Source organism: Streptomyces sp. NPDC093984 (genome assembly GCF_044764595.1).
GTDB lineage: Bacteria > Actinomycetota > Actinomycetes > Streptomycetales > Streptomycetaceae > Streptomyces > Streptomyces cynarae.
Genome location: NZ_JBIWIM010000011.1, coordinates 171133 through 226244, shown reverse-complemented (window position 1 = coordinate 226244; position 55112 = coordinate 171133). Strand labels below are relative to the sequence as shown.

Genomic DNA, 55112 nt, shown 5'->3' with positions numbered 1-55112 from the left:
GATCCTGTCGACCACCTCGGACAGCCCCTGAGATGACGTGCCGGCGTTCTCGGCGTGGAGGCTGGACCAGGCGAACAGGCGTACGTAGCGCTCGTCGGCGAGCGTCTCGAACAGGACCTGGGTCATGCCGTCCGCATAGGGGACGCCGTGATCGGCACGCATCCGTTCGCGAATCCGCTCCCGCTGCCGCTCGTTCTCGCGCTGCAGTACGGCCCGGACGAGGGCCTTGTAGGTACCGAAGTAGTGGGACACGAGGCCGTGGGAGACACCGGCCGCCTCCGCGACCGCGCGCAGGCCCACGCCGTCCGGCCCGTACCGGGCGATCAGCTCGGCGGCGGCCTCCAGGATCTCCTCCCGTGCCTGTTCCGGCACGCGCCTGCGCCGTGGCCCCGTCATGCCGCCCCCTCTATTGGCCAGTCTGACAATAGCTTATTGGCAAAGGTGACAACATGGGGCGGCTCGCAAGACCGCCCACCGGCAACGGGAAGGCTCCCGCAGGCATCCGGCTTGCGGGAGCCCTTCGTCGTACCGCCTGCCGGGGGACGGTGAGAAGGCGATCAAAAGGCAGGACACTCGGGGCGTTCTACGTCGTCACGGCGCGAAGATCACCTGTCGCCGCGCTCCTTGGCGGCGGCGTGACGCTTGGCCGCTCCTGCCAGTCGACGACGGCCCAGACGGCCTCGATGAAGTCGACCTTCTGGCTCCTGTACTGGAGGTGGAATGCGTGCCCCCAGGCGTCGAGGACGAGGATCGGGTTCGAACCCCGGCCGAGGTGCCTTGCGGTCGTAGACCTGTTCGACGCAGCCGAAGAGCGCGGTCGACGCGCTCTTCGCGACCAACAGGTCAGTCGGCCGCACAGCGGATCGTAGGAGTGAACGCAGCAGCTGGCGTCCGCCAGTTCACCCAGGCCGTCCTTCTCGAGCCGCTCACCGCTCCGTCGCCGGTCGTGTTGTGCCAGTAGAGCGAGGGCGGGATGCGGCCCGGAGAGAGGGAAGCCAGATTCTTCTCCACGCCGTTGATCGAGCCCCACGACCCCTCGTCGCGCGCCTGCGCGAGCTGTTCCAGGGTGTCGTTGGCGCCCCGCCGGGTAGGCCACCTGCGTTCGTCGGAAGCCGACCAGTCCCGGCCCTCCGTCCCGTCAAGCGGCGTCGAGGGCCTCGGTGATCTTGCGGGTGATGTCGGCCATGGTGGGGCTGGGTTCGCCCTTGTGGGCCCGGGTCGCTGATTCGACGGCGACGATGACGGTGCGGCGGAAGTTGGCGGCTTCTGCCGGATCGTGCTTCTTGAGAAGGATCACGGCTGCCGTCAGGGCCGGCAGCACGTGGTCGGCGATTTCGGCTACGGACTTGCCGTCCAGGTTCTTCACCTTCGACTTCTCGGCGAGCACATGCCCGACCACGCCGGTTGCGGAGGCCAGGGCGATGGAGCCGTCGGCGGCGACCTTGTGGGGCGAGCCGGCAGCGTCAGCGGCGGCCAACAGCGAGACGGCGCCGTACGCGGCGGTCCGCAGGGTGAGCTTGTCCTGGTCGGTAAGGGTGTTGGACATGGTTGTGTGCTCCTTTGATTGAACGGACGGATGGTGAATGCGGTCCTGGTGGCGCCCGGGCGCAAGACCAGACCTGTCGGGAACGTCGAGGGTCCGGCCGCCAGGGGGCTGACCGTTGAAGCCTGCCGGGACGCCGGCTCGGTGTCAGTCGTCGATTGCCTGGTAGAGCGTGGTCCAGAAGTCGTGCATGAGCAGCACCGGATCCGGGACGGATGCCCCGACCTGGGTGAGCAGGATGCCGGTGAGCCGGTTCTCCGGGTCGGCGTAGGTCGAGGCGCCGCTTCCGCCGTCCCAGCCGAACTGGCCGATGGGCGCGTAGTCGCCGCGGTAGGTGCGCACCGCCATCCCGAAACCCCAGCCGCCGTGCTGGCCTTGACCGAACGAGATATGGACGATGTCACGGGCCATGGCGGTTCGGGCGGCTTGCTGCTCCGGCGTAAGGCGGTTGGTGGTCATCAGCTCCACGGCGGCCCGGGACAGAATCCGTTCGCTGCCGTGCATCCCGCCATTGAGCAGCATCCGGAAATAGGCGTGGTAGTCGTCGACAGTGGAGGACAGTCCACCACCGCCACCCTGGAACGCCGGAGGCTTGCTGTGGCGTCCGCCTTCCGCCTCGTCCCACACGATGAACTCGCCGGTCTGCGGGTCGGGGGCGTACAGGGGCGGCAGCCGGTGCATCTTCTCGGCGGGCACGTGGAAACCGGTGTCCTTCATCCCCAGCGGGTCGAAGACGCGCTCGCGCAGGAACGTCTCGAACGACTGGCCCGCGACCCTGGCGACGAGCACACCGAGCAGATCACTGGCGATGTGGTACTGCCAGCGCTCTCCGGGCTGATGCATCAGCGGAAGCTCGCCCAGGCGGCGCATCCATTCGTCCGGCGCGGGCATCGGCTCCGGCAGATTGGGCGTGAGGCCCCGCTCGAAGATCGCGCCCATGAGCGGAGTGCCCAGCGACGACATATCCATCCCGAGCCCGAACGTGCAGGTCAGCACGTCCCGTACGGTGATCGGCCGCCGCGCCGGCACGGTGTCGTCCAGCGGTCCGTCGATGCGCTTCAGCACCCGCCGGTCGGCGAGTTCAGGCAGCCACTCCTGCACCAGGTCGTCAAGGCGCAGCCTGCACTCGTCCAGCAGGACCATCGCCGCCGCGACCGTGACCGGCTTGGACGTCGAGGCCATCCGGAAGATCGTGTCCCGGCGCATCGGCGCGCCACCGTCATGACGCATCGTCCCGACCGCTTCGACCTGCGTCTCACCGCCCCGGCTGAACAGCGCCACGAGTCCGGGAATCCTCCCGGACTCGACATGCCGTGCCAGCACGTCGCGCACTCTTTGCAGTCCTGTCTTGGAGAAGCCACTGCTGCTTTGTCCCATCATGAATCTCCTTGCGTCAGTGCTCGACCTGCGCGCCCCGTCCCGGCGTGGCGCTCTTGTCCTCGGCGAGTTGGAGCTCGGTCATGGGGACTTCCTCCGCGGCGCCGAGTCCCTGCCCTCGCGCCGGCCCACCCCACATGAGCCCGTGGCATCAGCGTGGCCGGGAGGGCTCCTGCGAACAACGGAGAAGTTCGCAAGGCAGCGTTGCCCGGCCGGTCATCGATGTGCGTTGTGTCAACGCAGTGATGACCGCTAGGTTCACGATGGGGAGGGGCCATGGAACTGCGCGACATCGAGATCTTCTTGGCGCTGGCCGAGGAGCTGCACTTCGGACGCACCGGGGAGCGGCTGCACATCACCCCGTCCCGAGTCAGCCACGCCATCAAGAAGCAGGAAAGGCGCATCGGCGCGCCCCTGTTCGAACGCACCTCTCGCACGGTCCGGCTCACCCCGCTCGGCAAGCAGTTCCGCGACGATCTGCTGCCCGCGTACGTCCAGATCCAGCAGGCCGTCGACCGGGCCGTCGCCAAGACCCAGGGCATCACCGGTTCTCTGTGCGTCGGCTACTCCGCGCCCTGGTGCGCCGACCTGGTCTTCAAAGCCGCAGAAGTGTTCCGGAACCGGTACCCCGACTGCACCGTGCAGATCCAGGAGATCCAGTTCGACGATCCGTGCGGTCCGCTGCGTCGCGGCGAGCTGGAGCTGCAGGTGAGCGAGCTGCCCGTCGTCGAGCCCGGCATCGCGGCCGGCCCCGTCCTGCTCCGCGAGCCCCGGGCGCTGATGGTCCCGGCCGACCATCCGCTCTCGCGCCGCGACAGCGTGTCGCTGGAGGACCTGGCCGACGTACCGCTGATCACGGCGGGCGGGAACGTGCCCAAAAGCCTGCTGGACGTCCATATTCCGAGCCACACTCCGACGGGCCGACTCATCCCGCGCGGACCGTCGTACATCTTCTGGCCCGAGGTGCCCCCGCTGGTCGCCGCCGGCCTTGGCGTCTCCATCGTGGCGGTCCGCGCAGGGCGCTACCACGATCGTCCCGGCGTGGCATTCGTCCCCTTCCGGGACGGGCCGACCCTGGACTACGGCGTCTTGCGGCGCGCTGCCGGGCAGGCGCCGTCCGTCCCGGCCTTCGTCGACATCCTCCGCGACCTCGCCGACAACGATGACGAATGATCATTGAGTGATATCGAGGACGTCGAGGAGGCGGACTCCGGACGCCCGGCCGAGGGGCTGCACACCACCGCGGCGCGGGGCAGAGGCGCCGGAGACGGGGCAGATTGACGCGCTGGCCAGGGGGACGGTTCGAAGTCGGCGTTCGGGCCCGCCCGCGACATTCGGGAGATCAACTCCCCGTCCGCTCACGCAAACGGCCCCGGACGAGGAGTCCGAGGCCGACCAGAGCGCCCGCGCCGGTCCGGACAGAGCCGGTGGTGTACGCCTCGGTCCAGCGCCGTGGATGTCAGCCGGTCCGCTCCAGCCGACGCAGATCAGTTGTGCAAGATCCAGAAAGGCGATCAACAAACGGGTACCGTCGCCTCCTCAGGAGGCGGACAGGGAGGTCGCCCCGCAGGGCTGAGGGGCGCCTACGCGGCATTGCCCCTTCGGCTGTCGGTCATGGGGTCAAGGTACAGAACTGCTGAATCCGTTCAGGCCGAGACCTCGTCCTGCTTGGCGCGGCTGTTCGTGCAAACTCTGCTGGGACCTGGCACTCCTGGGAGGGGCAGCGCGTATCAACTGGCGAGGCGAGCGGCGAGCCGAGTGGGAAGGACGCTCGCGGATGCGCCGGCGCCCGCAGGCACAGGGAGTAGCGTGGTTGGGGCGAGGCGAATCCCGTGTTCGCACCGGCTCCCGAAGACGGGTAGTGGTCCCTCATGACCAACTCCGAGACATCCCCTCCTTCCCCGCACCTGCCCCGTGGCGTCCATGAATCCGTACGACCGGGGTGCGCGCTGCTCCGGCTGGAGACGACGGAGTCGCGTGAAGGCGTCCTCGACGGTGCGTGGTGGCCGCGGTCGCGCGACATCGGTGCCGAGCTGCCCGCGCTGGTGAGCGCCCTCACCGGGCACCTCGGCCCCGTGACACGTGTCGGGCTGGACACCGCGGCCTGGGAAGGGCTCCCCACGCGGATCGTCGTCGACGACCGGGTGGTGCACATCGACCCGTTCCCGGTGGGTGACGACACCGTCCTGATCACCCGGGGCGACCAGGACCTCTTCTCGCTGATGGTGGTCCCGCCGAACACGACACCCGAGGCCGCTCACGCCGCGATGGCCCAGGCCGTCCGGGCCGACAACATCACCGCGGCGGAACAGATCCTCATCGATACGAGAAGCGGGCAGGTTCTGTCGGACTGACAGGCCGCCCCTCGGCCGAGGTCGGCGAAGGGCGGGGGACGACAGTGGTGAGGTCAGCCACGCCACTCCACCATGAGCAGTGTCGCGTCGTCCGTGGTGTGTCCGCCCCGCGCCCGCTTGAGCGTGTGGGACAGGGAGCGCGTCACCGCCCGGACCCCGCGGTCGGTTCTCTCCAGCTGGTTCACAAAGTTGATCAGCTGGTCCTCCCCGAACTCCTCCTTACCGGTCTTGTGCTCCTCGACCAGTCCATCGGTGAAGTAGAGGACGCGGTCCCCGCGCTCCAGTCCCAGCTCGCTGATCCGTGGCTCCGGACCACCCAGGCCGACAGGGAGGGTTGGCGGGGCGGCCAGGCGGCCCGCGACGCGGTGGTTGCGGACGAGGATCGGCGGCGGGTGCCCTGCGTTGACCCACTGGATCCGTCCTGTCGTCGTGTCCAGCTGCATCATCTGCGCGGTGACGAAGTGCTCGGGACCGAACTGCTCCGCCACCGCGCGGTCCATGAAGTCGTAGATCTCCGACAGCCCGACGCCGGCGCGGCGGGCGTGGCGGTAGGCGCCGATGGCCACGGCGGCCATCGTGGCCGCGTCCAGGCCGTGCCCCATCGCGTCGATCATGACCACGTGGAGGACGTGCCCGTTGAGCGCGTAGTCGAAGCTGTCACCCGCCACGTCATAGGCGGGTTCCAGGATTCCGGCCACGGCGACCCTGGGCATGATCATCGCCAGCGGTGGCAGCAGGGACCACTGGATCTCCGCGGCGACGCTCATCGGCTCATCACGTCGGGCACGGAAGAACAGGTCGGAGTAGCCGTGCTTGGTCACCAGCAGGTCGGCCACCAGGCCGGAGATCCTTTGCAGCAGGCGGCGGTCGTGGTCGTCGACGCTGTCCAGCGTCACTGCCATGACCCCCACCTGGTCGCCGCCGTCCAGCAGCGGCAGGTGGACCCGTACGCCGTCGTCATCGGACACCTCGACGGAGACCGCGTCGAGAAAGCAGCGGCCCGCGTCGGAGTCGTCGATCAGCTGCGGTTCCCCGTCCGCGAGGCCCTCGCCGGGCAGGGATACGAGCATCATCTGGCCGTAGTCCTGCAGCAGCACCTGCGGACGGCGGCCTCCCAACCGCTCCACCACGTCGGCGACCAAGGGCGCGATGAGATGGGGAGGAAGCTCGTGCGCGCGGTCGAGAACCGCTCCCAGCAGCGCTTCCCCGAAGCTTTCGGAGCGGTCCGCGCGCCGTCCGGGCATCATCCGCTCACCCGCCGTGATCCGCGCGTATCGGTCGCGGCGGTGTGGGACGACGAAGAGATCGCTCGTGCCATGGCTCCACCGGGGATGTCGACGACCGGACCGGCCGGCCGGTCACCTGGCCCGATCGCGTCGGGCCTCTCACCTGAGTCCCGGGCCTCCTTCCGACTCCCATGTGGCTTCCCCGTCGAGGCCGCTCTCGGCGAGTGCCAGGATGCGTGGAGCCGACAGCGGGTTTTCGGGGTCGGCGGCGGCGGTCAGCAGCCGGGCGGCTGCGCCAGCCGGCTCGTCGGGTGGGATGACCAGCAGTTCCCAGCGTCCCGTGGTGCTGCAGTCCAGGGTGATGGCATGAGCTCCGGCGGCGAGGTCGCTTTGGACCACCTCGATCACGTGGCCGGGCGCCATCACCTTCCGCGGGGCATCGGGCCAGGAGGCGGGGTCCACGGTGACCCGGGTGACGGTGCCGACAGCCGGGTCCAATGAGCCGACCAGCCCAGGCAACTCCAGTTCCAGCGCGTCGCAGCGCGGCCACCACGCTCCGTCCAGCGGGCCGTGGCTGACGCCCGGCGTGAGGCTCAGACGGGGCAAGGGCATCCGGTAGCTGTGCGCGTCACCTGGTTGTGTGCCTTCGGCGGGCTTTCTGAGGGCGTCCATCGTGGGATCCCGTCCCGGGCGGCTTCCGGCTGCCCGCGTTCGTCACTCGCCGGGAACGGCCTCGCCGTGGTCGTGCGGCCGAAAAGCTCTCGGTAACTGCCAGGGTACTCCCGGCCGCGGGGGACGGCGCGGGGCGCGACCGCCATGCGGAGGGCGCATCCGTGCCGCATACGACGGGCAGGAGCACCGGCTGGTACGGCCGCCGGCTCATCGACCACAACAGTTGGATCACCGGCCTGCCGGTGAGGGGCTTTCCCGTGGCAGGGTCAGCACGCAGGGGGCGACAGGGCCGGGCAGCCCGAGGACCTCTCCCATGTTCTGCCAGCCCCACGACTCGAATGCGGCGTGTCCGACCTGGTCGGCCGGATGGAGCAGGGTGACTCCGAGGGCGGCGTGTTGGTCGGTGAGCAGACGCTGTTGCAGGCGGCGGGCGATGTCGCGGTGCTGAGCGTGCGGATGGGCCACGACCTGAGTGAGGACGACGAACCGTGCACAGGTGGTGAGCCGTTGGATGCTCTCCTGCAGCAATCGGTCGAACCCTCGTCGGCCGGAGGCGTCCGGGCACAGCGGAAAGCCGTAGGCACAACCGACCAGCACCGTCGTCTCGGCGATCAGCAGCGCGAAGCCGGGGTGTCGGGCGCTGACGGCAAGGCGGCGCAGGAACTCTCCCCGGTCGTGGAACGGCTCACCCGGAGTGTCCGCGACGGACGCCATGGCGAGGTCCGCGATGTCCTCCGCCATCCCCTCGGTCTGCCAACGGGTCAGCCGGCGCAGGCGGATCCCGTCCTTGCGGACCGGTGCGCGAGCGGGGTCCTCAGGCGTCCGCGTCCCGTCGGCCGACGGACCCGAGGAGGCCGTTTCCCGGAGGTCGCGGGACAGCGCGGCCGGCACGGGATCCGTGGGGGCCGCGAGGAGCAGGCGGGTGGAGCCGGTGACGTCGAGAAGCCGGGCGATCTGTGCGCACGGGTGGTGCAGCCGCAGGGAGGCGTGCACCCGGCCGGCGCGTCGTGACATCGACAGAAGGACGTCCAGGCCCCTGGCATCACAGGAGCCGACCGTGCTCAGGTCGATGTCGACGACGGTGACGCCGTCGCGCAGACACTGCTCCAGTGCGGCCCGCAGCAACGGCGACGTGGCCGGTCCGATCTCACCGGCGAGCGTGACGAGTGCTCCCTCCCCCCGGTTCCGCCGGTGGATGTCCAGCCGGGAAAGGACCATCACGCCTCCCCTCGGCGGAAGCGCAGGCCGGTACGGGTACGCGGTAGGCGCGCAGCCATGACGAGCTTGCGTGGAGCTGCTTCGAACGCGGCGGACATGATGCCGACCCGTCTCCGCGCCCACCACCGGGGCGGCGCGGGGTTCCTCTCTCGCCGAGGACGACCCGGCGCGGCGGCCGGAGTGCGTGATGCCCTCGGTATCTCAACCGTACGCCGCCCGCATCCGGAAGCGGCTGCGCCGAGGGTGCCGGGAGTACGGTGGGCCGGGTCGAGGGTATTTCGTACACCGGTGACAGGACTGGTCTCGTCCTCGGCGCGCGGCACGGTAGGGCCGCGTGACAAGACAACGAGCCGTTCCAGCGGCCCGGGGCAGGTACGACCATGACCACCGAACCCCTGCAGTCGTACTCATCCCTGACGGGGGACGTTCCGGACGACGCTCCCGCCGAGGGCACGGTCGAGGTGCGCATCGTCTCCATGGACGCCGAAGCGGCCCGGCACGTCGCGGACGCTCTCCGGCTGCTGTTCGCCGGGGACGAGCAGCGAAGTTATCCGGCGTTCACGTCGGGGAGGGGGACGCGTCTGCACCTCACGCTCGACCCCGCGCGGGGCGCCGGCCCACTCCTCTCCTGGCTGGACGCCAGCAGACCGCCCGTCGACCGGACGCATCCGGGCGAGACCCGCGAGACGTGTGCGCCTGCCGGGCTCGAGCCGGCGCCCGCCGAACCGACCACCGCCCGCCGAATCCCAGACCGTGGAGGGTCTCCCGTCCATACCAGCCAGGAGCCCTCATGATGACCACCTCATCGCTCCACCCGTCTTCCGCCCGGTTGCGGCTGGGAGCGGAGCCTCGCCAGGGCGGCTCGGCCCGGCGTATCGACGGGGCCTGGTGGCCGAGGTCGTACGATCTGACTGCCGAACTCCCCGGGCTGCTCGCCGGGTTGCCGCAACGCTGGGGACACATCAGCAGTGTCCTCGTGAACGGGACGATGTGGTCGCTGCCCGGGGACGGGATGCTCGTCGCGGACCAGATGGTGCACCTGCGGCGGACGGACTCGCCACGAGCCGAACACACCGTCTGCCTGCTCGCCCCAGGACACGGCCGCTGGGACCTGCTCGTCGTGCCACCGGCCGCGACGGAGGCGGAAGCCGAGCAGCTCATGGATACGGCCACAGCGGACGACCCGCTCGAGGGGCACACCGCCTGATCCGACCCCATCCCCGAACCGTTGCAGGCTTCGGGGTTCCAGGTCCGGCGAGGAGGCAACCCGGGCAGTGCCCCGCGTGCACGGCGGGGACCGGTCTGCGGGACGCGGTGGCTGAGCGTTGGGCTGTGCCCGCCCCGGACTGTGGCGGTCGTTCGCGGGCAGGATTCGGGAGGCCCCGAACCCTGCCCGCTTCCTGATCTCATGTGTCGGTCGGTTGGTGCAGGGCCGTGTCCGCGGGGCCTCGGGTGAAGCCGGTGAAGCGGACCTGCAGTCCCTCCCGCTCGGGCGAACAGCAGAAGGGACCGGCCGTCGCCTTGGCGTCCGCAGGGAGTGGAGCCAAGCGCACCATGCGCCAGGGGCCGTCCTCGCAGCGGGCGCGGATCGTCACCGCGTCGCCGTGGCGACTGGCTCGTATGGTGACTGCGCGCTTGTGCCAGTAGGGCACCGGGGCGAGAGACCAGTCCGAGACGCCGTGGGTGACGACCGCGCCCACGTGGGGCACACCGTCGGTCATCTCGACTCCGGCCTTGATCCACGTCTCGGCGTCGACACGGATCATCAGGCCGGCCTGGTCGTAGAGCGTGTCGAAGTTCGCGAGGAAGGTCACTTCGGTCGCGCTGTCCTGCGGGAAGTCGTGAAGCAGAGCATGCCCGCTGTCGCGGACGAAGCCGTAGCTGGTGGTGCGCCAGAAGTCGCTCCGATCGCGGGTGGTGACCAGGAGATCGGGTCCGTCGGCCTGGGTGTGCCGGGGTTCGTTGAGCCAGGTGGCCTCGTGCCAGGGGACCAGGCGTTGCTGAAGCATGTGCCGTCCTTTTGCTGTGAGTTCGACGGGATGGGGTCGCTTGGGGGGGCATTGGGTGATCGGCCCCGCGAGCTGCCCACGACGGTAAATCCACTCGCTCGCCGGAGTGATCGGTACCAGCGTGCGTCAGGTGATGCCGGCAACGACCACGGCGAGGCCATCGGCGACTGCGCGACCGCCGACCGGCTCCACGAGGAATACCGGCAGACACGACGGGCCTCCGCCGCCGTGAAGATCTACAGGCGGCCACCGGCGCGCCGGTAGAGGGAGAGCTGCTGTTGGGCCCGCTGTCCAGGAGACGCCTCGGTCGCCAGCACCTCCCGCTGATGTCAGAGCGGACTGCGAAAGGCCGCCTACGGAGATCCGTAGGCGGCCTTTGCGCTGGTGCCCCCGGCAGGATTCGAACCTGCGACACCCGCTTTAGGAGAGCGGTGCTCTATCCCCTGAGCTACGAAGGCAAGGTCGAAGGCGTCAGAACGCGTGTCGACCGCTCACAGCCTAGCGGATGCGCTCCCTCGTGGTCGTCCCCGTTCCATCGCAGTCGTGTCATCGAGGGGCGCGCCCCCAGCCTCGGGCCGTGCATGACTCCTGGGCATACGTAGCGTAACTGGAGGGTTGCCCGTGGTCATACCCTCACCGTCAGAAGGTGGCCCCGGCTCGATCGGCTGGACCTACTCCGTCGACTCCAGCGGCTCGACCGACCCCCCCGCCCGCGATCGGTATCCGCGACAGCATCTCCGGTGGGAAGTCGAACGCGTCGGTCAATGTCATCATCTGCGGTGCCAGTTCGGTGATGAGCGCGTCCCGGGCCTTGGGCAGCGACCGTACGTGGTCCGGTGACAGGTGGCCCTCCGCGAGCAGGTCTCCCGTGTGGGCGCGCAGGTGGCGGAGCAGGAACAGGCGGCACAGGTTGTGCAGCAGCCGCCTTGTCCTCGGGTCCGTCGGCCGTTCCGACGCCGTGGCGAACGCGTTCGCCGCCTGCAGCTGGGCGTGGGCCGAGACCATCTCCAGGGCGGCTTCCGAGGTGGCGTTCCAGCGGCCGACCGGGTCGCCGGACGGGCCTTCGCGCAGGGCCGTGCGAGCCCGTTGCTGCCAGATGGCCTCGACCCGGGCGAGCAGGCCCCGTAGGAAGGCGAGGTCTGTCAGGTCCGCGTCGGCCGGTGGTGCCTGCGGGGGCGTGGCATCGTGGCCGAAGACCATCTCGGAGGCGGCCTTCACCCAGATCACCAGGTTGTCGCCCTCGGCGGTGATGCCGCCCTCGATGTTGCCGGGGAGCTCCGAGATGCCGTTGGCGGGAAACAGGCCCTGCGCACCGCACCGTTCGCGGCACTCGATGGTGATCGTGCGTGCCTGCCAGGTGATCCAGCCCTTGGCGATCGCCGCGAGCCGCTCGACCTCCTCGCGGTCCTCCTCGGTGTGGGCGGCGAACCGGTCCACCACGCTGCGGTGCAGGAACGTCATCGCGTACGCCGTCGCCAGGCCGTCGAGCAGCCGGCTGTGGTGGCTGCGGTGGGCGGCGACGGGTATGCGCTCGCCGGCCCTGGGGCCGGCGATCAGACGTCTGTCGGCGTGGCGGACGGCGATGGCGAGTGCGGCGCGGGCCATGCCCAGGGTGCCGGCGCTCATGCAGAGCTTGCCCATGGTGACGCGGTTGATGGAGCGCAGGAACCGCTTGCGCTTGTTGCCGAGGTTGCTGGTCAGCGTGCCGTCCGGGGCGAGGCGGCCGTGGTCGGCCTCCAGGAGCGCCTCGCGCGGCAGCCACACGTGGTCGAAGGATGTGAGGGCGTGGTCGACCGGGGTGCCGGTGCGCTCCGGCAGTCGGCGGACCGTCACCCCGGGCAGGTGCCCGGTCTCGTCGCTGAGCGGGGTGAGGAAGAGGAACACGCCCCGGTCCTCGCCGTCCACGATGAGCCGGGCGGCGACGACCGCCGTCTTGGGGCCGCCCGTCAGGGTCGTGTTGGGCATGAACTTCTGTGCGCCGGGCGTCGGCGTGTGCAGATGGAAGCCGCCGCTCGTGCGGTCGAACACGGCGACGGTCTCCATCGCGGCCACGTCGTTGCCGTGCTCCAGCTCGGTACACAGAAACGTTCCTGTGTTGCGGAGCGAGCTGAAGGCGGACAGGTCGCGGTCCCCGTGGTCGTGGTCGACGAGGCTGCCGAGGAAGAGGTTGTAGTGGATGCTCGCGAGGGTGGTCAGCCCGCCGTCCACCGGTCCGATCCACTCGTGCAGCGCGGTCAGCCGGTGCGGGTCGGCCGCGAACCGCAGTGGATCGTCCAGAGTGGCGTTGATCAGGCGCAGACGGTCGTAGGAAAGAGCGGTCCGCTCGGCGGCGGACAGGCCGGGCCGGTACGCGAACGCCCGGCCGGAGATCGCCGTGCGCCAGACGCCGTGGATACGATCACGACGAGCGCCCTCGAAGAGAAGGCGCGCCAGATCGTCGGCCACCGGGTGTGCCTGCTCCCCGGCTTCCGTTCCTGACGTTGCTTCCGTCCCTAACGTCTCGGACGTCATGACAGTCATGGAGCTTTCCCCTGGTGTGGGTCTGGGTCTCGTCTGGTCTCGTCTGGGTCTCGAGTCAGGCGCGAAGCAGACCGAAGATACGTACCGACCGGTTTTCTTTTCAAGTCCCCCACGGGTCTCTCAGGGCTCTCACCGGCATCCACCGGCACCTGCCAGGCCCCTTTCGCCCGTGAGTGTCCGTTTGTCGGGGCGGTGCATCAGGGTTGTCAAACCGTTTGGCTGGTTTTATTGTCCGGTGCGACGGGAGAGGGGACTGCTTGTGGCGCGGCAGGAGCGGGCCATTCGCACGCGGCGGGCGATCCTGGTCGCCGCGGCGCAGGTGTTCGACGAGGTCGGGTACGAGGCGGCGACGATCTCCGACGTACTGAACAGGTCGGGGGTCACCAAGGGCGCCCTGTACTTCCACTTCCCCTCCAAGGAAGAGCTGGCCCAGGCGGTGCTGGCCGAGCAGGTCTCCTCGCTGCCGCGCGTCCCGGAGCAGGAGCTGAAGCTGCAGGAGTCGCTGGACGAGGCGCTGCTGCTGTCGTACCTGCTCCGCGGCGACACCGGCGATCCGATCGTCCAGGGAAGCGTGCGCCTGACCGTGGACCAGGGGTCGCCCAAGGACCACCTCAACCGCCGGGTGCCGATGCAGGAGTGGACCGAGCACACGCAGGCCCTCTTCGAGGAGGCCAAGCAGAGGGGCGAACTCCTCCCGCACGTCGATGTCGCCGCGCTCGCCAAGCTGTTCGTCGGCGCGTTCACCGGAGTCCAGGTCCTGTCGCGGATCATGACGGGTCGGGCGGACCTGGCCGAGCGGGTGGCCGATCTCTACCGGTTCCTGATGCCGTCCGTGGCCGTGCCGGGGATCCTGGTCCGCCTGGACTTCTCTCCGGAGCGGGGGCCGAAGGTGTTCGAAGCCGCGATGAGACGCCGCGCGGAAGAACTCGAACAAGAACGCGAGGAAGAAAAACGCGGGTGATGCCTCCGCCGGCGCACCGCGTCGAAAGCCGAAGGGCCGACCGACCGGCCGACCGATGATCGAACGGAGTGCACCCCCATGGACATGACCGCGTGCCCGTACGCGCTTGACGTGACCGGACGTGACCTGCCGGGCGAGACCGCGCGGTTACGGTCGCGGGGGCCCGCCGTCGAGGTGGAGCTGCCGGGCGGGGTGCGCGCCTGGGCCGTCGTACGGCAGAAGTACGTCAAGCGGCTCCTGACGGATCCCCGGGTCTCGAAGGACGCCCGCCGGCACTGGCCCGACTTCGTCGCCGGCCGCATAGGCGAGGACTGGCCGCTGTACCCGTGGGTGGCGAACGAGAACATGCTCTTCGCCTACGGTGACAGCCATGCCCGGCTGCGCCGGCTGGTCGCCGCCGCCTTCACCGTCCGCCGTACCGAGGCGCTGCGGCCCCGCGTCGAGCAGCTCACCGGAGAACTGCTCGACGAGCTGGAGGCGCTGCCGGACGGCGAAGTGGTCGACCTGCGCGACCGGTTCGCCAAGGTGCTGCCGATGCGCGTGATCTGCGAGCTTTTCGGCGTCGCCGAGGAGGCGCGCGAACCGCTCTGCGCCGACCTGGAGTTGGTGTTCGGTACGGCCGTGCCCGGGGCCGAGATGGCCGCGGCGCAGGTGCGGGTCTTCGGGATGCTCGGCGAGCTGGTCGCGGGGAAGCGAGCCAGGCCAGGCGACGATCTGACGACCGCGCTGATCGAGGTCCATGACAGCGACGACGGCCGGCTGACCGAACAGGAACTCCTCGGCACGCTCTACCTGATGATCGCCGCCGGTCAGGAGACCACGTGCACGCTCATCACCAACGCCGTCGGTGCGCTGTGCGCCCACCCGGAGCAGCGGGCGCACGTCCTTCAGGGCCGCGCGGACTGGGCCGACGTGGTGGCCGAGACGCTGCGCACGCACGCGCCCGCCGCGTACTCGCCTATGCGGTTCGCCGTCGAGGACATCGAGCTCGACGGGGTGCTCATCAGGAAGGGCGATCCGATCCTGGTCTCCTTCGCGGGTGCGGCATCGGACCCCGAGGCGTACGGGGACGACGTGGGCGTCTTCGACGTACTGCGGTCCGGCCGGAGGGACGACCTGGCCTTCGGACACGGGGTCCACCGCTGCCTGGGGGCACCCCTGGCCCGGTTGGAGGCGACGTCCGCCCTGGCGGCGCTCTTTACCCGCTTCCCGGACCTGGAGGCGGCGATACCGCTCGACGAGATCGAACCGGTGCGCTCCTTCATCGTCCATGGATACGGGGCCCTGCCTGTCGTGCTCCGCCCCGACTGACCGAGCCGGTCGAGCCGCCGAGCCGGTCGAGCCGCCGAGCCGGCCGAGCCGCCCAGCGGCCAGGTCGGCGCACAGAAACCGCACGGCCGGTTTGTTATCCTGAGCGTACCCGCGCAGCAACGGAGCGTCTGATGGCCAAGCAGGAACGTGCTGTCCGCACGCGCAACGCCCTGATCGAGTCCGCCGCCGAACTGTTCAGCCGCGACGGCTACGAGGTGGTCTCGCTGGCGGCGATCAGCGCCATGGCCGGGGTCAGCAACGGCGCGCTGCACTTCCACTTCCCCAGCAAGGCCGACCTCGCGGCGGCGGTGCGGGGGGCGGCGGCCGAGCGGTTCGACCGGATCGTCTCCGCCGAGCGACCGCCGCCCCAGCTCGGCGGTTCGCTGCAGGCGCTGGTCGACACGAGTCACGCTCTGCTGCTGAGCCTGCGTCACGACCTCGTGCTGCGCGCAGGGTTCTGCCTCGACGGTGTCGCGGAGGACGCCGGTCGCGGGGTGAGCCTCCACGAGCGGTGGCACGCCTGGGTGGAGGACATAGTCGCCCGGTGCGCGCGGGAGGGGCTCCTCTCCGACATCGCACCCCGGGACCTCGTGGCCACGGTGGTCGGCGCGACGGTCGGTTTCGCCGAGCTGGGCGGGCACGACGTGCGCTGGCTGTCCCGTATCACGCTCACCCGCTTCTGGTCGCTGCTCCTGCCGCGCATCGCCACGGCGCCGACGCGGCGCAGGGTGCTGGCAACGGGGAGACAGGCGGAGGTCGTCTGATCGGTTCCCCCCGTTCCCACGTTCCCCCGTTCCCCGTTCCGCCGTTCCGTCGCAGGACGCGAGGACGCGAGGACGCGAGGACGCGAGGACGCGAGGACGCGAGGACGCGAGGACGCGAGGACGCGAGGACGCGAGGACGCGAGGACGCGAGGGGTCGCAGTCCGTCGCCCCGTCAGCTGTTCGGCACCCTCCTGAACCGCCCCGCCACCCGCAGGTCCGCCTCGATCCGCGCCGCCGTCGCGTGCAGTTGCGGCAGGATGTCCGTCACGCACTCCTCGGGCGTACGGCGGCTGCTGTGCATGGCCACGTTGACCGCCGCGACCACCCGGCCCCCGCGCTCCCGCACCGGGACCGCGATCGACCGCAGCCCCTCCTCCAGTTCCCCGTCGACCAGGGCGTATCCGTCACGCCGTACGCGCTCCAGCACCTCCCTCAGCTCGGCCGGGTCCGTGACCGTCAGCCGTGTCAGCGGGGTCGGCTCGGGCAGCGGCGGCTCCGGCAGGTCCGCCAGCATCACCCGGCCCAGCGAGGTCGCGTAGGCCGGCAGCCGGGCGCCGACCCTGATGTTGACGCTCATGATGCGGCTCGGGGCCACCCGGGCCGTGTACTGGATGTCGTCGCCCGTCAGCACCGCCAACGACGTCGACTCGTGCACCCGGTAGGACAGGGCGGTCAGATGCGGGGTCGCGATGTCCGACAGGGTCGTCCGTGACAGTGGTGGGAAGCCCAGGCCCAGCACGCGCGGGGTGAGCCGGAAGAAGCGGCCGTGCACGGTGACGTAGCCCAGGTGCTCCAACGTGATGAGCGCCCGCCGTGCCGTGGCCCGTGCCAGCCCCGTCGCCTCGGCCACCTCCGTCAGCGTCAGCTCGGAGCGGCCCTCCCCGAACGACGTGATCACCGTCAGCCCGCGGGCCAGCGACTCCACGAACTCCCGCCCCAGCTCCTGCTTCGACGCCCCCGTCCAGGCCGCGAGCCCGGACGGCGCCGTGGGCACGGCGGGCGGCGCCTCGCGCAGTTCCCGCTCCATCGCCCCGACCGCCGTGCGCAATCGCGGCAGCAGCGCCCGGCGCAGATCGTCCGCCGTGTGCCGGCTGGTGTGGCTCACCACGCTCACCACACAGGTGATCCTGCCGTCCCCCTTGCGCACCGGCAGGGACAGCGCCACCAGACCCGGCTCGATCAACTGGTCGTCCAGCGCCCACCCCTGTGCCCGCGCCTGCCCGGTACGCTCCTCGAAGTCGTCGCCCACCGAGTGGTCGGAGCCGTCGAGCGGGCGGCTGCGCGCCGGCACCGCCGGGAAGCGGCGGTCCTCCGGGTCCGCCGCCCGCCGCGCGTGCCACCGCGCCCAGTCCTCCTCGTCCCACTCGGTCGCGAACAGCGGACCCGGAGCGGTGCGTTCCGCGGGCAGCAGATCGCCGATGCGGAAGCTCAGCGACATCGCGCGGCGCCGGGTCGCCTGGTGGATGAAGCGGATGCCGTCCAGGTCGGCTACCGCGAGCGACACCGACTCGTCCAGCTCGTCGGCGAGCGCGTCCGCGTGCGCGTCCAGCAGCTTCGGCAGCCGCAGCGCGGCGAGGTAGGCGTTGCCCAGCTCCATCAGCCGCGGCGCGAGCACGACGTCCCGGCCGTCCAGCCGGACGTACTCCATACGGGCGAGGGTCGCCGTGATCCGGTCGACCGTGGACCGGGCGAGCCCGCTGGCCCGCTCCAGGGCGCTGAGGCTGCAGCTGCCGTCGGCGTCGGTGAGCCGCTGCAGCACGTTGAGGCCGCGCATGAGGGGGGCGACGGCTTCGGCGGGGGCGCTGGTGTCCGGGGCCGGGGTGACGTTCGGGAGCATGGGGTCACGGTAATGCGGGGCCGACCGCCTGCGCCGTGTTCACATACGGCGCAGGGCGCCCCGACCCCCGTATGCCTCCGGCGGGACACCTCCGGGTGCATCAGCGCCGTGTCACCCGGACCCGGTAGTCGCCGGAGGGGGCCTTCGCCTCCACGGTGATGACGATGCCCTCCTTGGGGTCCGCGAAGCTCTGCCCGGGCACGAACGGCGCGTCGGACAGCTCGGCCTGCACGTTCGGGCTGCGGGTGCAGCCGCCGCTGTCGCGTGTGGAGTCGTAGACCTGGATGGGGCCGTTGCCGGTGTCGACGTCCGCGTCGACGCGGTAGACGAGGATGCCGGGCCGGCACACCGCCGCGTCGTTGCCCTCCTGGGTGCGCAGCTCCAGGGCGTAGCCCGCCCTGGCGCTGAGCGGCAGGAAGACCAGTTTGCGGCCGCCGGCGCGGCCCAGCGGGGTCAGCGTGTACTGCCCGGAGCCGCGCGCGGTCACACAGGCGACCTGGGAGTCGTCGAGCCAGCCGAGCTTCCACTTGTGCCAGGCCAGCATGTCGTTGTCGGCGCCCCAGTCCTCGCTCATGATGTCCCAGTGCCCGACGGCGCCGCCGCCCTCCTGGGTGTAGAGGTCGGGCAGGCCGAAGATGTGGCCGTTCTCGTGGGGCAGGACCCGGAAGCCGGTCTGGGGGTAGGAGCCGGAGCCGTCGTCCTGGCGGCTGTAGATGAAGGACGCGTTGGATACGGGGACGCCGTCGGCGACCGGGGCCTCGGCGTTGCCGGCGAAGGTCACCGACAGGACGGTGTCCAGGGCGGAGGGGCCGGCGTTCGGGGTGACGAGTACGTTCACCAGGTCGTAGTGGCGGAAGTCGACCTCGGGGTCGGCGGCGGTCACGATGTCCTGCACCAGTTCGCGGTAGCCGGGGTCGAAGGGGGCGCCGCGCTGTATGCCGTACGCCCTGAACGGCTTGGGCATGCGCAGCCAGTGGCGTATCGGGGCCTCGGTGCGGTAGTCGAGGCGGCCGTAGGAACTGGTGGTGAACCACTGACGGGTCTGCGGGACGAACTCCGCGAGCCGGTCGAGCGCGCTGCCCTGGCCGGGCGCGTCGGAGAAGTCGATCATCAGGTTCAGGGCGTGGACGGTGCCGGTGGAGCGGGCGTAGCCGGAGGGGGTGGGGATGCTCTCCGGCATCAGCACGCGGTTGTGACCGTGGAGCATGCAGGGGCGCAGCGTCGTGGAGCGGGCCGGGGCTATGGGGCCCGCCGTCGTGGACCCCGCCGTCAGGTGTGCCGTGCCGGCGGAGGTGGAGACCGCCAGCGTCAGGACGGTGACCGAGGCGAGCGAGGCGGCGCGTCGCGGGCGTATCCGGCGGCGGGACGGCTGCATGCGGTGGCCCTTCGCTCCACGGCAGCCGCGCCTCACCGGCTGCACCCTTGCGATCACCCTGAGCCGGGGGGTGCGGGGACGCGCGTTGAGAGAGGCCGATCGAGGGGTTCGGGGGCGGGGGAGGGGTGACGGCGGGGCCGGGGAGGTGTGCGGGGCACACCCAATGCCGACGTGATGTGACTCAGGTCACATAGAATTGCTCCGTGTTGGCGAAATAACCGGGGACCGATTCCCCGTTTAGCCCTGTGTCCGAGCGAAACGGGGACTGAATCCCCGGATCGCGATCACTCAGCCCCTCCTCAGGAGTACGCCGTGCAGACCGCCACCCCCGTGCAGCGACGGGCGTCCCGGCCCCGGGCCGATGCCCTGCGCAACCGGGAGCGGATCGTCACCGCCGCCCGGGAGATGTTCGTCGAGTTCGGCCCCGACGTGCCGTTCGACGAGATCGCCCGTCGGGCCGGCGTCGGCAACGCCACGGTGTACCGCAACTTTTCCGACCGGGACGCCCTCGTCCGCGAGGTCGTCTGCTCGGTCATGGACCGTACCTCCGAGGTCGCGGAACAGGCGCTGGCCGAGGACACCGACCCCTTCGAGGCGCTGGAACGCTTCGCGCACGCCGCCGCCGACGAGCGGGTCAGCGCGCTGTGCCCGATGCTTTCCGGCACGTTCGACAAGCACCACCCGGACCTGGAAGCGGCCCGCGAGCGCATCGAGCGGCTCGTCCAGGAGCTCATGGACCGCGCCAAGGCGGCCGGCGCGCTCCGTCCCGACGTGGGCGTCGGTGACCTGATGGTCGTCGTGGCCCAGCTCAGCCGGCCCCCGGCCGGTACCGCGTGCTTCAGTGCCGACCGTTTCATCCACCGCCATCTTCAGCTGTTCCTGGACGGTCTGCGGGCTCCGGCCCGCTCCACGCTGCCGGGCACGGCCGTGACCATGGAGGAGCTGCGCCGGTCCTGAACGATCAGTAGCTCCGTAGCGATCCATAGCGATCAGTAGCGACTAACACCGATCCGTAGCGACTATCAGCGATCCGTAGCGATCAGTAGCGACTATCAGCGATTCGTAGCGATTAGTTCCGCGCTCCACCCAAGTCATCCCTCACAGCAGAGCTTCCGGCCGTCAGCGACGACGAGCCGTCACCTACCGTCACCCTTTTTTCCTCTACGACGTCCCGGAGTGGGTACCCCCATGTCTCAAACAGCCTCAACGGCCCCCGGCGTCCCTGACGCCAACCGCTGGAGGGCGCTCGTCTTCATCGCGCTCGCCCAGCTGATGGTCGTCCTCGACGCCACCATCGTGAACATCGCCCTCCCGTCCGCCCAGCAGGACCTGGGGATATCCGACGGCAACCGGCAGTGGGTCGTCACCGCCTACGCCCTCGCCTTCGGCGGTCTCCTTCTCTTCGGCGGCCGGATCGCCGACCTGTGGGGCCGCAAGCGGGCCTTCGTCGTCGGGCTCGTCGGCTTCGCCGCGGCCTCCGCGCTGGGCGGCGCGGCGACCACCGGCGCCATGATGTTCGGCGCCCGTGCTCTGCAGGGCGTCTTCGGGGCGCTGCTCGCGCCCGCCGCGCTGTCCCTGCTCGCGGTGATGTTCACCGACGCCAAGGAGCGCGCCAAGGCCTTCGGCATCTACGGCGCGATCGCCGGTGGCGGCGGCGCCGTGGGCTTCATCCTCGGCGGCGTGCTCACCGAGTACCTGGACTGGCGCTGGACGTTCTTCGTGAACATCCCCTTCGCCGTGATCGCCGCGCTCGGCGCGTACTTCGTCGTCCGTGAGCCGGAGGGCGGCCGCAACCGCAATCCGCTCGACATCCCCGGCGTCCTGCTGTCCACCGCCGGTCTGGTCTCCCTCGTCTACGGCTTCACCCGCGCCGAGTCCGACGGCTGGGGCGACACCACGACCGTCTCCCTGTTCGTCGCGGCGGCCGTCCTCCTGCTGGCCTTCGTCGTCACCGAGGCCAAGGTCAAGGCCCCGCTGCTGCCCCTGCGCGTGGTCACCGACCGCAACCGTGGCGGCATCTACCTCTCGCTCGGCATCGCGATCATCGCGATGTTCGGCACGTTCCTCTTCCTGACCTACTACCTGCAGGTCATCAAGGGCTACTCGCCGATCAGGACCGGCTTCGCCTTCCTGCCGATGATCGCCGGCATGATGGTCGGCTCGACACAGATCGGCACCCGGCTGATGACCCGCGTCCCGGCGCGGGCGCTGATGGGCCCCGGCTTCCTGGTCGCCGCATCGGGCATGCTGCTGCTGACGCGGCTGGAGATCGGCTCGTCGTACGCCTCGACCGTGCTGCCGGCGATGATGCTGCTCGGTCTCGGCATGGGTACGGCGTTCATGCCGGCCATGTCCCTGGCCACCACGGGCGTCGAGCCCCGGGACGCCGGTGTCGCCTCCGCGATGGTCAACACCTCGCAGCAGGTGGGCGGCGCCATCGGTACGGCCCTGCTGAACACGATCGCCGCCTCCGCGACGACCTCGTACATCAAGGACCACATCGCCTCGGCGACCTCCAAGCCGCAGGCCCAGCTGGTCCAGATGCAGGGCGCGGTGCACGGCTACACCAACGCCATCTGGTTCGCCGTCGGCATGCTGGTACTGGCCGCCGCCATCGTGGTGACCTTCGTCAACGCCGGCCGCCCCGGCTCCACCCCGTTGGCGTCCGGCTCCCGTGAGGGTGCCGAGGACGAGGTGCAGGTCCCGGTGGTCGCCCACTGAGGCGCTTCCGCAGGGGTATCCCGTAGAGAACCGAGCACCAATGTGCGGACGAGGAAGGGGACGTCTCGGCCGTACGTCTGAAGGGGGTCCGCCCCGGCTCCGCCGATCCGGTGGGGCCGGGGCGGACCCGTGTCCGGCGCGGGTCGGGGTGGACATGGGTCCGGTGCGGTCGGGGCGGGCCCGTGTCCCGTGCGCCGGGGGGCCCGTGCCCGGGCCCGGTGCGGGCCGAGGCGGACTCGCGTCTGCGAGCGTGCGCCCGGCGGCTCAGCGGAGCCAGGGCAGGTCCGCCCCCGCGTCCTTGGGCTGCAGTCCCTCCGCGATGATCGTCATGATCTCGCCGAGGGACTTCTGCTGCTCGGGGGTGAGCCGGTCGAACAGGGCCTGGCGCACGGCCGCCACATGGCCGGGCGCGGTGCGCGCCAGCACCTCGTACCCCTCGTCCGTGAGGACCGCGAGCTGCCCGCGCTTGTCGGAGGGACACTCCTCGCGACGCACCCAGCCGCTCTTCTCCAGGCGCGCGACGGCGTGCGAGAGCCGGGAGCGCGTGATCTTCGCACGCATGGCCAGCTCGGTCATCCGCAGCCGCCGACGCGGTGCCTCGGCGAGCTGGACGAGCAGTCCGTAGTAGACGTGCGGCATGCCCGCGTCGCGCTGCAGCTGGCGGTCGAGGTGGTCCTCGAGAAGGGTGACGGCGTGCATGTACGCACGCCAGATGCGCTGTTCCTCGTCGGTGAGCCAGCGGGTGTCCTCAGCGGGTGCCGTCTTCATGACTCCACTGTACGAGGCGCCTTCTTGAAATTTAAACAAGTGGGGCGTAACCTCACAGGTGAGAGAGCTTGAGATTTCAAGCAATCGCATCTCCGGGCGGGCACGCCGCACCGTTGCCGCACGAAGGGAGCCGCCGCCATGTCCGCCGCCGTCGAGGAGCGCACCGCGCCCCAGCGCATGCCCGCCCTCTACCTGAGCCATGGTGCGCCCCCACTGGCCGACGACCCGGTCTGGCCCGGCCAGCTCGCCGCCTGGTCCGCCGACCTGCCGCGCCCCAAGGCGATCCTGATGGTCTCCGCCCACTGGGAGGAGGCCCCGCTCGCCCTCGGCGCGACGCGCACCGTCCCGCTGGTCTACGACTTCTGGGGCTTCCCCGAGCACTACTACCGGGTGCGGTACGAGGCCCCGGGCGCCCCGCAGCTCGCCGACGCCGTCCGCAAGCTGCTGCGCGCACCCGGCATCCCCGTCCAGGACATCCCGGACCGCGGCCTGGACCACGGCGCCTACGTCCCGCTCGTCGAGATGTTCCCCGAGGCCGACATCCCGGTCCTGCAGATCTCCATGCCGACCCTGGACCCGGTGAAGCTGATGGAGATCGGCCGCAAGCTGGCCCCGCTGCGCGACGAGGGCGTCCTGATCGTCGGCTCCGGCTTCTTCACCCACAACCTGGCCGCCCTGCGGCACGCGGGCGGGGGAGTGCCCACCTGGTCCTCGGAGTTCGACGACTGGGGCCGCCACGCCCTGGAGGCGCGCGACTGGGACGCCCTGCTGGACTTCCTGAACAAGGCTCCGGCCGGCCGCTACGCCCACCCGCGCACCGAGCACTTCGCCCCGCTGTTCGTGACGATGGGCGCGGCGGAGGCCGGCGGTGAGCTCGACGCCCAGAAGTCCGTGATCGACGGCTTCTGGATGGGAATGGCGAAGCGGTCGGTGCAGTTCGGATGACGGTGGCGGGACGCTAGACCTGCCGGAGGCCCTGCTGGAGGTCCTTCTCGTACCAGGCCACGTCCCAGTACCGCCCGAACTTGCGGCCCACCTCCCGGTAGGTGCCGACGTGGCGGAAACCGAAGCGTTCGTGCAGGCGCACGGACGCTTCGTTGGGCTGGGCGATGCCCGCGTACGCGCGGTGCAGGTCCTCGCCCGCCAGGGCGTCGAAGAGGGCCCTGTAGAGGTGCGCGCCGACGCCGCGGCCGGTCGCGTGCGGGGCGAGGTAGATCGTGACCTCGACCGAGGTCGAGTACGCCGGCTTCGGGCGGAAGGCGCTGGATGTGGCGTACCCCAGGATCTGCTGTGACTCGGTGTCTGCGGCAACCATCAGCCGGTGCGGCCCGTCTTCAGGGTGGGAGAGCAGCCAGGGGCGGCGCTCCTCCGCCGTGAAGGCCGTGGTGTCGAATGTGATCGGCGTCTCACGGACGTAGTGGTTGTAGATGTCCGTGAGAGCTTCGAGGTCGCTCTCGGCTCCCGGCCTGACCTGTACGTGGCTACGCTCTGCCATCGCCCCGCCTCCCAATGTGGCGGGACAGGGTACTGCATGATCAGAAAAAATGAGGGGCGGGTTGGGAATTCTGTCCGGATTCCAGTCGTTGTTTCCTTCGGATGCCGGGCACCCGGAAGGGTGGCCGAATCGTTACCAGACCATCCGCTAGCCCACCATCGCAAGGGAGCACGCATGGCAACCCGTGCCGTCGCCCGTCGCCAGGCCGCCGAGGGCGAAACCATCGACGCCGCGGCAAGCAGTGTTCGCGCCCAGGGCGGAGACATCGCCGACCGCGACCTGGTCGGCATGTACCTCGACGAGATCGCGCGTACGCCCCTGCTCGACGCCGCCAAGGAGGTCGAGCTCTCACAGATCATCGAGGCGGGCGTGTTCGCACGGCAGATCCTCGACGGGGAGGAGGAGGCCAAGGCGGATGCCACCCGTGAGGAGCTCGAGGCCCTGGTCGCCGAGGGGGAGCGGGCCAAGGACATCTTCATCCGCTCCAACCTCCGACTGGTCGTCGCCGTCGCGCGCCGCTATCCGCGCAGCGGCCTGCCGCTGCTCGACCTGATCCAGGAGGGGAACGCGGGCCTGGTGCGCGCCGTCGAGAAGTTCGACTACCGCAAGGGCTTCAAGTTCTCCACCTACGCCACCTGGTGGATCCGCCAGGCGATCACGCGGTCGATAGCAGACCAGTCGCGCACCATCCGGCTGCCCGTCCACCTGGTCGAGGAGCTGGGCCGCATCCGCCGCGTCCAGCGCGAGTTCAACCGTGAGAACGGCCGGGACCCCGAGCCCGCCGAGATCGCGGCCGAGCTGGACTCGTCGGCGGAGCGCATCAGCGACGTCCTCGACTGGGCGCGTGACCCCGTCTCGCTGAACATGTCGGTGGACGACGAGGGCGAGACCCAGTTCGGCGACCTGCTCGAGGACACCTCCGCGGTGTCGCCGGAGCAGTCGGTGCTCACGCTGCTGCGCAGCGAGGAGCTGGACGACCTGATCGGCCGGCTCGACGACCGCACGGCCTCGATCATCAAGATGCGGTACGGCATCGAGGACGGCCGGGAGCGCACGCTGACGGAGGTCGGCAAGGAGCACGGCCTGACGCGTGAGCGCATCCGCCAGATCGAGAAGCACGCCCTGCTGGAGCTGAAGAAGCTGGCCCGCCAGACCGGCTTCGACGCGGCGGCGTAACGACGGTGCAGTTGCCCCGCATCGAACACGCGGGTCCGGGGCACAAGACCTCCGGGTCCCCCGCGACCGCACGGTTCGTACATCCACAGAGCCGAGTCCCGACGCACTCCCCCCGGCGCCGGGACTCTCCCCGGGCCAGGCCCCGGCGCCACTCCCCCCTGGCGCCGGGGCCCGGCTTTTCGTGTGTCCGGCCACGGCAGGGGCACGTCGACGGGTCGCCCCGGACCTGAACCCCGGGGCGGCCCGGATGGCAGATTGTGCCACAGCGGCATAACCTGCCGTACGTGAGCAGTACCCCACATGGCGCGTCCCTGACCGAGCGGCGCAAGGCGGCGACCCGTATGGAGATCGCCCGGGCCGCCGCGGGACTGTTCATGGCGAACGGCCTGCGCGCCACCCGCGCCGAGGACATCGCCCGCGCCGCCGGGATCGCCCCGCGCACCTTCTACCGCTACTTCGCGACCAAGGAGGAAGCGCTCGCGCCGCTCTTCACCGCGGGCGCCCACCGGTGGACCGACGCCGTACGCGACGCCCCCGCCGGCCTCACCGTCGCCGAGGCCCTGCGTCACGCGGTGCGGCACACCCTCACCCCCGGCACCGGTGTGTCCGCCACGTCCCTGGAGTGGGTCCGCACCCTGCTGCGCCTCACCGAGTCCCACCCCGCGCTCACCAAGGTGTGGGCGGAGATCTGCCGGGCGGCCGAGCGGGAGCTGGCGGAGGTGCTCGCGGCACGGGCGGGTGGCGGGACGCCGGGTCAGGTCACCCCGTCCCTCCGGTTCGCCGCCGCCGTCGCCAGTGCGGCCGTCCGCGTGGCGGTGGAGAGCTGGGCCGCGGGTGACGCACCGGCCGCCGGCCCGGGCGGCCCGGCCGCACTCGCCGTACGCAACCTGGACGCCCTGCGGGACTTCCCGTGGACAGCGGCCGAGCCGGACTCCCCGTGAGAGAGAGCGGCTCTGCCGTGGCCGTACTCGGCCGGTCGGCTCTGCCGTGGCTTAACTCGGCCGCCCGGTTCAGCCGCGGCCTCACCCCGCCGCCCGGTTCAGCCGCGGCCTCACCCCGCCGCCCGGTTCAGCCGCGGCCTCACCCCGCCGCCCGGTTCAGCCGCGCCCTCACCGCCACCCGCTTCAGCCGCGCCCTCACCCCGCCGCCCGGCTCAGCCGCGCCCCCAGGTCCCGTACGGAAGCGACGAGGTCGGCCGGACGGTGCACCGTGAACTCGCAGTCCACCAGCGCGAGCCGTACTGCCAGCCATTCCACCGAGTCGCTCGCCACACCCCGTAGTCGGCAACTGTGCTCGTCGAGCGGCTCGGGGGCGCCGACCCACCGGGGTATGCGCGCCGCGACGAAGTCGGCGGGGGCGGCGAAGGTCGCCTCGAACTCGTAGGTCTCCTGACGCCGGTACACCGACTGCCGCAGATACTCCGCCGCGCTCCCGGTCGGCAGCTCCCGCGGCGCGAACCGGGCACCCGTCGCGAACGGCTCGGTGACCCGGTCGACCCGGAACGTACGCCAGTCCTCGCGCTCGAGGTCGTAGGCGACGAGGTACCAGCGGCGCCCCGTCGACACCAGCCGGTACGGCTCCGCCAGGCGCCGCGACGGTGTGCCGTCCCCGGAGCGGTACGCGAACCGCAGCCGCTCCCGGCCCGCGATCGCCGAGGCCATCACGGTCAGCGTCTCCGGCGCGATGCTCGCCCCGTCGCCGCTGGCCAGGGCGGTGGTGGCGGCCTGGAGTGTGGTGACGCGGTGGCGCAGCCGACTCGGCAGCACCTGCTCCAGCTTGGCCAGGGCCCGCACCGAGGCCTCCTCCACGCCTTCGACCGCGTGCCCGGCGCCCGCCCGCAGCCCGACCGCGATGGCCACGGCCTCCTCGTCGTCCAGAACCAGCGGTGGCATCGCCTTCCCGGCGACCAGCCGGTAACCGCCGTCGGCCCCCTTGCTGGCCTCCACGGGGTAGCCCAGCTCGCGTAGCCGGTCGATGTCCCGACGCACGGTGCGCCGGGACACCCCGAGCCGCTCGGCGAGCTCGCCGCCGGGCCACTCGCGCGGTGTCTGCAGAAGGGACAGCAACTGGAGGAGCCGGGCCGGAGTGTCGGTTGTCATGTGTCGAGGATGCCGGAGAAATAGGACGTGATCTGACCTAATGGCCTCCTAGCTTCGGGGCATGACCTCCACCGAGACACTCAGCAGCCGTACGGCCGGCGCGGGCGACCGCCGACGCTGGTTCGCGCTCGCGATCGTGATGACCGCGGCCTTCATGGACCTCGTCGACGTCACGATCGTCAACATCGCCATCCCGTCGATCCAGCGGGACGCGGGCGCCTCGTTCAGCCAGATCCAGTGGATCACCGCCGGTTACGCCCTAGCCTTCGCCGCGGGACTCATCACCGGCGGCCGGCTCGGCGACATCCACGGCCGCAAACGCCTCTTCCTGCTCGGCATCGGCGGCTTCACCCTCGCCTCGGCGCTGTGCGGCTTCGCCGCGAACCCCGAGATGCTCGTCGCCTCCCGGATCCTGCAGGGCGCGATGGCCGCGATGATGGTGCCGCAGGTGCTGTCGATCGTGCACGCCACCTTCCCGGCACACGAGCGGGGCAAGGTCTTCGGCCTGTTCGGCGCGATCGTCGGGCTGGGTGCCGTCTCCGGGCCGCTCCTCGGCGCGCTGCTCACCGAGTGGAACCTGTTCGGGCTCCAGTGGCGGCCCATCTTCCTGATCAACCTGCCGGTCGGCGTCGCCGCGTACCTCCTGGGCCGGCGCTTCATCACCGAGTCCAAGGCTCCGAGGGCCCTGCGCCTCGACCTCGTCGGCGTCGCCCTGGTCACGCTCGGTCTGCTGATGCTGCTCTACCCGCTCACCCGTGGCCGGGAGCTGGGCTGGCCGCTGTGGGGGTACGCGTCGATGGCGGGCGCGCTCGTCGTCTTCGGGGCGCTGGTGGCGTACGAGAAGCGCAAGACCGCGCGCGACGGTTCCCCGCTGGTCGAACTGTCCCTGTTCCGGGTGAAGAGCTTCGCGGCGGGCATCGCGGTGCAGACCGTGTTCGGCGTGGGCCTCGGCATCTTCTTCCTGGTCTGGACGCTGTACATGCAGGTCGGCCTCGGCTGGAGCGCGCTGCGGGCCGGACTGACGGGCGTGCCGTTCTCGATCGCGGTCTCCACCGCGGCCGGGATGTCGGTGCAGAAGCTGGTCCCGCGCTTCGGCCGCAAGGTGCTGCAGGCGGGCGCGCTGGTGATGGCGGCGGGCGTACTCCTCTACCTGGCGGAGGCCCACCGGTACGGCCAGTCGATCGCGTCCTGGCAGATGGCGCTGCCGCTGGTGGTCATGGGCGTGGGCATGGGCCTGATCGTCGCCCCGCTGACGGACGCGATCCTGTCCGAGGTGCCCCGCGAGCACTCCGGATCGGCGTCCGGCCTGATCAACACGGTGCAGCAGATGGGCAACGCGCTCGGCCTCGGGCTGGTGTCGGTGGTCTTCTTCGGCGAGATCGGCGACCGGCTGACCCCCGCACAGGTGGGCCCGGCCTTCGTGCACGCCTTCCAGCACGCGCTCGGTTGGGTGGCGGCGGTGATGCTGGTGATCTTCCTGCTGATGTTCGCGCTGCCCAAGCGGCCGGCGCAGCATGTCGAGGGCGATGCCGAGGACGGTGCCGCGGAGCGCTCCGGCAGCGGCGCGGGGAACGGCGCGAGCGACCACACACATCTCGCAGACGGCGCACAACCCGTCGCGGCAGCCCGGTAGCCGAACCGGCAAGCCGGCGCAGCACAGCGCGCCCGTTCGTGTCCGTTCTGTTGCCGCAACCTGTTTACTTTCCGGAAATTCGGACGTAGCCTCCCGACTGAAACCACACGTTCGGGCATGAGTCGGAGGTGAACGGGCATGTACGCGCCGGAGCGACAGCAGGAGATCCTCCGGCTCGCCCGTGACGGCGGCCGGGTCGATGTCGTCTCGCTGGCCGAGGAGTTCCAGGTCACGGCCGAGACGATCCGCCGCGACCTGAAGGCCCTCGACCGCGCGGGCCTCCTGCGTCGGGTGCACGGCGGTGCCATCCCCGCCGGGCGCCTCGACTTCGAGCCGGACCTGGCCGAACGGGAGTCCACCGCGGCCGACGAGAAGGACCGGATCGCCAAGGCGGCCCTCGCGGAGCTGCCGAGCGGGGGCACGACGATCCTCGACGCCGGCTCGACGGTCGCGCGGCTGGCGGGGGCGATCCCGCTGGACGCGGAGCTCACCGTCGTCACGCACAGCCTGCCCACCGCGGCGCGCCTCGCGGACCACCCCGGCATCCAGCTCCATCTGGTCGGCGGGCGCGTCCGGCACCGTACGCGTGCCGCGGTGGACGCGTGGGCGCTGCGGGCCTACGGAGAGATCCGCGCCGACGTCGTGTTCATCGCGGCCAACGGCTTCTCCGCCGACCACGGACTGACCACGCCCGACCTCGCCGAGGCCGCCGTCAAGCGTGCGGCGATCCGCGCCGCGCGCCGGGTGGTGCTGCTCGCCGACTCCTCCAAGCACGGCCAGGAGCACTTCGCCCGTTTCGGCAACCTCGGTGATGTGGACCTGCTGATCACCGACAGCGGGCTGAGCCCCGAGGACGCCACCGCGATCGAGCGCGGCGGCACGGAAGTAGTGCGCGCATGATTCTCACCGTCACCCCGAACCCCTCCCTCGACCGCACGTACGAGGTCCCGTCCCTGGACCGCGGCGAGGTCATCCGGGCCACCGGCGAACAGGTGGACCCGGGCGGCAAGGGCGTGAACGTCTCGCGCGCGGTCGCCGCGGCCGGGCAGCGCACGGTCGCCGTCCTGCCCCTCGGCGGTGCCCCGGGCGCGCTCGTCGCGGACCTGCTGCACGCCCAGGGCATCGACGTCGCACCGGTCCCGATCGCCGGGGCCACCCGCTCCAACATCGCGGTCGCCGAACCCGACGGCACCCTCACCAAGATCAACGCGCCCGGTCCGGAGCTGTCCCCCGCCGAGGCCGAACTCCTCCTGGAGACGGTCCGCGCGCAGTACCAGGCGGCCGACACCACCTGGATCACCTGCTGCGGCAGCCTCCCGCGTGGCCTCGCCCCGTCCTGGTACGCCGACCTGGTGGCCCGTGCCCACGCCGCGGGTGCCCGGATCGCGCTCGACACCTCTGGTCCCGCGCTCCTCGAAGCACTGCGCGAGCGCCCCGACGTGGTCAAGCCGAACGCCGAGGAACTCGCGGAGGCCGTCGGGCGCCCCCTCGTCACGGTCGGCGACGCGGCCAAGGCGGCCGAGGAGCTGCGCGCGATGGGCGCGGGTGCCGTGCTCGCGAGCCTGGGCGCGGACGGACAACTGCTGGTCAACGCCGACGGCACATGGTTCGGCAGCGCCCGCGTCGATGCCGTACGCTCCAACGTCGGGGCCGGCGACTCCTCACTCGCCGGTTTCCTGATCGCGGGCGGCAGCGGCCCGGAGGCCCTGGCCTCGGCCGTCGCCCATGGCGCCGCGGCGGTCCAGCTGCCCGGCAGCGTGATGCCGACCCCCGCCGACCTCGACCTCTCCGCCGTCACCGTCACGTCGGAGGTACCCGTGGACCGCGTGTTGACGGAGCCCGTCTCATGAGCGCGCACCCGACGCGGCGGAAGGCGGCCCTCGCGCCCGCCGCAGCCACCCGAAGGCGGGGTTTCCCCGGCCCCGCCGCCCCTTTCCTCCCCGTAGCACCTCACCTCACCCCCGTCCCCACCACCGCCCACCACGACCCCCGGGCGATACGCGTGCGAAGGAGCCCGCGATGAGCGAGATGATCACCGCGGACCTGGTCGACCTCGACCTGTCCGCCGACACCAAGGAAGCGGCGGCCCGTGCCCTCGCCGAGCGGATGGTGGCCCAGGGCCGGGTGACCGACCTGGAGGGCTTCCTCGCCGACGTGGCCGCCCGCGAGGCCCAGATGCCGACCGGCCTCGACGGCGGCATCGGCATACCGCACTGCCGCAGCGAGCACGTCACCGGGCCGACCCTCGCCTTCGGGCGCAGCGCCCGGGGCATCGACTTCGGCGCCGCGGACGGACCGGCCGACCTGATCTTCCTGATCGCCGCCCCGGCGGGCGCGGACGACGCGCACCTGACGATCCTGTCCTCGCTGGCCCGCCAGCTGATGAACACCGAGTTCACCTCCGCGCTGCGGTCCGTGAACGACGCGGCGGCCGCGGCCGCGCTCATCCGCGGCGACGAGGCTCCGGCGGCCCAGGCCCAGGCCCAGGCTCAGGCTCCGGCTCAGGCTCCGGCGGCGGACGAGGTTCCGGCGGCGGTCGAGGCCCCGGCGGCGGACGAGGCCCCGGCGGCGGTCGAGGAGCCCACCACCTCCGCCGCCTCCTCCGAGGTGGCCGCTGAGGAGGCGGGCGGGCGCCCGTTCCGTATCGTCGCCGTCACCTCCTGCCCGACCGGTATCGCCCACACCTACATGGCCGCCGAGTCGCTGGAGAACGCGGGCCGCGAGGCGGGTGTCGAACTCGTCGTCGAGACGCAGGGCTCGGCCGGCTTCACCCGGCTCGACCCGGCCGTCATCACGGCGGCGGACGCGGTGATCTTCGCCCATGACGTCCCCGTGCGGGAGAAGGACCGCTTCGCCGGGAAGCCGACCGTCGACGTCGGCGTGAAGGCCGGCATCAACCGGCCCGCCGAGCTGATCGCCGAGGTGCGCGCGAAGGCCGAGCGCGGCGAGGCGACCGCTCCCGCCTCTGGCGGTACGCCCGTGGAGCGCGCCGGTGAGTCCGGCGAGGGGTACGGCACCAAGCTGCGCAAGTGGCTGATGTCCGGCGTGAGCTACATGGTCCCGTTCGTCGCCGCGGGTGGCCTGCTCATCGCCCTCGGCTTCGCGATCGGCGGCTACAAGATCAACAAGGCGCCTTCGGTCATGGACCACTTCGTGTGGTCCCAGGGCGACAGCTGGGCCGCTCTGCTCTTCCAGATCGGCGTGGTGTCCTTCGGCTTCCTCGTCCCGGTCCTGGCCGGCTACATCGCCTACGGCATGGCGGACCGTCCCGGTCTCGTGCCCGGCTTCGTCGGCGGCTCGATCGCCCTCACCATCAACGCGGGCTTCCTCGGCGGCCTGGTCGCCGGTCTCCTCGCCGGTGGCGTGGTGATGGGGATCCAGAAGGTCAAGATCCCGCCGGCGCTGCGCGGCATCATGCCGGTGGTGGTGATACCGCTGATCTCCTCGGCGATCGTCGGGTTCCTGATGTTCGTCGTGATCGGCAAGCCGATCGCCTCCGCGCAGAAGGGCATGACCGACTGGCTGAACAGCCTCTCCGGCACCAACGCCATCCTGCTCGGCGCCCTGCTCGGCGTGATGATGTGCTTCGACCTCGGCGGCCCGGTCAACAAGGTCGCGTACACCTTCGCCACCGCCGGTATCGCGGTCTCCAACCCGAGCGACTCCGCGATGAAGATCATGGCCGCGGTGATGGCCGCCGGTATGGTCCCGCCGCTGGCGATGGCGCTGGCCACCACCGTGCGCGGCAAGCTCTTCACGCAGACCGAGCGCGAGAACGGCAAGGCCGCCTGGGTGCTCGGCGCCTCCTTCATCTCCGAGGGCGCGATCCCGTTCGCGGCGGCCGACCCGCTGCGCGTCATCCCCTCGTCCATGGTCGGGGGCGCCATCACCGGCGCCCTGTCGATGGGCTTCGGCGCCACGCTGCGCGCCCCGCACGGCGGCATCTTCGTGGTCCCGCTGATCGGCAACCCGTTCCTCTACCTGGTCGCCCTCGTCGCCGGCGTGTGCGTGACCACGGCTCTGGTGGTGATCCTGAAGGGCATGCGCAAGCAGAGCCCCGAGGGCTCCGCGAAGGAGGCCGCGGGAGCGTCGGTGTCGGCCCGTGACTCCAAGCAGCCCGTCGCCGCCTGATCCGGCGGTAGTGACAACGCGGTTGGGCCGCGCCCCTCAACAGGGGCGCGGCCCAACCGCGTTTGTGGCGCACTTACCTCGTCCTTTGCCCGTCTTCGCCTCGACTCGCCGTAGACGTCGTACTCATCACAGTGGTCGCACCTGCGAGATTGGTCACGGTCCGGTGCTGGAAGCCCGGTTGGTGGTGTCTACTGGAGGCATGTCCGCGCACGAGTCGATCCCTCTGGTGGTCTCCGTGGTCGTCGCCGCCGTAGCGACCGGCCTCTGGGTGATCGGCCTGTTCCAAATGCACCGCCAGTACCACAAGGGCGTGATCCGGCGCGGAACCCTCCGTGGCGTGCCCCGGCAGCGATGGACGGCCCCGCACTGGGACTCGGTCCACCTCACCCCTGCCGAACGGGACGCGTTCGCCAACCTGGTACGGCGCTTCCGTGACGGCCGCTCCCAGGGACATCCCGGAAGCTAGTGCCGCAACAGGCAACGTTCGCCCCGTCGCGGCGCCCGGCACGCACTCTCGCCGCACCGGCCGAAAGCCCAAGTACGTCCAGTACGAGGACTTCCGGCCGGCACGCCGAGAGCACGCACCGGACGCCGCTCCTCGACGGGCAAACGTTGCCTGCCGCGGCACTAGTGCCGCAACAGGCACTGACTAGACGGTGTCCGCTGGCTGGCCCAGCGTCGCCGCGCGGCGCTCCATCGCCTCCCGGGCCGCCTCCTCGGTCGCGTACACCTCGCACCTGTGCCTGCCGTCCGGTGTCGCCGTGTGCTCGACCTCCCACAGGGACAGCTCCCTGCCGTCCCGCAGCAGGAACGCGTGCTCGTAGAGCGAGAAGCACAGCGCCGCCCCCGCCCGGCCGGCCCGGGGCGGCCGGCCGAACGCCTGCGTGATCTCGTGCGCGAAGGCCGAGTCGAGCAGCAACGTCGACAGGTCCGCGCCCGGCCGGTCCGGGTTCTCCGCCCGGCGCAGCAGCCGGCGCGCGTGGTCCGCCGAGTCGTCGGGCGCATACGCGTGACGGGGCTCGGGGACCGGAGACAGCTGCGCCGGCACCGGCAGTTCGAAGTCCGGGGTGTCCGACGGCAGCGGGAGCCGGGCCGTGGCGGTGCGCAGCTCCTCCGCGTCCACGTACACCTCGTGCTCGAGATGGCCGCCCGGGGCCGTGTTGTGGACGAGCTCCCACAGGGTGACCGCCGTGCCGTCCGCGAGCAGCCAGGTGTGCCGGTAGGTCTCCCGGTGCAGCCCCGCGCTGTGGTGCGCGGAGCGCAGTGAACTGTCGTACGCCAGCGCGCAGTCCAGGTGCCCGATCGTCTCGTCGGGCAGCTCGAAGGAGTTCAGGGCACGGCCGAGGAGTCGCGCGAGGTGCTCCTCAGGGGACTCCGGCGACTCGGCCGACTCGTACGCTGCCGTCTCGTACGGAACGCTCAAGGTTTCTCCCGGCGTTGCTGCATGTCACCTTGTGGGTGCATACCGTAGCCCCTTGCTCGGACATCGTGCCCGAGAACCGGGAAAACCCACGGTGGGAAAACGGACGGGCCGCACGGCGGGTGCCGACGCGGCCTGATCCGCTGTCATATGCACCTGGTCGAACGGCAGCTCACGGGGCCGGTCGGGCGGCCGGTCACACCGTGCCTCCGGCGGTCCACTCGCTCCACGGCATGTTCCAGCCGTTGAGGCCGTTGTCCGGTGCGACCGTCTTGTCGGGGGAGTTCTCGACGATCACGACGTCACCGATGAGCGAGTTGTCGTAGAACCACTTGGCGATCGTGTTCCCCTGCGCGCCCTGCACGTCCTGCATGCCGACGCAGCCGTGGCTGGTGCCCTCACGACCGAAGGGCGGATTGCCCTGGTTGTACCAGTAATTGCCGTGGATGAACGTCCCGGAGGTCGTCAGCCGCATCGCGTGCGGCACGTCCGGGATGTTGTACTCGCCGCCGAGACCGACCGTCTGGCTGTTCATGCGCGTCTGCGGGAACTTCTCCGAGATCACCATCCGCCCGTTGTACGTCGTGTGCTGCGGGCTGCCGGTCGACACCGGAATCGTCCTGATGGTCCTGCCGTCCCGCACGACCGTCATGGTCTGGGTCTTCGCGTCGACCGTGGAGACCTGGGAGCGTCCGACGGTGAACGTGACGGTCTTCTTCTGCACACCGCGGACGCCGTTCGCGCCCTCCACGCCGTCCAGGTCGATCTTCATCGTGACCTTGGAGCCGGCCTTCCAGTAGTCCTGGGGCCGGAAGTCCAGGCGCTGCGCGCCGAACCAGTGGCCCACCACCTGCTGGCCGCTGCTGGACGTCACCGTGATGTGCGACTGCACTGCCTTCCTGTCGGTGATCGCCTTGTCGAACGTGAAGGACACCGGCATACCGACACCGACCGTCGCCCCGTCGTCGGGCGTGTACGTGCCGACGAAGCTGCCCGCCTGAGTGACCGTGGTGAAGATGGAGTTGGCGGCGGCGACCCGGTTGTCGGCGTCCTTGGCGGTGGCCGAGATCTGGTACTTCGTCCCGCGGTCCAGCTGCTCCTTGGGCTTCCAGGTCGTCCCGTCCGCGGAGATCTCCCCCGGCACCGCCGTGCCGGTTCCCGCCGCCGTCATCTTCACCTGGGTCAGCTTCCCGTCGCTGACCTTCACTCCGGTGGTGTTGATCGACGCGCCGGTCGAACCGTCCTTGGCGGAGATGGTGATCCTGGCGGCGGACACCTTGGCGGACTCATTGGAGTCCTTGCCGCCCTTGTCGTTGTCGGCGGTGGCGCTGCCGCCGCAGGCGGTGAGGGTCAGGGCGCCGACCATCAGGGCGGCACAGGCCCCCAGTGCGCGCCGCGCTCGCATGTCCGGCGTTGTCACAGGCTTCTCCAGGTCGTCGGGGTGTGCGTTCGGTTGCGTGATCCGCTCGAGTACGTGGAGAGAGAGCGAACGCCGCGCTGGAGGGTTCCCGTCCGCCACGCCGCACGCCCTTACGTGACAGAACCGGGACAATCGCCCACCACCCGGGGGCCCTTCGGCCTCTCATGCCCTCCCGTCATATCGTCTCCGCCCCGCCGTACAACTCCCCGTACGACGGCCACGCCCCGCCCGGCCCGTCCACCGGCTCCGCGGCGCGCACCGCCCGTACGATCGCGCGCGTCACGAGGTCCGCGCCCGCCGCCAGCACCTCGTTGAGCGCGAGGGGGTCCGGGGCGGCGAGCGCACGGGAGCCGGTCGCCAGCGCGAACACCGTGTCCCCGTCGTGCAGCAGGTGCGCCGGCCGCACGGCGCGCGCCAGACCGTCGTGCGCCACGCCCGCGAGCTTCTGCGCCTGCGCCTTGGTGAGGTCGGCGTCGGTCGCGACCACGGCGAGGGTCGTGTTCAGCGGCGGGCGCGGAAGGCGCGCGGCGGATTCGGCGAGCCGTCGCCGCGCGGCCTCGTGCACCTCCCGCGCCGGACGGCCGACCCGGCCCTGGACCAACTCCCCGTACAGCGCGCCCGTCTCCGGCTCCATCGCCGAGCCCACCGCGTTGCACACCACCAGGGCGCCCACCGTGATCCCCGAGTCCAGCACGGTGCTCGCGGTGCCGACACCGCCCTTGAGCGGTCCGACCGTCGCGCCGGTGCCCGCCCCCACGCAGCCCTCCGCCACCGGCGCGCCCGGCTCGCTCGCTGCCGCCGCCTCGACCGCGGCCCGGCCCATGGCCGCGTCCGGGCGCGCCCTGAAGTCACCGCCCCGCCCCAGGTCGAAGACGCAGGCGGCCGGCACGACCGGCACCACGTGTGACGGATCGGGGCCCACCCGTACCCCGCGGCCGTGCTCCTCCAGCCAGGCCATGACGCCCGACGCCGCGTCGAGCCCGTAGGCGCTGCCTCCGGTCAGGACGACCGCATCGACCTTCTGCACCAGGTTGCGTGGATCGAGCGCGTCGGTCTCCTTCGTGCCGGGGCCGCCCCCGCGCACGTCGACCGCCGCGACCGCGCCGCCCTCCGGGGCCAGGACGACCGTGGTGCCGGTGAGCCAGCCGTCCCCGATCCGTGTGGCATGACCCACGCGCAGACCGGCGACATCTGTCAGAGCGTCACGTGTCATGGACCCATGATCCTTCGCCGCACTCCGGTCGTGACACCGCGCCGCAGAAATCCGCCCCGTGGGTGTCACCCCGTGGCGAGCGCCCCTGTCTGCGAAGCCCCGACGCCGCGTCCCGGTGCAGCGGAGACGTACGCTGGGGCTATGAGCGCCACCCCGACGTCCACCCCGGACCGCGAACCGCGGGATGCGAAGCCCGAGCCCAAGGACGCCCTGGTCTTCGACGACCCGCTGACCACGCAGTCGTCGGACGACACGGACCTGGGATGGGGCGACCGGCCCCGCCCGAGCGGTGACAGCGCTGCCGATCTGGCGCGGTTCCTGGACGAGAAGCCGCCCCACCACCTGTGAGAGCCGTCACAGGGCCCGTTGCCGGCCCTGTCCTGCGTCCTGTGGTGCGTCCTGGCGTCCGTCAGGCGTCGCTCCGGTTCGGGCTGCGCTGCGCGACGAGGGCGTCGCGGATCTCCTCGAGCACCTCCAGTTCGGTCACCTCGGACACGTCCTTGGTGCCGTGCTTGGCCTTGCGTCGGGCCTCCTGCCGGGCCAGCAACTTGGCCATGGGCAGGACCATCAGGAAGTAGACGACGGCGGCGGTGATCACGAAGTTGAGCGTGGCGCCGAGGACCGAGCCCCAGAATATGCGGACGCCCGTCGCGTCGGCGCCGGTGCCCGTGCAGGGTTCCTTGATGCAGGAGCTGTAGCTGTCCAGGCTCTTGGTGCCGAGCGCTCCCACGACCGGGCTGATGACCCCCTTCACCACGGAGTTCACGATGTTGGTGAAGGCGGCGCCGATGACCACCGCGACCGCCAGGTCGACGACGTTTCCACGCATCAGGAAGGCCTTGAAGCCCTGCAGGACGCCCGGCATTTTGATCTCGCTCACCACTGGGACCCTTCTCGACTGCACATGCTTCGGAACGAACAGCTCCGCAACCTACGGCAGGGCGTACCACGGCTGTCCAACCGCATGCCGTCACGAAGGGGACCGGGCCCAGCGCCGCACGACCGCCGGCAGTGTGAAACAGGGCCGGGCTCAGCACAGCGTCACCGCCAGCCGTGAGGTGGCGCCGGCGCCGGCGAGGCGTGCGGCCGTGGGGCGCGGCACGGACAGCACCAGCAGCGCGCCGTTCTCCGTCGGATCGACATCGGGCACCCGCGTCACCCGGGCCCCGGCCGCGACGACCCTGGCCTGGCCGCCGCCGTCGGCCGCGATCACGTCGACGCGGTCGCCGGGCCGCAACAGCCGCACGGTCGCCGCGTCCGCGATCCGTACCGGCGCCGTCACCGTCTCCACCGGGCGCGGCTCCCCTACGGCCGCCGCGGTCGGGCGGCCCCCGGTGTCCGGATGCCCGCGTGCGCCCTCGGACCCTCCGGGCCCCGCCGAGACGAGCGCGGCAGCGGTGACGGCCAGCCCCGCGGCGACGGCCCGCCTCCGGCACCGCAGCACCCGCCGCAACCGCTGCCGCCCTCCTCGCACCCGTACGGGAGCGAAGTGGGGCACGGCACAGGTGGGAGGCGTGTCGGAACGGGGGGAGAGGCCGGCGGGCGGGTACGTGGGCGCCGGGACCGCCGCGTAGGGCTGAGGGGCGGAGGGGGAGATGCGGGGCATGCTGGTCACCACCTGCGTCGTGAGCGATCGGGTCGCGATCCACGATGACGCTTCGCGGTGGAGGCCGCGGACGTCTGTGGGTTACTCCGCGGTTGTGGACAACTCGCTCACCCGAACGGGACGTTCCGCACGGCCGACCCCGTCACAGCCGACCTCACCACGGCTCTCCCCACCACGGCTCTCCCCACCACGGCTCTCCCCACCACGGCCGCCCTCGCCACAGCCGCGGCGGCCCCCGTCACGGCAGCTCGAATCCCGGGTTCATCCCGCCGAGCGCGTTCACGCACAGGCAGTCCCGCTCCTCGGTGGCCGGCAGCGCGGCCACCGCGTCGAACAGCACGCCCCGCAACCGGTCCACGTTCGCCGCGAACACCTTCAGCACCTCGTCGTGCGAGACGCCCTCTCCGGTCTCCGCCCCCGCGTCCAGATCCGTGACCAGGGTCAGCGACGTGTAGCAGAGCTCCAGTTCACGAGCCAGCGCGGCCTCGGGATGGCCGGTCATGCCCACCACGGACCAGCCCTGTGCCCGGTGCCACAACGATTCGGCGCGGGTGGAGAACCGCGGCCCCTCGACCACGACCAGCGTCCCGCCGTCCACCGGCTCCCAGTCCCGCCCGCGGGCGGCCTTCAGCGCGACCGCCCGCCCGACCGGGCAGTAAGGGTCGGCCAGGGACACGTGCACCACGTTCGGCACGGTGCCGTCCGGCAGGGGCAGCCCGTCGAAGTACGTCTGCACCCGGGTCTTCGTGCGGTCCACCAGCTGGTCGGGGACCAGCAGCGTGCCCGGTCCGTACTCCGGGCGCAGCCCGCCCACCGCGCACGGGCCGAGGACCTGGCGTACCCCGACGGAGCGGAGCGCCCACAGGTTGGCGCGGTAGTTGATCCGGTGCGGCGGCAGATGGTGGCCGCGGCCGTGGCGGGGGAGGAACGCGACCCGCCGGCCGGCGATCTCGCCGAGGAAGAGGGAGTCGCTGGGTGCCCCGTACGGGGTGTCGACCCGGACCTCGGTCACCTCGTCGAGGAAGGAGTAGAAGCCAGAGCCGCCGATGACACCGATCTCCGCGTTCGTCATGGCGAGCACAGTAGCCGCCCCGTACGGGCGTGCGAGCCGGCTGGGGGGAACTCGGCAGCAGCCGCCCCCGGCGGGCCGCAAACCCCGAAGACCCCGCCGTCGGACGACGGCGGGGTCCCGCGGCACGGACCTATGCGGCGGAGGAGCTGGTGCTCGACGACGACGAAGAAGAAGACGAAGACGACGAGGACGACGAGCCGGAGTCGGACGACGACGAGGAGCTCGACGACTTCGACGACGCCGGGCTGCTGCTCGACGAGGAGCCGCGGCTGTCGTTGCGGTAGAAGCCGGAGCCCTTGAAGACGATGCCGACCGCGGAGAACACCTTCTTCAGGCGGCCACCACAGTTGGGGCACTCGGTCAGGGCGTCGTCGGTGAACTTCTGCACCGCCTCGAGGCCCTCGCCGCACTCGGTGCACTGGTACTGGTAGGTCGGCACTTGTCTTCCTCCTGGCACTCTCACTCAATGAGTGCTAACGACGATCCATAGTGACCTATTCCGCGGGATCAGTCCACCGTCACCGGTGCGCGGTGACCGACGCCACGTGCCACGGTGCGGCCGTAAGGTCGCGTGACCAGCCACGACCGCAGGGACAGCAGGGTCAGCAGCGCCAGCACCGTACCGCCCATCGGGACGAGGAAGCCTGCGCCGGTCCACAGCCGGTCCTCCAGCTGTCCGGCGACCGTGACCGCCGCCGCCTGGCCGAGCGCGACCGCGCCGGTCAGCCAGGTGAAGGCCTCGGTGCGGGCGCCGTCCGGGACCAGGGCCTCGACCAGGGTGTACCCGGTGATCAGGGACGGCGCGATGCACATGCCCACCAGCAGGCCGAGTCCGGCCAGCACGGCCACCGAGTGCGCGGTCCACAGGCCGGAGGCGGCCAGGGCGAGGGCCGTGTAGCCGACGACCAGGCGGCGCTGCGGGGCGGCCTTCCAGGCGATCGCGCCGCACACGACGCCGGAGAGCATGTTGCCCGCGGCGAAGACGCCGTACAGGACGCCGTTCAGGCCCGGCTCGCCGATCGACTGGCTGAACGCGGAGAGCGAGACCTGCATGCCGCCGAAGACGGAACCGATGCCCAGGAAGGTCACGACCAGAACCCGCACCCCGGGGACGCGCAGGGCGGACGCGTGCTCCACGCGCGCGTGCGTGACGGCGGCGACGGCCGGCTGCGTACGCCTCTGCGCCGCGAACAGCACACCGCCCACCAGCGTCAGCGCCGCCTCCGTGAGCAGGCCCGCGGCCGGGGCCACGGCGGTGCACAGGGCCGTCGCCAGGAGCGGGCCGAGCACGAAGGTCAGCTCGTCGGTGACCGACTCGAAGGCCGCCGCCGTCGACATCAGGGGCGAGTCCTTCAGCTTCACGCCCCACCGGGCGCGGACCATGGGGCCGATCTGCGGCACCGACGCGCCGGTCGGGACGGCCGCCGCGAAAAGGGCCCACAGCGGGGCGTGGGTCAGCGCGAGCGCGGTCAGCGAGGTGCCTGCCAAGGCGTGCACGAGGACGCCGGGCAGCAGCACAGCCCGCTGGCCGTGGCGGTCGGCGAGACGGCCGCTGTACGGCGCGAACAGGGCCATGGACACGCCGGTGGCCGCGGCGACGGCGCCCGCGGCCCCGTAGGAGCCGGTGGTGTGCCGGACGAGCAGCACGATGGAGAGGGTGAGCATCGCGAACGGCTGACGCGCCGCGAAGCCGGGGAGAAGAAACGTCCAGGCGCCACGGGTGCGCAGCAGCTGCCCGTAGCCCGGGCGGGACGCCTTCGAGGTGACCGTGGACTCCACGGCCCGTGCCTTTCTGCTGCCTGGTAGCGCGGGTGCGCGCCGAGAGCTGTCCTCTTGCGCGGACTGCGGTAGATACCGGCCCCTACGGAGGAAGGGCGCCCGGCCGCCATACGGTCGCGCCAGCTCTGCGTCAGGCAGAGTTGGTTCGATCAGGGTGCGCCTGGATTGTACAGGGGCATCGCGCAGGACGCCTGTGAAACAGAGCACCGTCCGGTGCTCGACCTGGGATTCCCGACGGTGTGAACGGTGCGAAACGTGCCGTTCACCAAGCCGCCCTCAACGTCCCGGTGTGCCGTTCCCGGTGGTCCCCAGCCAGCCCGCCAGCTTGCCGCCCTGGCCGACGGCCCGCAGACGCCTCTCCGCCGCGTCGCGGACCTGGTCCGTGGCGACCACGAGCAGTTCGTCCCCGCGCCGCAGCACCGTCGTCGGCAGCGGAACGAACGATTTCCCTTCCCGGACGACGAGGGTGACCGCGGCTCCGGCCGGCAGCCGCAGCTCGTTGATCTCGACGCCGTGCATCCGAGATCCTTCGGGGATCGTGACGGACAGCAGATGCCCGCGCAGCCGCTCCAGGGGCGCCGATTCGATGCCGAGGTCCGCGGCTTGGGGACCCTCGCCGAGGCGTAGCTTGCGGGCCAGCCAGGGCAGGGTCGGCCCCTGGACGAGGGTGTAGACGACGACGAGCACGAAGACGATGTTGAAGATGCGGCGGCTGCCGGCGACGCCGTTCACCATGGGGATCGTCGCCAGGATGATGGGCACCGCACCGCGCAGCCCGGCCCACGACATCAGCGTCTGCTCCTGCCAGGGGAGCCGGAAGGGCACGAGGCTCATGACGACGCTCAGCGGACGCGCCACCATCGTCAGCACCATGCCGATGACCAGGGCGGGCAGTACGTCGTCGGCCAGTTCGTGCGGGGTCACCAGCAGACCGAGCAGGACGAACATGCCGATCTGGGCGATCCAGCCGAGCCCTTCGGCGAAGCCCCGGGTCGCGGGCCAGTGCGGCAGCTTGGCGTTGCCGAGCATCATCGAGGCGAGGTACACCGCGAGGAAGCCGCTGCCGTGGGCCAGCGAGCCGCCCGCGTACGCCATGACCGCGATGGCCATGACCGCGATCGGGTAGAGGCCGGAGGCGGGCAGCGCCACGTGCCTGAGACCCCAGGAGCCGAGCCAGCCCACCGCGAGACCGATGGCGGCGCCGATGGCCAGCTCCAGGAGTATCTTCCCGAGCAGCGTGTACCAGTGCTCGATCGGCCCGGCCGTGGAGAACGCGACGACGAGGATGACGACGGGTGCGTCGTTGAAGCCGGACTCGGCCTCCAGGACGCCCGTCACGCGCGCGGGGAGGGGCACTTTGCGCAGTACCGAGAAGACCGCCGCCGCGTCGGTCGACGACACCACCGCTCCGATGATGAGCGCCTGCCGCCACTCCAGTCCGCTCAGGTAGTGCGCGCCCGCGGCCGTGACGCCGACGCTCACCGCGACGCCGAGGAGCGCCAGCGCGGAGGCCGCCGGGAGGGCCGGCTTGATCTGCTTCCACTTCGTGCCGAGACCGCCCTCGGCCAGGATCACGACCAGTGCCGCGTATCCCATGACCTGGGTCAGCTCGGCGTTGTTGAAGTGGATGCCGAATCCGTCCTGGCCCATGGCGATGCCGATGCCCAGGTAGACGAGCAGGCTGGGGAGGCCGCTGCGCGACGAGATCCGAACCGCTGCCACCGCGACGAGCAGAACGAGCGAGCAGAGGAGCAGGAGCTGGTTGAGGTGGTGGACAGTCAGCGGCCGTTCCCTTCTCGCCAATCCGTGGGCCGCGAGGCGACGCCACGATCCGAGCACGCGAAGCCCGGTGCTGGGGCGGACTTCACTTCGACTACTTCATTAGCTTACCTAACTCTTGACGCTTTCTTGACGTTTCGGGTCGCATGATCGAACTCCAGTCCGGGCTGGTTCCCGACTCCGCGTCAAGGCGGACCGGGCCCTGCGCCTATGGTTGCTCCAGCGCTCAGTAGAAAGCACAGCCCGCCCTGCCGCTCGTGTTAGGACAGCAAGGACAGCGATGCCCCCCAACACCACCGCCTCTTCCGGCCAGAAGCCCGGCAAGTCCGGCAGGAAGAAGGGGCGCAGAGCCCGACTGCTCGTGATCGTCCTGGTTGTGGCCCTTGTGGGAGGTTTCGGATACGGCGGCTACTGGTCCGTCAGCACCGTGCGCGCCTCCTTCCCGCAGACCAAGGGGACGATCACGCTCGAGGGCCTGTCGGGTCCCGTCGACGTCAAGCGCGACGGCTACGGGATCCCGCAGATCTACGCGTCCTCCGACGAGGACCTGTTCATGGCGCAGGGGTACGTCCAGGCGCAGGACCGGTTCTACGAGATGGACGTGCGCCGCCACATGACGTCCGGACGCCTGTCCGAGATGTTCGGCAAGAGCCAGGTCAAGAACGACGAGTTCCTGCGCACCCTGGGCTGGGACCGGGTGGCGCAGAAGGAGTACGACACCAAGCTGTCGGCCTCCACGAAGAAGTACCTCCAGGCGTACGCCAAGGGAGTCAACGCCTACCTGAAGGGCAAGGACGGCAAGGAGATCTCCCTCGAGTACGCGGCCCTGGACCTGACCAACGACTACAAGCCCCAGCCGTGGACCCCGGTCGACTCGGTCTCCTGGCTCAAGGCGATGGCCTGGGACCTGCGCGGCAACATGCAGGACGAGATCGACCGCTCCCTGATGACCAGCCGCCTGGGCCCCAAGCAGATCGCCGACCTGTACCCGGAATACCCGTACAGCCGCAACAAGCCGATCGTCCAGGAGGGCGAGTACAACGCCCTGACGAAGGCGTTCGAGCAGGGCGACTCGACGGGTGCCACGGGTGCCACGGGTACGGCGGGCTCGAAGGGTGCGACAGGCACGACGGGCACGACGGGCACGCGGTCGACGACCGGGACGTCGGGCTCAACGTCCACGTCCACGTCGACCTCGGCCTCCTCGTCCCTGCGCAGCCAGCTGGCGGGTCTCACGAACGTCCTGGCCGACGTCCCGACCGCCGTCGGCGTGAACGGCCACGGCATCGGCTCCAACTCCTGGGTCGTCGCCGGAAGCCACACCATCACCGGCAAGCCGCTGCTGGCCAACGACCCGCACCTGTCGGCCTCGCTGCCGTCGGTCTGGTACCAGATGGGCCTGCACTGCACGACCGTCTCCAGCAAGTGCGGCTACGACGTCACCGGCTACACCTTCGCCGGCATGCCCGGCGTGATAATCGGCCACAACCAGAGCATCTCCTGGGGCATGACCAACTCCGGCGTCGACGTCACCGACCTCTACCTGGAGAAGCTCTCCGGCGACGGCTACCTGAGGGACGGCAAGGTCGTGCCGTTCACCTCCCGCACCGAGACGATCAAGGTGGCGGGCGGCGACTCGAAGAAGATCGTCGTCCGTGAGACGAACAACGGCCCGCTGCTGTCCGACCGCGACGACGAACTCGTCAACGTCGGCAAGAAGGCCACCGTCGACACCGTGGCGCCCGACCGCGCCGACGGCTACGGCGTCGCCCTGCGCTGGACCGCACTGGACCCCGGCAACACCATGGACGCCGTCTTCGCGATCGACAAGGCGTCTAACTGGTCCGAGTTCCGCCGGGCGGCCCGCTCCTTCGACGTGCCCTCGCAGAACCTGATCTACGCCGACACCCAGGGCAACATCGGCTACCAACTGCCCGGCAAGATCCCCACGCGCGCGCAGGGCGACGACGGCTCGATCCCGGCGCCCGGCTGGGACTCGAAGTACGACTGGACCGGCTACATCCCGCCGGCCGCGCTGCCCTACGAGTTCAATCCCAAGCGCGGCTACATCGTCACCGCCAACCAGGCCGTGATCGACAAGGACAAGTACCCCTACACGCTCACCACGGACTGGGGCTACGGCTCGCGCAGCCAGCGGATCACCGACCTGATCGAGTCGAAGATCAAGGGCGGCGGCAAGATCTCGACCGACGACATGCGGCAGATGCAGCTCGACAACTCAAGCGAGATCGCCAAGCTGCTCGTGCCCAAGCTGCTGAAGATCGACGTCTCGGACAAGCACGTCCGCGCGGCGCAGAAGCTGCTGGAGGGCTGGGACTACACCCAGGACTCCGACTCGGCGGCGGCCGCGTACTTCAACGCGGTCTGGCGCAACATCCTCAAGCTCGCCTTCGGCAACAAGCTGCCCAAGGAGCTGCGGGTCAAGGGCCAGTGCCTGTGGGTGGAGCCCGCCGACTCCACCGGCCCGGCCGACGAGGACCGCAAGGTGCGCGAGTGCGGCCAGCGCGAAGCGGACCAGGCGCAGCCGGACGGCGGCGACCGCTGGTTCGAGGTGGTCCGCAACATCGTCGACGACGAGAAGAACGACTGGTGGCAGTCGCCCGCGACGCGCACCGACCCGGCCACGACGACGCGTGACGAGCTGTTCGGGCGCGCCATGAAGGACGCGACCTGGGAGCTGGTCGCCAAGCTCGGCAAGGACATGGACACCTGGAGCTGGGGCCGGCTGCACCGCCTGTTCCTGAAGAACCAGACCCTGGGCACCGACGGCCCCGGCATACTGCAGTACATGCTCAACCGCGGCCCCTGGAAGCTGGACGGCGGCGAGGCGACCGTGAACGCCACCGGCTGGAACGCGGCGGGCGGCTACAACGCCCTGTGGGTGCCGTCGATGCGGATGGTGGTCAACCTGGCCGACCTCGACAAGTCCAAGTGGATCAACCTCAGCGGTGCCTCGGGCCACGCCTACAGCGCCCACTACACCGACCAGACGGAGAAGTGGGTCAAGGGCGAGCTGCTGCCGTGGAACTTCTCGAAGGACGCGGTGGACAAGAGCACGACCGACACGCTGGTGCTCAAGCCCTGACGGGCGCCACACCGTGGGAACGGCCCTTCACGCGCGCGTGAAGGGCCGTTCCCACGTGCGGGGCTCTCACAGTCGGCGTCACGGCCGGCGGTGGAAGCGGCGTACGCCCGACGGGGTCACCACGGCGTGCACCGGGCGGTCGTGCGCCTCTTCGGGCACCCGCTCGACGACCTCCGGGTCGTACAGGAGCACCACCAGGGCGGGGTCGGCGCCCGCCCGCTCCAGGCGGGCCAGCACCCGGTCGTAGGAGCCGCCGCCGCGCCCGAGGCGCATGCCGCGGGCGTCGACCGCCAGCCCGGGCAGCAGTACGGCGTCGGCCTCCCGGACGGCCTCCGGGCCCAGGCGCTCGCCCGCGGGTTCCAGGAGGGCCATCCGCCCACCGTGCCGCACGCTCACCAGGGACTCCGGCCCGGCGTACGTCCCCCAGTCGAGGTCGTTGTCCGGCAGGAGCACCGGGAGCAGTACGCGCACGCCCCGCGCGCGCAGCGCGTCCAGAAGCGCGAGCGTGCCGGGTTCGCTCCCCACGGAGACGTACGCGGCCACCGTGCGCGCGTGCGCCAGCTCGGGCAGCTCCAGGGCGCGTTCGGCCAGCGCGGTCGCCGCTTCCCGCACGTCATCGGCGGTCAATCCGCTCCTCACCGCGAGGAAGCCTCGCCGCAACATTCGCTTGCCAGGATCTGCGTGGTGTTCCATGGGACCCACAGGTCAGTGGCCTCCTCGTTCGCAATGCGCTCATATGAGAGCGAATTAACCGGAGCCACAGTTTCCGCACATACCCACCGGATATCGTTGCGGACATGACTCAGTCGCACCCCAGGATCACCAAGGCTGTCATCCCCGCTGCCGGCCTCGGCACCCGGTTCCTGCCGGCCACCAAGGCCACGCCCAAGGAGATGCTGCCGGTCGTCGACAAGCCCGCGATCCAGTACGTGGTCGAGGAAGCCGTGTCCGCGGGGCTCGACGACGTACTGATGGTCACCGGTCGCAACAAGCGCCCCCTCGAGGACCACTTCGACCGCAACTACGAGCTCGAGTCGGCCCTGGAGAAGAAGGGCGACGCCGAGCGGCTCGCCAAGGTCCAGGAGTCCAGTGACCTCGCCACCATGCACTACGTCCGCCAGGGCGATCCCAGGGGCCTCGGCCACGCCGTCCTGTGCGCCGCCCCGCACGTCGGCCAGGAGCCGTTCGCGGTCCTCCTCGGCGACGACCTGATCGACCCGCGCGACCCGCTGCTCAAGCGCATGATCGAGGTCCAGGAGCAGTACGGCGGCAGTGTCATCGCGCTCATGGAGGTCGCGCCCGAGCAGATCCACCTCTACGGCTGCGCGGCCGTCGAGACCACCGAGGACAGCGACGTCGTCCAGGTGACCGGCCTGGTCGAGAAGCCGGACCCGGCGGACGCCCCGTCGAACTACGCCGTCATCGGCCGCTACGTCCTCGACCCGCACATCTTCGACATCCTGCGCAAGACGGAGCCGGGCCGCAGCAACGAGATCCAGCTCACCGACGCCCTCCAGCAGCTCGCCGAGGACGAGAAGATCGGCGGCCCGGTGCACGGCGTGGTCTTCAAGGGCCGCCGCTATGACACCGGCGACCGTGGCGACTACCTGCGTGCCATTGTCAGACTCGCATGCGAACGTGAAGACCTGGGCCCTGGCTTCAGGACCTGGCTTCGCAGCTTCGTAGCCGAGGAGATGTAGCGATTTGAGCGCCGCCGCGACCCGCGCCACCGGCCAGGACCGCCTGTGGTCGGTGGACGAACACCTGGAGGACATCCTCACCACCGTCCGCCCCCTGGAGCCGATCGAGCTGAACCTGCTCGACGCGCAGGACTGCGTCCTGGTCGACGACGTCACGGTGCCCCTGTCGCTGCCGCCGTTCGACAACAGCTCCATGGACGGGTACGCGGTGCGGGTCGCGGACGTCGCGGGCGCGAGCGAGGAGTTCCCGGCCGTCCTCACGGTGATCGGCGACGTCGCGGCGGGCGCGGCCGACCTGCTGCACGTCGGGCCCGGCCAGGCCGCGCGCATCATGACCGGCGCCCCGCTGCCGCCGGGCGCCGAAGCCGTCGTCCCCGTGGAGTGGACCGACGGCGGGCTGGGCGGCGGCCCCGTCTCCGGGATGCGCGCCCGCAGTCTCGCCCCCGAGGGAGCCGCAGGGCAGGTGCGCGTCCACCGCCCGGCCGAGGCACGCGCGCACGTGCGCGCCGAGGGCAGCGACGTCCGGGCCGGCGACCTCGCCCTGGCGGCCGGCACCGTCCTCGGCCCGCCGCAGATCGCGCTGCTCGCCGCGATCGGCCGCGGCACGGTACGCGTGCGCCCGCGCCCGCGCGTGGTCGTCCTGTCCACCGGGAGCGAACTCGTCCAGCCCGACGAGGAACTGGCGGCCGGCCAGATCTACGACTCCAACAGCTTCGCCCTCACCGCCGCCGCCCGGGACGCCGGCGCCATCGCCTACCGGGTCGGCGCGGTCGCCGACGACGCGGACACGCTGCGCACCACCATCGAGGACCAGCTCGTCCGGGCCGACCTCATGGTCACCACCGGAGGGGTGAGCGTGGGCGCGTACGACGTCGTCAAGGAGGCGCTGTCCTCCGTGGGCGACGCGGACGAGGCGGGCGGCGGCGTCGAGTTCCGCAAGCTCGCCATGCAGCCCGGCAAGCCCCAGGGCTTCGGTTCCATCGGGCCCGACCACACGCCGCTGCTCGCGCTGCCGGGCAACCCGGTGTCGTCGTACGTCTCCTTCGAGCTGTTCGTACGCCCGGCGATCCGCACCCTGATGGGCCTGCCGGACGTGCACCGTCCCCGGACCAGAGCCGTCCTGAAGGCGGACGAGGCGCTGACGTCGCCCGCGGGCCGCCGGCAGTTCCTGCGCGGCACGTACGCCGACGGCACGGTGACCCCGGTGGGCGGCGCCGGCTCCCATCTGATCGCGGCCCTCGCCCAGGCGGACGCCCTGATCGTGGTCCCCGAGGACGACACATCCGTCGAGCCGGGCACGGAGGTCGAGGTGGTTCTGCTCGGCTGACGGCGGGCGCCCCGGGTGTCCGGGTTCGGAGGCTTCGCCCGGTCGGACAGGTCTGTCGGTGCGGTCCGGTCGCGTCTCCGTATCCGGTCCGTGGACCTTGGTCGGCTGATCCTGCCCGGTTGGCGGTACCGTGTCGCGCACAGCAGGTCCGCGTGCCGGGCCAGGACCGGGAGTGCCGCAGCACATGAGTTCGCAGGACAGACTGACCCATATCGATGACGCGGGGGCGGCCCGCATGGTCGACGTCTCCGGGAAGGACGTCACCGAGCGCACCGCGCGCGCCAGCGGCCGTGTGCTGGTCTCACCGCGCGTGATCGAGCTGCTGCGCGGCGAGGGCGTCCCCAAGGGTGACGCGCTGGCCACCGCGCGCATCGCGGGCATCATGGGCGCCAAGCGGACCCCCGACCTCATCCCCCTGTGCCACCCGCTCGCGGTGTCGGGTGTGAAGCTGGATCTGTCGGTCGCGGACGACGCCGTGGAGATCACGGCCACCGTGAAGACCACCGACCGCACGGGTGTCGAGATGGAGGCGCTCACCGCGGTCAGTGTCGCGGCGCTCACCGTGATCGACATGGTCAAGGCGGTCGACAAGGCGGCGGTGATCACGGACGTGCGCGTGGAGGAGAAGACGGGCGGGAAGTCGGGCGACTGGAGCCGGGCATGACGGCACCGGTCGAACCGCCGATCGGCGGTGCCCTCCCGGCGCCGTACGCGGCCCTGGTGGTGACCGCGTCGAACCGCGCGGCCGCGGGCGTGTACGAGGACAAGGGCGGCCCCCTGATCGTGGAGGCGCTCACCCGCTTCGGTTTCGCGGTCGACGGCCCGTGGGTCGTCCCGGACGGTGACCCGGTGGAGAACGCACTGCGGACGGGCTCGCGCGCCGGGTACGACGTGATCGTGACCACCGGGGGCACCGGCATATCCCCCACCGACCGCACCCCCGAGGCGACCCGCGCGGTGATCGACTACGAGGTGCCGGGCATTCCCGAGGCCATCAGGGCGTTCGGAAGGGAGAAGGTTCCCACGGCGGCGCTCTCCCGGGGACTGGCCGGAGTCGCCGGCGGGACGCTGATCGTCAACCTGCCGGGGTCCACCGGCGGGGTGAGGGACGGACTGGCCGTCCTGGAGCCCCTGTTGGTCCACGCCGTCGACCAAATCCGCGGCGGGGACCACCCCCGGGCCGACGCCGGCGGGTCCGCGGTCCGCGAGGACCGCCCCAGACCGAGTGGGGGTGCGAGCTGAACAGCCCATCCTGGCCCGTCGAGCTGGTGGACGGCGATGTCGTCCTCCGGCCGATACGGCTGCGCGACCAGCGGGCCTGGCGCGAGGTCAACCGGCGCAACCGGGAGTGGCTGCGTCCGTGGGAGGCGACCATTCCGCCGCCCGCGCCCGGCGGCCCGACAGCGCACCGGCCGACCTACCGGCAGATGGTCCGGCACCTGCGCGGCGAGGCCAGGGCGGGCCGGATGCTGCCCTTCGTCATCGAGTACCAGGGGCGCCTGGTGGGGCAGTTGACGGTGGCCGGGATCACCTGGGGCTCGATGTGCGCCGGGCACGTCGGCTACTGGGTGGACGAGGGTGTCGCGGGCCGCGGGGTGATGCCGACGGCCGTGGCGCTCGTCGTCGACCACTGCTTCCGCACCGTCGGGCTGCACCGTATCGAGGTCTGCATTCGCCCCGAGAACGGTCCGAGCCGCCGGGTCGTGGAGAAACTGGGATTCCGTGAGGAAGGGCTCCGGCCGCGTTATCTGCACATCGACGGGGCCTGGCGGGACCATCTGGTCTTCGCGCTCACCGCGGAGGAGGTGCCCGAGGGGTTGCTGGCACGCTGGCACCGGGCACGCTCTCGGCAGGGCCACCGCCACCCCGGGAAATAAAAAATTCGTTCGAATTTGATCGAGTGGCGATCGTCTCGCGTTCGTCTGGGGGCAATGAATAAGCGGCCCCGTCGGTCTGCTGATCGGATCGGTCCCAAAAAAAGTTCGAAATATCAGCCAGATCGTGCGACACACCGGCTCAATTGGCAGATGGCCTCATGCAAACCCCTCTACCGTGTGAGGCGTGAGCAGCAGCGGCCTCATCTACGCAGTCATTGTCGGGGCCTGGGCCGCCTACTTGGTGCCGATGTGGCTCCGTAGGCAGGACGAGCTGAACGAGTCTCGTCCGACGGAACGCTTCAGCACCGCCATCCGGCTGCTGTCCGGACGGGCGGGCATGGAGCGCCGATACGCCAAGGACCTGCGCGCGCGCTCCGCCGAAGAGGGGGAGCCCGGCGCGCGGCCGGACGGTGTCACCGGATCGGTGGACGTCCGGTCCTTCGCCATGCCCCCGACCGAGCGGCAACCGCGGGCGCGGGTGGAGGCGGAGCCGGATGGCCGGCCCCGGCGGGAGCAGGGAGAGCGGACGGAGCCGGGGGAGCCGCGCGCGGCCGAGCCGGGTGTCCCCGGACGGGTGCCCCAGGCGCGGAAGGCCACCTCGGCGGAGGCCATCGCGCGCGCCCGGCGCTCGAAGGTGCTCGCGCGCCGGCGGCGGACGACCGTGATGCTATTCCTCGCCTTCACGCTCGGCGCGATCGTGGCCGCGGTCGGGGGCCTCGCCTTCCTGTGGGCGCCGGGCGTGCCGGCCGTGCTGCTCAGCGCGTACATCGCGTACCTGCGGGCGCAGGAGCGGAAGCGGTTCACGTACACGATGGACCGGCGACGGGCCGAGGCGGCGGCGCAGCGGTTGCGGGAGCGGCAGCCGAGACGGCGGCCGCCGGTCGAGTCCGAGGCGGAGGAGGCGGAGGACGGCGCCGACCCGGAGAGCGACCCCGGGCTGTCCGCACTGGCCGCCGACCGACGCGCGCTCGTGGAGCAGACGGACCACGCGGAGTGGGTGGACCAGCAGCGGGAGCGGCAGCGCAGGCCGGGGCACGGGGAGAGCTGGGACCCGGTGCCGGTACCGCTGCCGACGTATGTGACCGCGCCGGTCGCGCCGCGGGCGACGCCGAGTGTCGACCTCGGGACGCCGGACGCGTGGAGCTCGGCACGGTCGAGCACGGCGGAGGCCGCGCCCTCGGCGGGCGGCGCGGAGCCGGCGTCGGGGGCGGAGCCGGGGGAGCGGGCGGAAGCCGCCGACGTGGACGCCTCCGGCCGGAGCGACGCCCGGCGGGCGGCGTCGGCCCGGCGGTCGCGTGAGCGGGGGCGGACCCCGCTGTTCGACCAGTACGAGGAGGGGGAGCGGCCGCGGGCCGCGAACGAGTAGGGGACGGCGCCGGGTGCGGGTGCCCGGTGTCCGTGCGGCGCCCCGGAGCTGCGCTCGCCCGCGGATACGTCGCAGTCCGGCGCTTACGCAGCGCCTCCCAGAGGGGGTGCCCGGCGCCCGCCCGTGCCGCCCCAGCGGCACGACTGACCGCAGCGGCGGCAGCTTCGGCGGCACGATTGCGCGCAGGTGGGGCGGCCGGGGAACGGATTTCCTGACCAGCCGATGGGGATGCTAGAGTTTCACTCGTTGCAAGGGCCTGTGGCGCAGTCCGGTAGCGCACCTCGTTCGCATCGAGGGGGCCAGGGGTTCAAATCCCCTCAGGTCCACGCAGCATGGAGGCCCGTCCCCTCGGGGGCGGGCCTCTTGCCGTGTGTCCGGTGTGCGGCGGTGAGGTGGGCCAACTCCTCGTGAGTGTCAGGCCGGAAGCAGCGTGCGGCGGTACCACTGCGCTGACTCGGGGAAGTCGGCGGCGAATTCCGGGCTCGGGACCAGACGCAGATCGCGCCACAGCGGCATGCCGTCGAACCAGTGGTCGGTCCTCAGCATGTCGAGCGCGCGCGACGACTGACTGTCCGCCGCGAGAAGCTCCCGGGCCTGTGGCACCGAGAGCCGCCGCTGCGGCCAGGTGAGCAAGGCGCACGCGGCCGCCGCGCGGAGCAGGGTTTCCGAGGTGACCGGCACCGGGTGGGTCGCGTGGTACGTGTTCGACGTCAGGTCGGCAGCGGGCGCGAGACCGGAACCGACCACGAGGCGGGCCAGGTCCCGTACGGAGATGACGGATATCCGGGCGGTCCAGCCCTCGACGGTGCCGGGCAGGGCCCGCAGGAGACGCACCAGGCCCGGGACCATCCAGGTGTCCCCCGGGCCGTAGACGAGATGCGGACGTAGGACCACCCCACCCGCCTCGAGGACGGCGTCCTCGGCAGCGGCGCGGGACAGCGAGGTGGGCGATCCCGGATTCCGTACCAGCTGTGCGGGGCCGGCGCCCCGAAAGGTGCCGCGCCCGTAGACGGAGGCCGTGCTCACGTACACGATGCGGGGCACGTCGGCGCGGTGGGCCTCGGCAAGGAGGTTCCGCGTTCCCCGGGCGTTGACGGACTCGTTGGCCTCCGGTGTGGTGCCGATGTACGAGGCGCAGTGCAGCAGGACGTCCACGCCCTCGCACACGCCGCGCAGCGAGTCGGGATCGGCGAGGTCGGCGGACACGACGCGACGACCGGGCCCCGTGGCGTGCACGGGCCGGCGGTGCGACATCAGGGCCAGGGTCACGTCCCGCCGCTCGGCTTCCTGGGCGACATGGCGGCCGAGGAAGCCCGCAGCGCCGGCGATCAGAACGGTGCGCATGAGACGGCTCTCCAGGTCCTTCAAGCGGTACGACAGGTCAGGGCGCCGGGCGCAGTACCAACTCGGCGGCGAAGACCTGCTCGCCCTGCTGGGTGCCCCGCACGTGGACGCGGAGGTCCCCGCCCGCGTCGCGGCGTAGGACGCGGGCCTCCATCCAGCAGGGGGCGTCGAGCTCGGCGTAGCGCGTGAACTTGCTTTCCAGGGCGAGGAGGAGAGCACCGGGCTGCCGGGTCGCCGCGCGGGCCGTCTGCCGGGCGGCCTCGATCAGCAGCATGCCGGGGACGTGGTCGACCGGGTGATCGAAGAAGATCGGGTGACCGGTGTCGACGCGAAGCTCCCAACGGTTCCCCCCGGCTGCCGCCGGAGCGGCGAGCAGGACGTGCTGCGGGTTGGTGTGCCCCACCTGGGCGGGGTCCACCGGCGTCGGCAGGGGGCGGTCGGTCGTGGTGGGGCGTCCGCCGCGCAGCCGCCGGTGCGCGCCGGGGCTCGTGCAGCTGAATCCGGCGCTGCCGGTCGCCACCGGGACCCCGTCGCGCCGGACGGAGACGTCGTAGCGCATACCGGCGAGGGTTCTGCCGCGCCGGACGATGTCGTGGCACACGGTCCGCAACTCGACCTCGGTCGGGCGGGAGTCGACGGTGAACGCCGAGGTGGTGGGCCAGCGTGCGGCTGGCCGTCGAGCAGTCGTCCTTCTCGTTCCCGGCCCAGGCGCCGTACAACCAGTCGGTCTCCGTGATGAAGGACCTTCTCGGGCAGGCCGAGAAGCAGGGCGAACTTCTGCCGGGGATGGACCTGGAGGAGGTGGCCTCAACCGTCGTCGGGGCCTTCACCGGCCTGCAGGTGATGTCGCAGGCCTACAGCAACCGGCGGGACCTGCCCGCCCGGATCTCCGCGCTGTGGCGGCTGCTCCTGC

The 55112-nt window shown here is 71.2% G+C and carries 50 protein-coding genes, 2 tRNA genes and 3 pseudogenes (2 of these 55 only partly in view); 27 read left to right on the top strand and 28 right to left on the bottom strand.

The features are described 5' to 3' along the window. From ACIRC0_RS31620 to ACIRC0_RS31600, 5 genes and pseudogenes are all read right to left on the bottom strand, one after another. On the bottom strand, positions 1-396 hold the 5' portion of the coding sequence (locus ACIRC0_RS31620; RefSeq protein ID WP_403622902.1) for a TetR/AcrR family transcriptional regulator. Its footprint begins 237 nt before the window's first position; the window shows 396 of its 633 coding nt (coding positions 1-396); its start codon is at positions 394-396; the stop codon falls past the left edge of the window. A gap of 209 nt (positions 397-605) precedes the next feature. Then, positions 606-820 (bottom strand): annotated as a pseudogene (locus ACIRC0_RS31615) (Fe-Mn family superoxide dismutase); the annotation flags it as partial. A 66-nt stretch (positions 821-886) separates the two neighbouring features. Then, a pseudogene (locus ACIRC0_RS31610) lies at positions 887-1083 on the bottom strand (superoxide dismutase); the annotation flags it as partial. A gap of 55 nt (positions 1084-1138) precedes the next feature. After that, entirely contained in the window at positions 1139-1546 is a 408-nt protein-coding gene (locus ACIRC0_RS31605) for a hypothetical protein (RefSeq protein ID WP_403622899.1), read from the bottom strand. A 144-nt stretch (positions 1547-1690) separates the two neighbouring features. Further along, entirely contained in the window at positions 1691-2920 is a 1230-nt protein-coding gene (locus ACIRC0_RS31600; RefSeq protein WP_403623039.1) for a serine hydrolase domain-containing protein, read from the bottom strand. Positions 2921-3196: 276 nt separating this feature from the next. Here ACIRC0_RS31600 and ACIRC0_RS31595 point away from each other — a divergent pair, with 276 nt between their 5' ends. Beyond that, on the top strand, positions 3197-4093 hold the full coding sequence (locus ACIRC0_RS31595; protein ID WP_403622896.1) for a LysR family transcriptional regulator: 897 nt from the start codon (positions 3197-3199) through the stop codon (positions 4091-4093). 698 nt (positions 4094-4791) lie between these two features. After that, positions 4792-5274: a DUF5994 family protein gene (locus tag ACIRC0_RS31590; RefSeq protein WP_403622893.1), complete on the top strand. Its 483-nt coding sequence runs from the start codon at positions 4792-4794 to the stop codon at positions 5272-5274. A 53-nt stretch (positions 5275-5327) separates the two neighbouring features. On the opposite strand, the gene ACIRC0_RS31585 is transcribed toward ACIRC0_RS31590, so the two are convergent. From ACIRC0_RS31585 to ACIRC0_RS31575, 3 genes are all read right to left on the bottom strand, one after another. Beyond that, positions 5328-6521, bottom strand: a complete 1194-nt coding sequence (locus ACIRC0_RS31585; RefSeq protein WP_403622890.1) for a PP2C family protein-serine/threonine phosphatase — start codon at positions 6519-6521, stop codon at positions 5328-5330. Between the two features lie 138 nt (positions 6522-6659). Beyond that, positions 6660-7172, bottom strand: coding sequence for a DUF5994 family protein (locus ACIRC0_RS31580; RefSeq protein ID WP_403622888.1), 513 nt, complete (start codon positions 7170-7172; stop codon positions 6660-6662). A gap of 228 nt (positions 7173-7400) precedes the next feature. Beyond that, entirely contained in the window at positions 7401-8390 is a 990-nt protein-coding gene (locus ACIRC0_RS31575) for an STAS domain-containing protein (RefSeq protein ID WP_403622885.1), read from the bottom strand. A gap of 380 nt (positions 8391-8770) precedes the next feature. Between ACIRC0_RS31575 and ACIRC0_RS31570 the strand changes: the two genes are divergently transcribed. Beyond that, positions 8771-9184 (top strand): hypothetical protein, encoded by a 414-nt coding sequence (locus ACIRC0_RS31570; protein WP_403622883.1) that lies wholly within the window; start codon positions 8771-8773, stop codon positions 9182-9184. Continuing rightward, positions 9181-9597, top strand: coding sequence for a DUF5994 family protein (locus tag ACIRC0_RS31565; protein WP_403622880.1), 417 nt, complete (start codon positions 9181-9183; stop codon positions 9595-9597). The genes ACIRC0_RS31570 and ACIRC0_RS31565 overlap by 4 nt, the downstream gene beginning before the upstream one ends. A 199-nt stretch (positions 9598-9796) precedes the next feature. Here ACIRC0_RS31565 and ACIRC0_RS31560 read toward each other — a convergent pair whose 3' ends face one another. The 3 genes from ACIRC0_RS31560 to ACIRC0_RS31550 form a co-directional block, all read right to left on the bottom strand. After that, positions 9797-10399 (bottom strand): DUF1349 domain-containing protein, encoded by a 603-nt coding sequence (locus ACIRC0_RS31560; RefSeq protein WP_403622877.1) that lies wholly within the window; start codon positions 10397-10399, stop codon positions 9797-9799. 382 nt (positions 10400-10781) lie between these two features. Next, a tRNA-Arg gene (locus ACIRC0_RS31555) sits at positions 10782-10857 on the bottom strand. A gap of 181 nt (positions 10858-11038) precedes the next feature. Then, a complete protein-coding gene (locus ACIRC0_RS31550; protein ID WP_403622874.1) occupies positions 11039-12844 on the bottom strand; it encodes an acyl-CoA dehydrogenase in 1806 nt (601 codons plus the stop codon). A gap of 334 nt (positions 12845-13178) precedes the next feature. On the opposite strand from ACIRC0_RS31550, the gene ACIRC0_RS31545 reads away from it, so the two are divergent. From ACIRC0_RS31545 to ACIRC0_RS31535, 3 genes are all read left to right on the top strand, one after another. After that, positions 13179-13880 (top strand): ScbR family autoregulator-binding transcription factor, encoded by a 702-nt coding sequence (locus tag ACIRC0_RS31545; protein WP_403623036.1) that lies wholly within the window; start codon positions 13179-13181, stop codon positions 13878-13880. 78 nt (positions 13881-13958) lie between these two features. Further along, the gene (locus ACIRC0_RS31540; RefSeq protein ID WP_403622871.1) at positions 13959-15191 is read left to right on the top strand and encodes a cytochrome P450; all 1233 of its coding nucleotides are present in this window, start codon (positions 13959-13961) and stop codon (positions 15189-15191) included. Positions 15192-15322: 131 nt separating this feature from the next. Further along, positions 15323-15955, top strand: a complete 633-nt coding sequence (locus tag ACIRC0_RS31535; RefSeq protein WP_403622868.1) for a ScbR family autoregulator-binding transcription factor — start codon at positions 15323-15325, stop codon at positions 15953-15955. Between the two features lie 172 nt (positions 15956-16127). Here ACIRC0_RS31535 and ACIRC0_RS31530 read toward each other — a convergent pair whose 3' ends face one another. Together ACIRC0_RS31530 and ACIRC0_RS31525 are read right to left on the bottom strand one after the other, a co-directional pair. After that, the gene (locus tag ACIRC0_RS31530; RefSeq protein WP_403622865.1) at positions 16128-17792 is read right to left on the bottom strand and encodes an IclR family transcriptional regulator C-terminal domain-containing protein; all 1665 of its coding nucleotides are present in this window, start codon (positions 17790-17792) and stop codon (positions 16128-16130) included. A 100-nt stretch (positions 17793-17892) separates the two neighbouring features. Then, complete coding sequence (locus ACIRC0_RS31525; protein ID WP_403622863.1) at positions 17893-19167, bottom strand: M6 family metalloprotease domain-containing protein; 1275 nt, start codon at positions 19165-19167, stop codon at positions 17893-17895. Between the two features lie 312 nt (positions 19168-19479). Here ACIRC0_RS31525 and ACIRC0_RS31520 point away from each other — a divergent pair, with 312 nt between their 5' ends. Next, positions 19480-20124, top strand: a complete 645-nt coding sequence (locus tag ACIRC0_RS31520; RefSeq protein WP_403622860.1) for a TetR/AcrR family transcriptional regulator — start codon at positions 19480-19482, stop codon at positions 20122-20124. A gap of 231 nt (positions 20125-20355) precedes the next feature. Continuing rightward, on the top strand, positions 20356-21888 hold the full coding sequence (locus ACIRC0_RS31515) for an MFS transporter (protein ID WP_403622858.1): 1533 nt from the start codon (positions 20356-20358) through the stop codon (positions 21886-21888). Between the two features lie 264 nt (positions 21889-22152). On the opposite strand, the gene ACIRC0_RS31510 is transcribed toward ACIRC0_RS31515, so the two are convergent. Next, positions 22153-22656 carry a MarR family winged helix-turn-helix transcriptional regulator gene (locus ACIRC0_RS31510; RefSeq protein WP_403622855.1) on the bottom strand — a complete coding sequence of 168 codons (504 nt, stop codon included), beginning with the start codon at positions 22654-22656 and terminating at the stop codon, positions 22153-22155. 138 nt (positions 22657-22794) lie between these two features. On the opposite strand from ACIRC0_RS31510, the gene ACIRC0_RS31505 reads away from it, so the two are divergent. Continuing rightward, positions 22795-23601 carry a dioxygenase gene (locus ACIRC0_RS31505; RefSeq protein ID WP_403622852.1) on the top strand — a complete coding sequence of 269 codons (807 nt, stop codon included), beginning with the start codon at positions 22795-22797 and terminating at the stop codon, positions 23599-23601. 13 nt (positions 23602-23614) lie between these two features. Here ACIRC0_RS31505 and ACIRC0_RS31500 read toward each other — a convergent pair whose 3' ends face one another. Further along, positions 23615-24151: a GNAT family N-acetyltransferase gene (locus ACIRC0_RS31500; RefSeq protein WP_403622849.1), complete on the bottom strand. Its 537-nt coding sequence runs from the start codon at positions 24149-24151 to the stop codon at positions 23615-23617. A gap of 174 nt (positions 24152-24325) precedes the next feature. On the opposite strand from ACIRC0_RS31500, the gene ACIRC0_RS31495 reads away from it, so the two are divergent. After that, complete coding sequence (locus ACIRC0_RS31495) at positions 24326-25327, top strand: RNA polymerase sigma factor RpoD/SigA (protein WP_200420740.1); 1002 nt, start codon at positions 24326-24328, stop codon at positions 25325-25327. Positions 25328-25668: 341 nt separating this feature from the next. Beyond that, positions 25669-26268 (top strand): TetR/AcrR family transcriptional regulator, encoded by a 600-nt coding sequence (locus tag ACIRC0_RS31490; protein WP_403623033.1) that lies wholly within the window; start codon positions 25669-25671, stop codon positions 26266-26268. A 195-nt stretch (positions 26269-26463) separates the two neighbouring features. Here ACIRC0_RS31490 and ACIRC0_RS31485 read toward each other — a convergent pair whose 3' ends face one another. Next, the gene (locus tag ACIRC0_RS31485) at positions 26464-27426 is read right to left on the bottom strand and encodes a helix-turn-helix transcriptional regulator (RefSeq protein WP_403622846.1); all 963 of its coding nucleotides are present in this window, start codon (positions 27424-27426) and stop codon (positions 26464-26466) included. Positions 27427-27487: 61 nt separating this feature from the next. Between ACIRC0_RS31485 and ACIRC0_RS31480 the strand changes: the two genes are divergently transcribed. From ACIRC0_RS31480 to ACIRC0_RS31460, 5 genes are all read left to right on the top strand, one after another. Further along, positions 27488-29059, top strand: coding sequence for an MFS transporter (locus tag ACIRC0_RS31480; RefSeq protein ID WP_403622843.1), 1572 nt, complete (start codon positions 27488-27490; stop codon positions 29057-29059). Between the two features lie 138 nt (positions 29060-29197). Beyond that, a complete protein-coding gene (locus ACIRC0_RS31475) occupies positions 29198-29959 on the top strand; it encodes a DeoR/GlpR family DNA-binding transcription regulator (RefSeq protein WP_403622840.1) in 762 nt (253 codons plus the stop codon). Then, positions 29956-30909, top strand: a complete 954-nt coding sequence (pfkB, locus tag ACIRC0_RS31470) for a 1-phosphofructokinase (RefSeq protein WP_403622837.1) — start codon at positions 29956-29958, stop codon at positions 30907-30909. The genes ACIRC0_RS31475 and pfkB overlap by 4 nt, the downstream gene beginning before the upstream one ends. Positions 30910-31078: 169 nt before the next feature. Further along, entirely contained in the window at positions 31079-33190 is a 2112-nt protein-coding gene (locus tag ACIRC0_RS31465; protein ID WP_403622834.1) for a fructose-specific PTS transporter subunit EIIC, read from the top strand. Positions 33191-33389: 199 nt separating this feature from the next. Beyond that, entirely contained in the window at positions 33390-33656 is a 267-nt protein-coding gene (locus ACIRC0_RS31460; RefSeq protein WP_403622832.1) for a hypothetical protein, read from the top strand. 183 nt (positions 33657-33839) lie between these two features. On the opposite strand, the gene ACIRC0_RS31455 is transcribed toward ACIRC0_RS31460, so the two are convergent. The 3 genes from ACIRC0_RS31455 to ACIRC0_RS31445 all read right to left on the bottom strand — a co-directional run bounded on the left by ACIRC0_RS31455 (position 33840) and on the right by ACIRC0_RS31445 (position 37243). Continuing rightward, the gene (locus ACIRC0_RS31455) at positions 33840-34613 is read right to left on the bottom strand and encodes a DUF6227 family protein (RefSeq protein ID WP_403622829.1); all 774 of its coding nucleotides are present in this window, start codon (positions 34611-34613) and stop codon (positions 33840-33842) included. 193 nt (positions 34614-34806) lie between these two features. Next, positions 34807-36030, bottom strand: a complete 1224-nt coding sequence (locus tag ACIRC0_RS31450; RefSeq protein ID WP_403622826.1) for an Ig-like domain-containing protein — start codon at positions 36028-36030, stop codon at positions 34807-34809. Between the two features lie 175 nt (positions 36031-36205). Beyond that, positions 36206-37243 (bottom strand): P1 family peptidase, encoded by a 1038-nt coding sequence (locus tag ACIRC0_RS31445; protein WP_403622824.1) that lies wholly within the window; start codon positions 37241-37243, stop codon positions 36206-36208. A 141-nt stretch (positions 37244-37384) separates the two neighbouring features. Between ACIRC0_RS31445 and ACIRC0_RS31440 the strand changes: the two genes are divergently transcribed. Continuing rightward, positions 37385-37591 carry a hypothetical protein gene (locus ACIRC0_RS31440; protein ID WP_403622821.1) on the top strand — a complete coding sequence of 69 codons (207 nt, stop codon included), beginning with the start codon at positions 37385-37387 and terminating at the stop codon, positions 37589-37591. A gap of 61 nt (positions 37592-37652) precedes the next feature. Here ACIRC0_RS31440 and mscL read toward each other — a convergent pair whose 3' ends face one another. The 6 genes from mscL to ACIRC0_RS31410 form a co-directional block, all read right to left on the bottom strand. Then, positions 37653-38123 carry a large conductance mechanosensitive channel protein MscL gene (gene mscL / locus ACIRC0_RS31435; RefSeq protein ID WP_403622818.1) on the bottom strand — a complete coding sequence of 157 codons (471 nt, stop codon included), beginning with the start codon at positions 38121-38123 and terminating at the stop codon, positions 37653-37655. A 150-nt stretch (positions 38124-38273) separates the two neighbouring features. Then, complete coding sequence (locus ACIRC0_RS31430; RefSeq protein WP_403622815.1) at positions 38274-38849, bottom strand: hypothetical protein; 576 nt, start codon at positions 38847-38849, stop codon at positions 38274-38276. Between the two features lie 238 nt (positions 38850-39087). Continuing rightward, on the bottom strand, positions 39088-39921 hold the full coding sequence (locus ACIRC0_RS31425) for an S-methyl-5'-thioadenosine phosphorylase (protein WP_403622812.1): 834 nt from the start codon (positions 39919-39921) through the stop codon (positions 39088-39090). 130 nt (positions 39922-40051) lie between these two features. Further along, positions 40052-40360: an FmdB family zinc ribbon protein gene (locus tag ACIRC0_RS31420; protein WP_403622809.1), complete on the bottom strand. Its 309-nt coding sequence runs from the start codon at positions 40358-40360 to the stop codon at positions 40052-40054. A gap of 68 nt (positions 40361-40428) precedes the next feature. Next, positions 40429-41700, bottom strand: a complete 1272-nt coding sequence (locus ACIRC0_RS31415; RefSeq protein WP_403622806.1) for an MFS transporter — start codon at positions 41698-41700, stop codon at positions 40429-40431. A 276-nt stretch (positions 41701-41976) separates the two neighbouring features. After that, complete coding sequence (locus ACIRC0_RS31410; protein WP_403622803.1) at positions 41977-43539, bottom strand: potassium/proton antiporter; 1563 nt, start codon at positions 43537-43539, stop codon at positions 41977-41979. A gap of 220 nt (positions 43540-43759) precedes the next feature. Between ACIRC0_RS31410 and ACIRC0_RS31405 the strand changes: the two genes are divergently transcribed. Then, the gene (locus ACIRC0_RS31405; RefSeq protein WP_403622800.1) at positions 43760-46585 is read left to right on the top strand and encodes a penicillin acylase family protein; all 2826 of its coding nucleotides are present in this window, start codon (positions 43760-43762) and stop codon (positions 46583-46585) included. Positions 46586-46663: 78 nt separating this feature from the next. Here the strand turns inward: ACIRC0_RS31405 and ACIRC0_RS31400 are convergent, their stop codons facing one another. Then, positions 46664-47248, bottom strand: a complete 585-nt coding sequence (locus tag ACIRC0_RS31400; RefSeq protein WP_403622797.1) for a 5-formyltetrahydrofolate cyclo-ligase — start codon at positions 47246-47248, stop codon at positions 46664-46666. A gap of 134 nt (positions 47249-47382) precedes the next feature. On the opposite strand from ACIRC0_RS31400, the gene galU reads away from it, so the two are divergent. The 7 genes from galU to ACIRC0_RS31365 all read left to right on the top strand — a co-directional run bounded on the left by galU (position 47383) and on the right by ACIRC0_RS31365 (position 53181). After that, entirely contained in the window at positions 47383-48285 is a 903-nt protein-coding gene (gene galU / locus ACIRC0_RS31395; RefSeq protein WP_403622794.1) for a UTP--glucose-1-phosphate uridylyltransferase GalU, read from the top strand. Between the two features lie 4 nt (positions 48286-48289). After that, positions 48290-49612, top strand: coding sequence for a gephyrin-like molybdotransferase Glp (gene glp / locus ACIRC0_RS31390; protein WP_403622791.1), 1323 nt, complete (start codon positions 48290-48292; stop codon positions 49610-49612). A gap of 184 nt (positions 49613-49796) precedes the next feature. After that, positions 49797-50276 carry a cyclic pyranopterin monophosphate synthase MoaC gene (moaC, locus tag ACIRC0_RS31385; protein ID WP_200420720.1) on the top strand — a complete coding sequence of 160 codons (480 nt, stop codon included), beginning with the start codon at positions 49797-49799 and terminating at the stop codon, positions 50274-50276. Beyond that, a complete protein-coding gene (locus ACIRC0_RS31380; RefSeq protein ID WP_403622788.1) occupies positions 50273-50854 on the top strand; it encodes a molybdenum cofactor biosynthesis protein B in 582 nt (193 codons plus the stop codon). Before moaC ends, ACIRC0_RS31380 begins: the two co-directional genes overlap by 4 nt. Before the next feature lie 23 nt (positions 50855-50877). Further along, entirely contained in the window at positions 50878-51489 is a 612-nt protein-coding gene (locus ACIRC0_RS31375; RefSeq protein ID WP_403623029.1) for a GNAT family N-acetyltransferase, read from the top strand. 184 nt (positions 51490-51673) lie between these two features. Next, a complete protein-coding gene (gene glpR, locus ACIRC0_RS31370; protein WP_403622785.1) occupies positions 51674-52855 on the top strand; it encodes a gephyrin-like molybdotransferase receptor GlpR in 1182 nt (393 codons plus the stop codon). A 252-nt stretch (positions 52856-53107) separates the two neighbouring features. After that, positions 53108-53181, top strand: a tRNA-Ala gene (locus tag ACIRC0_RS31365). 88 nt (positions 53182-53269) lie between these two features. Here the strand turns inward: ACIRC0_RS31365 and ACIRC0_RS31360 are convergent. Next, complete coding sequence (locus ACIRC0_RS31360) at positions 53270-54199, bottom strand: NAD-dependent epimerase/dehydratase family protein (protein WP_403622781.1); 930 nt, start codon at positions 54197-54199, stop codon at positions 53270-53272. Between the two features lie 37 nt (positions 54200-54236). Further along, positions 54237-54836, bottom strand: a pseudogene (locus ACIRC0_RS31355) (ScbA/BarX family gamma-butyrolactone biosynthesis protein); the annotation flags it as partial. Positions 54837-54862: 26 nt separating this feature from the next. Here ACIRC0_RS31355 and ACIRC0_RS31350 point away from each other — a divergent pair. Continuing rightward, on the top strand, positions 54863-55112 hold the 5' portion of the coding sequence (locus ACIRC0_RS31350; protein ID WP_403622778.1) for a hypothetical protein. It continues 98 nt past the right edge of the window; the window shows 250 of its 348 coding nt (coding positions 1-250); its start codon is at positions 54863-54865; its stop codon lies beyond the right edge, outside the window.

Excerpts from the sequence above, each read along its gene's own strand:
- ACIRC0_RS31605 (WP_403622899.1), bottom strand. The coding sequence starts at position 1,546 with ATGTCCAACACCCTTACCGACCAGGACAAGCTCACCCTGCGGACCGCC.
- ACIRC0_RS31600 (WP_403623039.1), bottom strand. The coding sequence starts at position 2,920 with ATGGGACAAAGCAGCAGTGGCTTCTCCAAGACAGGACTGCAAAGAGTG.
- ACIRC0_RS31595 (WP_403622896.1), top strand. The coding sequence starts at position 3,197 with ATGGAACTGCGCGACATCGAGATCTTCTTGGCGCTGGCCGAGGAGCTG.
- ACIRC0_RS31590 (WP_403622893.1), top strand. The coding sequence starts at position 4,792 with ATGACCAACTCCGAGACATCCCCTCCTTCCCCGCACCTGCCCCGTGGC.
- ACIRC0_RS31585 (WP_403622890.1), bottom strand. The coding sequence starts at position 6,521 with ATGATGCCCGGACGGCGCGCGGACCGCTCCGAAAGCTTCGGGGAAGCG.
- ACIRC0_RS31580 (WP_403622888.1), bottom strand. The coding sequence starts at position 7,172 with ATGGACGCCCTCAGAAAGCCCGCCGAAGGCACACAACCAGGTGACGCG.
- ACIRC0_RS31575 (WP_403622885.1), bottom strand. The coding sequence starts at position 8,390 with ATGGTCCTTTCCCGGCTGGACATCCACCGGCGGAACCGGGGGGAGGGA.
- ACIRC0_RS31570 (WP_403622883.1), top strand. The coding sequence starts at position 8,771 with ATGACCACCGAACCCCTGCAGTCGTACTCATCCCTGACGGGGGACGTT.
- ACIRC0_RS31565 (WP_403622880.1), top strand. The coding sequence starts at position 9,181 with ATGATGACCACCTCATCGCTCCACCCGTCTTCCGCCCGGTTGCGGCTG.
- ACIRC0_RS31560 (WP_403622877.1), bottom strand. The coding sequence starts at position 10,399 with ATGCTTCAGCAACGCCTGGTCCCCTGGCACGAGGCCACCTGGCTCAAC.
- ACIRC0_RS31540 (WP_403622871.1), top strand. The coding sequence starts at position 13,959 with ATGGACATGACCGCGTGCCCGTACGCGCTTGACGTGACCGGACGTGAC.
- ACIRC0_RS31535 (WP_403622868.1), top strand. The coding sequence starts at position 15,323 with ATGGCCAAGCAGGAACGTGCTGTCCGCACGCGCAACGCCCTGATCGAG.
- ACIRC0_RS31530 (WP_403622865.1), bottom strand. The coding sequence starts at position 17,792 with ATGCTCCCGAACGTCACCCCGGCCCCGGACACCAGCGCCCCCGCCGAA.
- ACIRC0_RS31525 (WP_403622863.1), bottom strand. The coding sequence starts at position 19,167 with ATGCAGCCGTCCCGCCGCCGGATACGCCCGCGACGCGCCGCCTCGCTC.
- ACIRC0_RS31515 (WP_403622858.1), top strand. The coding sequence starts at position 20,356 with ATGTCTCAAACAGCCTCAACGGCCCCCGGCGTCCCTGACGCCAACCGC.
- ACIRC0_RS31510 (WP_403622855.1), bottom strand. The coding sequence starts at position 22,656 with ATGAAGACGGCACCCGCTGAGGACACCCGCTGGCTCACCGACGAGGAA.
- ACIRC0_RS31505 (WP_403622852.1), top strand. The coding sequence starts at position 22,795 with ATGTCCGCCGCCGTCGAGGAGCGCACCGCGCCCCAGCGCATGCCCGCC.
- ACIRC0_RS31500 (WP_403622849.1), bottom strand. The coding sequence starts at position 24,151 with ATGGCAGAGCGTAGCCACGTACAGGTCAGGCCGGGAGCCGAGAGCGAC.
- ACIRC0_RS31495 (WP_200420740.1), top strand. The coding sequence starts at position 24,326 with ATGGCAACCCGTGCCGTCGCCCGTCGCCAGGCCGCCGAGGGCGAAACC.
- ACIRC0_RS31490 (WP_403623033.1), top strand. The coding sequence starts at position 25,669 with ATGGAGATCGCCCGGGCCGCCGCGGGACTGTTCATGGCGAACGGCCTG.
- ACIRC0_RS31485 (WP_403622846.1), bottom strand. The coding sequence starts at position 27,426 with ATGACAACCGACACTCCGGCCCGGCTCCTCCAGTTGCTGTCCCTTCTG.
- ACIRC0_RS31480 (WP_403622843.1), top strand. The coding sequence starts at position 27,488 with ATGACCTCCACCGAGACACTCAGCAGCCGTACGGCCGGCGCGGGCGAC.
- ACIRC0_RS31475 (WP_403622840.1), top strand. The coding sequence starts at position 29,198 with ATGTACGCGCCGGAGCGACAGCAGGAGATCCTCCGGCTCGCCCGTGAC.
- pfkB (WP_403622837.1), top strand. The coding sequence starts at position 29,956 with ATGATTCTCACCGTCACCCCGAACCCCTCCCTCGACCGCACGTACGAG.
- ACIRC0_RS31465 (WP_403622834.1), top strand. The coding sequence starts at position 31,079 with ATGAGCGAGATGATCACCGCGGACCTGGTCGACCTCGACCTGTCCGCC.
- ACIRC0_RS31460 (WP_403622832.1), top strand. The coding sequence starts at position 33,390 with ATGTCCGCGCACGAGTCGATCCCTCTGGTGGTCTCCGTGGTCGTCGCC.
- ACIRC0_RS31445 (WP_403622824.1), bottom strand. The coding sequence starts at position 37,243 with ATGACACGTGACGCTCTGACAGATGTCGCCGGTCTGCGCGTGGGTCAT.
- ACIRC0_RS31440 (WP_403622821.1), top strand. The coding sequence starts at position 37,385 with ATGAGCGCCACCCCGACGTCCACCCCGGACCGCGAACCGCGGGATGCG.
- ACIRC0_RS31430 (WP_403622815.1), bottom strand. The coding sequence starts at position 38,849 with ATGCCCCGCATCTCCCCCTCCGCCCCTCAGCCCTACGCGGCGGTCCCG.
- ACIRC0_RS31425 (WP_403622812.1), bottom strand. The coding sequence starts at position 39,921 with ATGACGAACGCGGAGATCGGTGTCATCGGCGGCTCTGGCTTCTACTCC.
- ACIRC0_RS31405 (WP_403622800.1), top strand. The coding sequence starts at position 43,760 with ATGCCCCCCAACACCACCGCCTCTTCCGGCCAGAAGCCCGGCAAGTCC.
- ACIRC0_RS31400 (WP_403622797.1), bottom strand. The coding sequence starts at position 47,248 with ATGTTGCGGCGAGGCTTCCTCGCGGTGAGGAGCGGATTGACCGCCGAT.
- galU (WP_403622794.1), top strand. The coding sequence starts at position 47,383 with ATGACTCAGTCGCACCCCAGGATCACCAAGGCTGTCATCCCCGCTGCC.
- moaC (WP_200420720.1), top strand. The coding sequence starts at position 49,797 with ATGAGTTCGCAGGACAGACTGACCCATATCGATGACGCGGGGGCGGCC.
- ACIRC0_RS31380 (WP_403622788.1), top strand. The coding sequence starts at position 50,273 with ATGACGGCACCGGTCGAACCGCCGATCGGCGGTGCCCTCCCGGCGCCG.
- ACIRC0_RS31360 (WP_403622781.1), bottom strand. The coding sequence starts at position 54,199 with ATGCGCACCGTTCTGATCGCCGGCGCTGCGGGCTTCCTCGGCCGCCAT.